At 58.4% G+C, this 57,671-nt stretch carries 40 protein-coding genes and 2 pseudogenes (1 of these 42 running past the window's edge); 21 read left to right on the top strand and 21 right to left on the bottom strand.

Features of this window, described 5'->3' with window-relative positions; translation table 11 throughout:
• A protein-coding gene (locus tag ACIPLA_RS23125) for a hypothetical protein (RefSeq protein WP_185022054.1) crosses the window boundary here: on the top strand, positions 1–512 show its 3' portion. Its footprint begins 247 nt before the window's first position; 512 of the gene's 759 nt are visible here — the last part of the coding sequence; its start codon lies beyond the left edge, outside the window; its stop codon occupies positions 510–512.
• Between the two features lie 249 nt (positions 513–761).
• On the opposite strand, the gene ACIPLA_RS23120 is transcribed toward ACIPLA_RS23125, so the two are convergent.
• The 4 genes and pseudogenes from ACIPLA_RS23120 to ACIPLA_RS23105 all read right to left on the bottom strand — a co-directional run bounded on the left by ACIPLA_RS23120 (position 762) and on the right by ACIPLA_RS23105 (position 5,312).
• Positions 762–1,625, bottom strand: a complete 864-nt coding sequence (locus ACIPLA_RS23120; protein ID WP_375154723.1) for a methyl-accepting chemotaxis protein — start codon at positions 1,623–1,625, stop codon at positions 762–764.
• Positions 1,623–1,847: pseudogene (locus tag ACIPLA_RS23115) on the bottom strand (HAMP domain-containing protein); the annotation flags it as partial. The gene ACIPLA_RS23120 and the pseudogene ACIPLA_RS23115, both read right to left, overlap by 3 nt.
• Before the next feature lie 1,057 nt (positions 1,848–2,904).
• The gene (locus ACIPLA_RS23110) at positions 2,905–4,284 is read right to left on the bottom strand and encodes a PLP-dependent aminotransferase family protein (RefSeq protein ID WP_401176273.1); all 1,380 of its coding nucleotides are present in this window, start codon (positions 4,282–4,284) and stop codon (positions 2,905–2,907) included.
• Positions 4,285–4,550: 266 nt separating this feature from the next.
• Positions 4,551–5,312 (bottom strand): SDR family oxidoreductase, encoded by a 762-nt coding sequence (locus ACIPLA_RS23105; RefSeq protein WP_401176270.1) that lies wholly within the window; start codon positions 5,310–5,312, stop codon positions 4,551–4,553.
• 236 nt (positions 5,313–5,548) lie between these two features.
• Between ACIPLA_RS23105 and ACIPLA_RS23100 the strand changes: the two genes are divergently transcribed.
• Positions 5,549–6,553: an NADP-dependent oxidoreductase gene (locus tag ACIPLA_RS23100; RefSeq protein WP_218397805.1), complete on the top strand. Its 1,005-nt coding sequence runs from the start codon at positions 5,549–5,551 to the stop codon at positions 6,551–6,553.
• Between the two features lie 106 nt (positions 6,554–6,659).
• Here ACIPLA_RS23100 and pyrF read toward each other — a convergent pair whose 3' ends face one another.
• Positions 6,660–7,358: an orotidine-5'-phosphate decarboxylase gene (gene pyrF, locus ACIPLA_RS23095; protein ID WP_192343951.1), complete on the bottom strand. Its 699-nt coding sequence runs from the start codon at positions 7,356–7,358 to the stop codon at positions 6,660–6,662.
• 292 nt (positions 7,359–7,650) lie between these two features.
• Here pyrF and ACIPLA_RS23090 point away from each other — a divergent pair, with 292 nt between their 5' ends.
• The 3 genes from ACIPLA_RS23090 (at position 7,651) to xopAW (ending at position 10,547) form a co-directional block, all read left to right on the top strand.
• The gene (locus ACIPLA_RS23090; protein ID WP_218397808.1) at positions 7,651–8,409 is read left to right on the top strand and encodes a response regulator; all 759 of its coding nucleotides are present in this window, start codon (positions 7,651–7,653) and stop codon (positions 8,407–8,409) included.
• Positions 8,409–9,461 (top strand): sensor histidine kinase, encoded by a 1,053-nt coding sequence (locus tag ACIPLA_RS23085; RefSeq protein WP_401176266.1) that lies wholly within the window; start codon positions 8,409–8,411, stop codon positions 9,459–9,461. Before ACIPLA_RS23090 ends, ACIPLA_RS23085 begins: the two co-directional genes overlap by 1 nt.
• Positions 9,462–9,698: 237 nt before the next feature.
• On the top strand, positions 9,699–10,547 hold the full coding sequence (gene xopAW / locus ACIPLA_RS23080) for a XopAW family type III secretion system calcium-binding effector (protein WP_401176263.1): 849 nt from the start codon (positions 9,699–9,701) through the stop codon (positions 10,545–10,547).
• A 378-nt stretch (positions 10,548–10,925) separates the two neighbouring features.
• Here xopAW and ACIPLA_RS23075 read toward each other — a convergent pair whose 3' ends face one another.
• Positions 10,926–18,044: a retention module-containing protein gene (locus ACIPLA_RS23075; RefSeq protein WP_401176260.1), complete on the bottom strand. Its 7,119-nt coding sequence runs from the start codon at positions 18,042–18,044 to the stop codon at positions 10,926–10,928.
• A gap of 592 nt (positions 18,045–18,636) precedes the next feature.
• Here ACIPLA_RS23075 and ACIPLA_RS23070 point away from each other — a divergent pair.
• From ACIPLA_RS23070 to ACIPLA_RS23060, 3 genes are all read left to right on the top strand, one after another.
• Entirely contained in the window at positions 18,637–19,995 is a 1,359-nt protein-coding gene (locus tag ACIPLA_RS23070) for a TolC family outer membrane protein (RefSeq protein WP_218397815.1), read from the top strand.
• 142 nt (positions 19,996–20,137) lie between these two features.
• Complete coding sequence (locus ACIPLA_RS23065) at positions 20,138–22,297, top strand: type I secretion system permease/ATPase (RefSeq protein ID WP_218397816.1); 2,160 nt, start codon at positions 20,138–20,140, stop codon at positions 22,295–22,297.
• Positions 22,298–22,390: 93 nt separating this feature from the next.
• Positions 22,391–23,755 carry an HlyD family type I secretion periplasmic adaptor subunit gene (locus tag ACIPLA_RS23060; RefSeq protein WP_401176255.1) on the top strand — a complete coding sequence of 455 codons (1,365 nt, stop codon included), beginning with the start codon at positions 22,391–22,393 and terminating at the stop codon, positions 23,753–23,755.
• 139 nt (positions 23,756–23,894) lie between these two features.
• Here the strand turns inward: ACIPLA_RS23060 and ACIPLA_RS23055 are convergent, their stop codons facing one another.
• Positions 23,895–24,491 (bottom strand): tRNA-uridine aminocarboxypropyltransferase, encoded by a 597-nt coding sequence (locus ACIPLA_RS23055; RefSeq protein ID WP_401176253.1) that lies wholly within the window; start codon positions 24,489–24,491, stop codon positions 23,895–23,897.
• 4 nt (positions 24,492–24,495) lie between these two features.
• Positions 24,496–25,389: a LysR family transcriptional regulator gene (locus tag ACIPLA_RS23050; protein WP_008013540.1), complete on the bottom strand. Its 894-nt coding sequence runs from the start codon at positions 25,387–25,389 to the stop codon at positions 24,496–24,498.
• A 367-nt stretch (positions 25,390–25,756) separates the two neighbouring features.
• Here ACIPLA_RS23050 and speB point away from each other — a divergent pair, with 367 nt between their 5' ends.
• The 6 genes from speB (at position 25,757) to ACIPLA_RS23020 (ending at position 31,393) form a co-directional block, all read left to right on the top strand.
• Positions 25,757–26,707, top strand: a complete 951-nt coding sequence (gene speB, locus ACIPLA_RS23045) for an agmatinase (RefSeq protein ID WP_030131905.1) — start codon at positions 25,757–25,759, stop codon at positions 26,705–26,707.
• A 9-nt stretch (positions 26,708–26,716) separates the two neighbouring features.
• Positions 26,717–27,139: a nuclear transport factor 2 family protein gene (locus ACIPLA_RS23040; RefSeq protein WP_218397821.1), complete on the top strand. Its 423-nt coding sequence runs from the start codon at positions 26,717–26,719 to the stop codon at positions 27,137–27,139.
• A gap of 54 nt (positions 27,140–27,193) precedes the next feature.
• Entirely contained in the window at positions 27,194–28,705 is a 1,512-nt protein-coding gene (locus tag ACIPLA_RS23035; RefSeq protein WP_401176249.1) for a purine-cytosine permease family protein, read from the top strand.
• 189 nt (positions 28,706–28,894) lie between these two features.
• Positions 28,895–30,274: a sodium:solute symporter gene (locus tag ACIPLA_RS23030; RefSeq protein ID WP_401176246.1), complete on the top strand. Its 1,380-nt coding sequence runs from the start codon at positions 28,895–28,897 to the stop codon at positions 30,272–30,274.
• A gap of 86 nt (positions 30,275–30,360) precedes the next feature.
• The gene (locus tag ACIPLA_RS23025) at positions 30,361–31,086 is read left to right on the top strand and encodes an MBL fold metallo-hydrolase (RefSeq protein WP_401176243.1); all 726 of its coding nucleotides are present in this window, start codon (positions 30,361–30,363) and stop codon (positions 31,084–31,086) included.
• Positions 31,087–31,141: 55 nt separating this feature from the next.
• A complete protein-coding gene (locus ACIPLA_RS23020) occupies positions 31,142–31,393 on the top strand; it encodes an acyl carrier protein (RefSeq protein WP_401176241.1) in 252 nt (83 codons plus the stop codon).
• Positions 31,394–31,579: 186 nt separating this feature from the next.
• Here the strand turns inward: ACIPLA_RS23020 and ACIPLA_RS23015 are convergent, their stop codons facing one another.
• Both ACIPLA_RS23015 and ACIPLA_RS23010 read right to left on the bottom strand, forming a co-directional pair.
• The gene (locus tag ACIPLA_RS23015) at positions 31,580–31,708 is read right to left on the bottom strand and encodes a PA1414 family protein (protein ID WP_007905120.1); all 129 of its coding nucleotides are present in this window, start codon (positions 31,706–31,708) and stop codon (positions 31,580–31,582) included.
• 139 nt (positions 31,709–31,847) lie between these two features.
• Positions 31,848–32,741: a putrescine utilization regulator PtrR gene (locus ACIPLA_RS23010; RefSeq protein WP_192343938.1), complete on the bottom strand. Its 894-nt coding sequence runs from the start codon at positions 32,739–32,741 to the stop codon at positions 31,848–31,850.
• 104 nt (positions 32,742–32,845) lie between these two features.
• Between ACIPLA_RS23010 and ACIPLA_RS23005 the strand changes: the two genes are divergently transcribed.
• Complete coding sequence (locus ACIPLA_RS23005; RefSeq protein ID WP_401176236.1) at positions 32,846–34,036, top strand: MFS transporter; 1,191 nt, start codon at positions 32,846–32,848, stop codon at positions 34,034–34,036.
• On the opposite strand, the gene ACIPLA_RS23000 is transcribed toward ACIPLA_RS23005, so the two are convergent.
• Both ACIPLA_RS23000 and ACIPLA_RS22995 read right to left on the bottom strand, forming a co-directional pair.
• Entirely contained in the window at positions 33,972–34,904 is a 933-nt protein-coding gene (locus ACIPLA_RS23000) for a DMT family transporter (protein ID WP_063341262.1), read from the bottom strand. The two genes, ACIPLA_RS23005 and ACIPLA_RS23000, sit on opposite strands and share 65 nt — an antisense overlap.
• Before the next feature lie 280 nt (positions 34,905–35,184).
• The gene (locus tag ACIPLA_RS22995; protein ID WP_030131899.1) at positions 35,185–36,021 is read right to left on the bottom strand and encodes a S1 RNA-binding domain-containing protein; all 837 of its coding nucleotides are present in this window, start codon (positions 36,019–36,021) and stop codon (positions 35,185–35,187) included.
• Positions 36,022–36,372: 351 nt separating this feature from the next.
• On the opposite strand from ACIPLA_RS22995, the gene ACIPLA_RS22990 reads away from it, so the two are divergent.
• From ACIPLA_RS22990 to ACIPLA_RS22980, 3 genes are all read left to right on the top strand, one after another.
• Positions 36,373–36,561, top strand: a complete 189-nt coding sequence (locus tag ACIPLA_RS22990; protein ID WP_017337097.1) for a hypothetical protein — start codon at positions 36,373–36,375, stop codon at positions 36,559–36,561.
• A 210-nt stretch (positions 36,562–36,771) separates the two neighbouring features.
• Positions 36,772–37,488 (top strand): TorF family putative porin, encoded by a 717-nt coding sequence (locus ACIPLA_RS22985; RefSeq protein ID WP_401176231.1) that lies wholly within the window; start codon positions 36,772–36,774, stop codon positions 37,486–37,488.
• 76 nt (positions 37,489–37,564) lie between these two features.
• Complete coding sequence (locus ACIPLA_RS22980; RefSeq protein ID WP_401176229.1) at positions 37,565–38,434, top strand: DUF6279 family lipoprotein; 870 nt, start codon at positions 37,565–37,567, stop codon at positions 38,432–38,434.
• Between the two features lie 125 nt (positions 38,435–38,559).
• On the opposite strand, the gene ACIPLA_RS22975 is transcribed toward ACIPLA_RS22980, so the two are convergent.
• A complete protein-coding gene (locus ACIPLA_RS22975) occupies positions 38,560–38,952 on the bottom strand; it encodes a transcriptional regulator (protein WP_218397834.1) in 393 nt (130 codons plus the stop codon).
• 201 nt (positions 38,953–39,153) lie between these two features.
• Between ACIPLA_RS22975 and ACIPLA_RS22970 the strand changes: the two genes are divergently transcribed.
• Together ACIPLA_RS22970 and ACIPLA_RS22965 are read left to right on the top strand one after the other, a co-directional pair.
• Positions 39,154–39,888 carry a DUF899 domain-containing protein gene (locus tag ACIPLA_RS22970; protein WP_401176225.1) on the top strand — a complete coding sequence of 245 codons (735 nt, stop codon included), beginning with the start codon at positions 39,154–39,156 and terminating at the stop codon, positions 39,886–39,888.
• 510 nt (positions 39,889–40,398) lie between these two features.
• On the top strand, positions 40,399–40,671 hold the full coding sequence (locus ACIPLA_RS22965) for a hypothetical protein (protein ID WP_028939944.1): 273 nt from the start codon (positions 40,399–40,401) through the stop codon (positions 40,669–40,671).
• 176 nt (positions 40,672–40,847) lie between these two features.
• On the opposite strand, the gene ACIPLA_RS22960 is transcribed toward ACIPLA_RS22965, so the two are convergent.
• The 6 genes and pseudogenes from ACIPLA_RS22960 to ACIPLA_RS22935 all read right to left on the bottom strand — a co-directional run bounded on the left by ACIPLA_RS22960 (position 40,848) and on the right by ACIPLA_RS22935 (position 47,785).
• Positions 40,848–41,216 (bottom strand): hypothetical protein, encoded by a 369-nt coding sequence (locus ACIPLA_RS22960; protein ID WP_401176222.1) that lies wholly within the window; start codon positions 41,214–41,216, stop codon positions 40,848–40,850.
• Positions 41,217–41,444: 228 nt separating this feature from the next.
• Positions 41,445–42,080: a hypothetical protein gene (locus tag ACIPLA_RS22955; RefSeq protein WP_401176219.1), complete on the bottom strand. Its 636-nt coding sequence runs from the start codon at positions 42,078–42,080 to the stop codon at positions 41,445–41,447.
• On the bottom strand, positions 42,070–42,261 hold the full coding sequence (locus tag ACIPLA_RS22950) for an HNH/endonuclease VII fold putative polymorphic toxin (protein ID WP_401176216.1): 192 nt from the start codon (positions 42,259–42,261) through the stop codon (positions 42,070–42,072). Before ACIPLA_RS22950 ends, ACIPLA_RS22955 begins: the two co-directional genes overlap by 11 nt.
• A gap of 130 nt (positions 42,262–42,391) precedes the next feature.
• Positions 42,392–43,030, bottom strand: coding sequence for a hypothetical protein (locus tag ACIPLA_RS22945; RefSeq protein WP_401176214.1), 639 nt, complete (start codon positions 43,028–43,030; stop codon positions 42,392–42,394).
• A gap of 9 nt (positions 43,031–43,039) precedes the next feature.
• Positions 43,040–47,082 (bottom strand): annotated as a pseudogene (locus tag ACIPLA_RS22940) (DUF637 domain-containing protein); the annotation flags it as partial.
• Between the two features lie 142 nt (positions 47,083–47,224).
• The gene (locus tag ACIPLA_RS22935; RefSeq protein ID WP_401176211.1) at positions 47,225–47,785 is read right to left on the bottom strand and encodes a hypothetical protein; all 561 of its coding nucleotides are present in this window, start codon (positions 47,783–47,785) and stop codon (positions 47,225–47,227) included.
• 160 nt (positions 47,786–47,945) lie between these two features.
• On the opposite strand from ACIPLA_RS22935, the gene ACIPLA_RS22930 reads away from it, so the two are divergent.
• Complete coding sequence (locus ACIPLA_RS22930; protein WP_401176208.1) at positions 47,946–48,575, top strand: DUF4291 domain-containing protein; 630 nt, start codon at positions 47,946–47,948, stop codon at positions 48,573–48,575.
• A 7-nt stretch (positions 48,576–48,582) separates the two neighbouring features.
• On the opposite strand, the gene ACIPLA_RS22925 is transcribed toward ACIPLA_RS22930, so the two are convergent.
• Together ACIPLA_RS22925 and ACIPLA_RS22920 are read right to left on the bottom strand one after the other, a co-directional pair.
• On the bottom strand, positions 48,583–49,074 hold the full coding sequence (locus ACIPLA_RS22925; protein ID WP_192343927.1) for a hypothetical protein: 492 nt from the start codon (positions 49,072–49,074) through the stop codon (positions 48,583–48,585).
• On the bottom strand, positions 49,071–57,671 hold an 8,601-nt coding region (locus ACIPLA_RS22920), incomplete at its 5' end, for a hemagglutinin repeat-containing protein (protein WP_401176205.1). The genes ACIPLA_RS22920 and ACIPLA_RS22925, both read right to left, overlap by 4 nt.

Genomic DNA, 57,671 nt, shown 5'->3' with positions numbered 1-57,671 from the left:
GCACCTTAAAGGCACGGATTGCCGAGCTGAGTGCCCTCGTCGCCCAAGGCGAATCGATCCCGGTCAACAACCCGCCGGCACCGATCCAGACCGAAGCCAAAGCCAAAGACGTGCGCTTTTTGCTCGAAGCCCTGCATGGCCAGATCACCCGCGCGGCACAGGACGGTTTCCTGCCGCCCAACGAAGCCAAGCGCTGGATCCGTGAAGTGCGCCACATCCTGGTCCTGCTGCACATCGAATTCTTCAACAACCTGGGCCAGCACTCGCTGCAGCAGAACCAGCCCGGCCAGGCTCGTCTGGCCTTCGAACGCGGCGTGCAATACCTGCGCAAACAACAGGAACCGCAGATTTACGCTGAACAGCTGGAATACCTGGAGAAACTCCTGGCCCGCGCCAACGCCCAGGTCATGGACAAGATCGCTCCGGTGGAAGGCGAGATGAACCAACTGACTGAAGGCCTCAAAGACGTTGAGGCTGACGCCGACTGGAAGAAAAAAGCGATCTACGACTGATCAGAACAAACAACGAAGCCACCGAAAGGTGGCTTTTTTTTGCGCGCCGTTTGCCGACGATGGGCAATAGGGCCTTGAGCCCTAATGCCGGTCAGTTAAGGTGCAGCACCTGTGGGAGCGGGCTTGCTCGCGAAGGCGGCGGCACTGTCAACATTGAGGTTGACTGACACTCCCTCTTCGCGAGCAAGCCCGCTCCCACATGAATTGCGGCGCTTAACTAACTGGCATTAGCCTTGAGTCCTGCATTGCTCAGAGCCTGAAGTGCCCCACCATCCCCTTCAGTTCAACCCCCAGCTGCGCCAACTCAATACTCGACGCTGCATTGCCCTGCATCGCCAGCGACGACTGATCCGCACTGGCGCGGATACTGGTGACACTGCGATTGATCTCCTCGGCCACTGAACTCTGCTCTTCCGCAGCCGCTGCGATCTGCTGGTTCATCTGCTGAATCAACGACACCGCTGCCGCAATGCTCCCCAACGCGCTCTCGGTTTGCAATGCATCGCTCACCGCCAGTTTCACCAACTCGCCACTGTTCTGAATCTGCTGCACCGACGACTGCGCCGCCGAGCGCAAGGCACTGACCAGCCGTTCGATTTCCTCGGTTGATTGCTGGGTTCGCTTGGCCAATGCCCGAACTTCATCGGCTACCACCGCAAAACCCCTGCCCTGCTCGCCGGCCCGCGCGGCCTCGATGGCCGCATTGAGCGCCAACAGGTTGGTTTGCTCGGCAACGCTTTTGATCACGCTGAGTACCGTGCCAATGTTCTGGATTTCCGCACTGAGGCTTTCGATGCTGGAACTGGCCGAGGTGGCCGAGTCCGCCAATTGTTCGATCCGCGCCATGCTCTGACGCACCACCTGCTGACCGCTCTCAACCTTGCCATCGGCAGTCTGCGCCGCCTGAGCAGCCTCTTCCGCGTTACGTGCGACGTCGTGCACCGTCGCGGTCATCTGATTCATCGCGGTGGCGACCTGCTCGGTTTCTTCCTTCTGGCTGCTGACTTCAAGGTTGGTCTGTTCGGTTACCGCCGACAGCGATTGAGCAGAGCTTGCCAACTGTTCGATACCGGCCTGCAAACCACTGACGATACTGCTCAGCCCAGCGCCCATTTGCTGCATGGCTTGCATCAACTGGCCGATCTCGTCACGACGGGTCACTTCAATCGTTGCACTCAAATCGCCCGCAGCGATCTGCTGAGCGACACGGATCACACTGCGCAGCGGCGCGACGATCAACCGGGTGATCACCCACGCAGCAATCAGCCCCACCAGCAAGGCCAGTGCCGAAGAACCGATGATCAACAGCGAGTTCTTTTTCAGCTCTGCCTGCATCGACAGGTCTTCGGCAACGTAGGCCTGATCCACCCGTTCCACCACTTGAGCGGCGCGCTGGTGGAGTTGCTGGTAGACGGTTTTTTCCTCTGCCAACAGTCCGGTGTACTCGGCAAGTTTTTCACTGAAACCGGCGATGTGACCGGACACTTCATTGAGGACAGTCTGGTAGCCCTCGTCCTTGATCGTGGTTTTCAGTTGCTCGGCCTGAGTCAGCGCCTGATCGGCCTGCTCGATCTTGCCCTGCCCGCCGCTGTCGTCGCCCTTGCGGCTCTGGTCCAGGCGTACGCGTGCTTCGTTCATGGCCTGCAACATCAGCCGTGCAACCTGGCTGACCTGATTGGCTTGTTCGATGAATTGCGCGCCGTCCTTGCCCTCGGATTCCTTCAAGGTATAGGCACCATCATCGGCGAGCCCGGCCTGCAGCACGTCCAGGTTATTGGCCACGCTGGATACCGACCAACTGGCCATTTCCAGTGCCAGGTCCTTGGCCTGACTCAGCGAGACAAACTCGTCAAAAGCCTTGCGATAGGCCCCCAGAGATTGCTCGACGTCATTCATGACCGGCACGTTGGCCGCTGACTGGGCCTTGAGCTGGGTCGCCAGAGCGATCAGAGCGTCCACCCCGGCGTGCAAGGCGTCCACGGTTTTCGGATTACCGTGCAAGGCGTATTCCTGCTCGAGCAGGCGAACCTTGAGCAAACCGCTGTTGAGCGACGACATCTGCTTGAGCCCGTCGAAGCGCTGACTGATGGTTTGCAGGGACCATACGCCGATGGCCGCTACCAGTGCGGTCAACAGCAGCACCAGTACAAACCCGACACCCAGTTTTTTCGCCATACCGAGGTTGGCAAAACGTCCTTGCACGGCCGAAATCATTGCGCTTAGTCCCCTGCCATTGTCTGTTGATGCAGATTCGCAACGGGCTTGTGCCAACACAAGTCTCTGGCTGCGGAATAATGGCAAAAAGCTACGCCCGCGTCGCTTTCAGAACGCTCGAGGTCGATCCTCAGGGTCTGTTGACGTTTGGCAGCGCAACGCGGTTCGTCACCAAACGTCAACAGACCCTGGCGGTGGCCTGAAAAAATGCCCGGGCGCGAGGATCACAGGCATAAGCTATGTTGATCCGCTGCCAGTCATGAGCCTGGCCGGTCGGACTGAACGCCGTCGGGCAAGACAGCAGGACACCGAAGCGCCGAGCCTGAGTGCGCACCTGAGCATAGTCAGCGTTGCGCGATCGCGCCCAGATGAACAGGCCGCCAACCGGTTTGCCGAAAACCTCCCACTCCGCGTCTTCGAGGACCTGCAAGGCTGCTTCCCTGCCAATACTTAAACGCTGGCGCTGACGCTGCACCAATTTGCGGTAGGCACCGCTGGCCAACAGACTTGCCAGCACCGACTCGCTGAACCGTGAAGCGCCCATGCTGCTGATCATCTTGACCTGCGCCAGTCGCGAAATCACATCGGCACTGGCCACTACAAAGCCAACCCGCAACGAACTGCTGAGGGTTTTGGAGTAGCTGCCGACGTAGATCACGTTGTCATCGATGCCCAGTGCCGCAAGGCGTGTGCCGGGACCGCTGTGAAAATCCGCATAGACGTCGTCTTCGATCACCCGCACGCCATGGTTTTTGGCCAGTTGCAGGACCTGCTGAGCCACCCCCGGGGTCAAACTGCTGCCAGTGGGGTTGTGATAAAAGCTGTTGATGAACAAGCCACGGGGTTTGTACTTCAGCAGCACTGCCTCGAGTGCTTCGGTGTCTGGCCCGCGCGGGGTTCGTGGCACCTCGATCATGCTGACCCCGTGCAGCCTGAGCAGATCGAACAGCATCGAATAACCGGGGCTTTCCACCACCACGCAATCGCCCGGTTTGAACAGCGTGCGCACAATCAGATCGAGCCCATGACTGGCCCCTGCCGTGGTCAGTATTCGGCTTTCATCCACCTCGATATTCAGTTGTTTCAACCGCTTGAGGATCTGCTGGCGCAAAGCAGGCAGGCCCAGCGGCGTGCTGTAGTTGAACAACCCGGCCATGTCGGTGCGGCTGACCTGGCGTATTGCGTAGCTCAGGTCGTCAGTCTCGCGCCAGCTTTCGGGCAGGCCGCCGCAACCCAGTTTCAGTTCCTCGACATGGCCGCTTTGCTTCTCCTCAACCCCTTCGAACCAGGGAAGATCGCGTTGCTCCTGAGCGGCCAGCACCGTTGTCGCGACAAAGAAACCCGCCCCGTTACGCGTCTCCAGTACCCCTTGAGCCACCAGCCGTTCACAGGCCTCGACGACACTGGATTGACTGAGCAGATTGATCCGCGCGATTTGTCGCACGGAAGGCAAGCGCCCCCCCGGCGTCACCTCGCCGCGACGGAGCCAGTCGGCCAATGCGTCGACGATTTGCTGCACGACAGGCACCAATGCCTCCCGATCGATTCTCAACTCCATGAGCAAGCAAACTCCTGTCCGTTTTGCGGGGAACAGTTAATCACAGGAGCGCACCAGGGGATGTGCGACAACGCCGTCAAAACCCTCAGATCTAATCATTTGAAACACATTGATCGGCGTCTTCACAGAATCAACGCCGAACAAAAAAATGTGGGAGCGGGCTTGCTCGCGAAGACGGTGGCCCGGTCAACATTGATGTCGCCTGACGCACCGCTTTCGCGAGCAAGCCCGCTCCCACAAGTTCCGCACCATCGCCGCCTAGAGCATTAAAACGCCGTGACCCCACCATCCACCGCCAGCGAATGACCGGTGGTGAATGCCGCGCCATCGCTGCACAGGTACAGCACCGCGCTGGCAATTTCTTCGACCTTGCCGATACGCCCGACCGGGTGCATGGCGTTGGCGAACTCGCCCTTTTTCGGGTCCGCTTCATAGGCTCGACGGAACATGTCGGTGTCGATCACCGCCGGGCACACCGCATTCACGCGAATTTTTTTCTTGGCGTATTCGATGGCCGCCGATTTGGTCAGGCCAATCACCGCGTGCTTGGAGGCTGCGTAGATGCTCATCTTCGGCGCAGCGCCCAGACCGGCGACCGAAGCGGTGTTGACGATTGCGCCGCCGCCCTGGGCCAGCAGCAACGGCAACTGATACTTCATGCACAGCCAGACGCCTTTGACGTTGACGCCCATGATCGCGTCGAACTCATCGATCGTGCCGTCGGCCAGTTTGCCTTTCTCGATTTCGATACCAGCGTTGTTGAAGGCATAGTCGAGACGACCGTAGGTATTCACCACCTCGTCCATCAGATTTTTTACATCGCTTTCCACCGTGACGTTGCAGCGCACGAAGGTCGCTTCACCGCCGGCGGTGCGAATCAGCGCCACAGTGCCTTCACCACCGGCTGCGTCCAGATCGGCGACCACCACTTTCAAACCTTCGGCGGCGAACGCCAAAGCGGTCGCGCGGCCAATACCGTTGGCCGCGCCTGTCACAACGGCAACCAGGCCAGAAAACGTCATGCTCATTGTTATGTCCTCAGAAGGAAGAATGCAGGGGATCGCGTGTGGCCAGTCTAGTCACAGGGGCGTATGGCGCGGCAGCACTATCAGAAGGCCGGTTGGGTGCCCATGAGTTGCAGTGATAGAACGGGCGCCATGACTATCACCGCACTGGATCGATGTGCATTCGCAGCGTCAGCCAACCTTGCAGCATCGCCCATGAAGGTCTATCAACAAGACTTCATTCATCTTGAGTGCCTGTCATGACTACCCAGACCAATCGCCAGTTCCTGCTCGCCAAACGTCCCGTGGGGCCGGCCACCCGTGAAACATTCACCTATCAAGAAGTACCGGTCGGCGAACCGGCGGCGGGTCAGATTCTGGTCAAGAACGAATACCTGTCCCTGGACCCGGCCATGCGTGGCTGGATGAACGAGGGCAAGTCCTACATCCCTCCGGTCGGCATTGGCGAAGTGATGCGTGCATTGGGCGTAGGCAAGGTCATCGCCTCGAACAATCCGGGTTTCGCCGTGGGGGACTACGTCAACGGCGCCCTCGGTGTGCAGGATTACTTCCTCGGCGAGCCACGAGGTTTCTATAAAGTCGATCCGAAACTGGCACCGCTGCCGCGTTATTTATCCGCGCTGGGCATGACCGGGATGACCGCCTACTTCGCCCTGCTCGATGTCGGTGCGCCGAAAGCCGGCGACACCGTAGTGCTGTCGGGCGCGGCTGGCGCGGTGGGCAGCATTGCCGGGCAGATTGCCAAGATCAAAGGCTGCCGGGTGATCGGCATTGCCGGCGGCGCGGACAAGTGCAAATTCCTGATTGACGAGCTGGGTTTTGATGGCGCCATCGACTACAAAAACGAAGACGTACACGCCGGCCTCAAACGCGAGTGCCCGAAAGGCGTCGACGTGTATTTCGATAACGTCGGCGGCGATATTCTCGATGCCGTGCTGAATCGTCTGAACATGAAGGCGCGAGTGGTGATTTGCGGTGCCATCAGCCAGTACAACAACAAAGAAGCGGTCAAAGGCCCGGCCAACTACCTGTCGCTGCTGGTCAACCGCGCCCGGATGGAAGGCTTTGTGGTGATGGATTACGCCGCACAGTTCGCCGCTGCCGGGCAGGAAATGGCCGGCTGGATGGCCAAGGGGCAGCTCAAGAGCAAGGAAGATATCGTTGAAGGACTGGAAACGTTCCCGGAGACGCTGATGAAGTTGTTCAGCGGCGAGAATTTCGGGAAGTTGGTGTTGAAGGTATAAAAGCTTCGCGGGCAAGCCTCGCTCCTACAGGTTATGCGCGATATCAAAATTGGCGCATAACCTGTAGGAGCGAGGCTTGCCCGCGAATGGTTTTAGCGAGCGCCGATTAAGCGAGCTCTGCCACTACATCGGCCAACGCCTTCGCCGGATCCGCCGCCTGGCTGATCGGGCGGCCGATCACCAGGTAGTCGGAACCAGCCTCCAGCGCCTGACGCGGGGTCAGGATGCGGCGCTGATCGTCCTGGGCGCTGCCCGCCGGACGAATCCCCGGGGTCACCAGTTGCAGCGACGGGTGAGCGGTTTTCAAGGCCCGGGCTTCCAGGGCCGAGCAGACCAGACCGTCCATCCCGGCCTTTTCCGCCAGCGCGGCCAGACGCAGCACCTGCTCCTGCGGCTCGATGTCCAGACCGATACCCGCCAGGTCCTCACGCTCCATGCTGGTCAGCACGGTCACGCCGATCAACAGCGGTTTCGGGCCGCTGCGCTGATCGAGCACTTCACGGCAGGCAGCCATCATGCGCAGACCACCGGAGCAGTGCACGTTGACCATCCACACGCCCATTTCCGCAGCGGCCTTGACGGCCATGGCGGTGGTGTTCGGAATGTCATGGAACTTGAGGTCCAGGAACACTTCGAAGCCTTTGTCGCGCAAAGTGCCGACGATTTCCGAGGCGCAACTGGTGAACAGTTCTTTACCGACTTTGACCCGGCACAGCTTCGGGTCCAGCTGATCGGCCAGCTTCAGTGCGGCGTCACGGGTAGGGAAATCCAGGGCGACGATGATAGGCGTCTGGCAGGCGGACATGAGTGGGCTCTCAGGCAAGTCGAAATCGGCGCGCATTGTAGCGGAACCAGCGCCGCTGCGGGACCCGGTGATCGGTAATTCGTCGTCGCGGCTTAGACAAGACTAGCTCCTGCGGCAATTGTGTCGAGTTCGGTACACACACGACACGCCCACAACACCCTTCGGCGCTACCCTCGGCAGCCGCAACAGGTCCTACAGCACTTCCCGCCTCACGGCCGGACGCCTATGCTGAAGCCACAACCTCGCAGCCTATCTTTGTGGTTGGCAGCCTATCTGGCAGATGAACGCACGCATGCACAACTCCCCAGCACCTCTGAACGACGATCAAAAAGCGCCGGCCGACGATAAACGCTGGAGCATTCGCGCCCTGATCGTCGACGATGACGTCCCGATCCGTGAACTGATGATCGACTACCTGGCCCGGTTCAATATCCACGCCAGCGGCGTCACCGATGGCGCTGCCATGCGTCAGGCGCTGCAAGCCGAGCATTTCGACGTGGTGGTGCTCGACCTGATGCTGCCCGGCGAAGACGGTTTGTCGCTGTGCCGCTGGTTGCGCGCCGAATCAGACATCCCGATCCTGATGCTCACCGCCCGCTGCGAACCCACTGACCGGATCATCGGCCTGGAACTGGGTGCCGACGACTACATGGCCAAGCCATTCGAGCCACGGGAGCTGGTCGCACGGATTCAGACCATTCTGCGTCGGGTGCGCGACGACCGCACCGAACAGCGTGCGAATGTTCGCTTCGACACCTGGCGCCTAAACAGTGTGCTGCGCCAGTTGATCGCCGCCGATGGCCTGGTGGTGCCGTTGTCCAATGCTGAATTCCGTTTGCTCTGGGTGTTCATCGAACGTCCGCACCGGGTACTCAGCCGCGAACAACTGCTGGACGCCGCCCGTGGTCGCTCGATCGAAGCGTTTGATCGCAGCATCGACTTGCTCGTCTCGCGCCTGCGCCAGAAACTGGGTGATGACCCGAAAGCCCCACAGCTGATCAAGACCGTTCGCGGCGAGGGTTATCTGTTCGACGCACGAGACATCGGCTGATGCGTGCGCGCTTCGATACGCTGTTCGGCCGCCTGTTTGGCGTGCTGCTGCTGGCGATCGTACTGGCGCACCTGTTGGCGTTCTTCTGGTTCAGGCATTACGGTCCACCGCCTCCCCCGCCTGCGCCGTCGGAATTTTCCGAGCGCTTCGACGGACAACGCCCACCACCTGACCCGCGCTTCGGCAACCGGCCGCCACGGCCGTGGTTCGGCGGGCCGCTGGTGCCGCTGACCTTTCAGTTTGTCTCGCTGATCATCGCCGCCTGGTACGGCGCCAAGCTGCTGACCCGCCCGATTCAACGCCTGAGCGACGCCGCCGAGCGCCTGAGTGAAAACCTCGATAGCCCACCGCTGGATGAGTCGGGCCCACGGGAAGCGCGGCAAGCGGCGCACACCTTCAACCTGATGCAGAAGCGCATTCTTGAACAGGTGCAGCAGCGCTCGCGGATGCTTGGCGCGGTGTCCCATGACCTGCGCACGCCGCTGTCGCGGCTCAAGCTGCGGCTGGAACAGATCGACGACGACAAGCTGCAAGGCCAGATGCGTCAGGACCTGAACGACATGATCAGCATGCTCGATTCCACCCTCACCTACCTGCACGAACAGCGCACCAGCGAGGCGTCACAATGGATGGACGTGCAGGCGCTGGTGGAATCCCTGAGCGAAAACGCCCAGGACCAGGGTTCCAATGTGCAGGCCAGCGGCCATTGCGCCCCGTTGCAGGTTCAGCCGATGGCCCTGCGCTCGTGCATCAATAACCTGCTGGACAACGCCCTGCGTTATGCCGGGGACGCGCTGATCACGCTTGAGGACAGTCGCGAGGAACTGGTGATCCGGGTCATCGACCATGGCCCGGGTATCGCGGCGGATAAACGTGAAGCGGTGTTTGAGCCATTCTTTCGCCTGGAAGGTTCACGTAATCGCAACTCCGGCGGCGTCGGCCTGGGCATGACCATCGCCCGGGAAGCCGCGGAGCGGTTGGGTGGGCAGCTGAGTCTGGAAGAGACTTCCGGTGGCGGCCTGACGGCGGTCATCCGCCTGCCGCGCGTCTAAATCACACACAAATCCAATGTGGGAGCGGGCTTGCTCGCGAAAGCGGTGTGTCAGGTGACATCAATGTTGACTGTGCCGCCGTCTTCGCGAGCAAGCCCGCTCCCACAAGATCGTAGGCGGGCCTGATATCTGTTTGTGTACCCATCGGTACAAACCCCACATACCCACGACAACTCACCCCTTGAGGCTGCATAAGCCGGTGCACTCACCGGTTTCCCATTCCAAGGAGTGAGCACAATGATCGGCAGTGTCAGCAGCAACTACACGAGCTATACCAGCACCAGCAGCACCTCCACCAACAGTGCCCGCAGCCAGCAATTTCAGAAAGAACTGCTCGCCAAACTCGACAGCAACAGCGATGGCGCGGTGGATCAGGACGAGCTCACGAGCGCCCTGTCGCAGAAAACCGATGACGGTTTGCTGGTCAGCCTGAGCAAGAACTTCAGCGACCTGGACAGCGACGAAAGCGGCAGCCTGAGCAGTGAGGAAATGGCCGCGATGACCCCTCCGCCGCCACCGCATGATCAGGCCCCGAGCACCGAACTGGCCGATGCGCTGATCAGCGCTCTGGACACTGACGGCGACGGCGCCATCAGCAGCGATGAACTCAGCAACGGCCTGACCAGCGCCGGCAGCACTGCCGACAGCACGGAAATCTTCTCGGCGCTGGACAAGAACGAAGACGGCACCGTCAGCCAGGACGAACTCGTCGCCAGCCTGACCCCGCCGCCTCCACCACCTCAGCAGGCGTCCAGCGAAGAGCTGTTCAGTCAGCTCGATAGCGACAGCGACGGCAGTGTCACCGCCACCGAACTGAGCAGCGCCCTGGCCAGCGATAGCACCTCGTCGACCAGCACCGACACCAGCGCCGCACTGCTCAAGATCCTGGACAGCGACAGCAGTGGTGGCGTCAGCAGCGATGAACTGAAAAACGCTCTGCAAGCCGGTCGCGAGCAGAATGCTGACAGCTCCACCGATCAGTTCAACGTGACCGAAGCCCTGAACAAAATGATCGCCAACCTGAGCAAGCAGTACTCGCTCGACAACGTGGCGACCGTGGGCAAATACCTGAACGAGGCGACCTGAGTCAAAAGCTTCGCGGGCAAGCCTCGCTCCTACGGATGTGCAGGGCCTCGCTCCTACGGATGTGCAGGGCACTGATGCCACGTACCCCCGTAGGAGCGAGGCTTGCCCGCGAAGAGGCCCTAAGCCCCAACAAAAAACCAGGGCCGGATATTCTGAATCCGGGCCTGGCTTTTTTGCTTCAGGGACACAGGGTTGGTAGATCAAAAGATCGCAGCCTTCGGCAGCTCCTGCGCGCGATTGTGCTCAACCGCGATAGGGGCGGTGAACACCGAATCTGTAGGAGCTGCCGAAGGCTGCGATCTTTTGACTTTGAAAACCCCAAACAACAAAAAGCCCGCCATTTCTTTCCAAAGAAATGGCGGGTTTTGTACTTTCAGATCACACGGTATCCACCTTCAACGAATGGTCATTGAGCATGCCGTTGATGATCGTCGCCGTATCCGCACCGCCGGCAATCACCCCGCCCGCCCCGGGGGTGACGCCGTAGTGGCTGGCCAGGTTCACGCCGGCAAGGTCGATGGTCTGGTTCGGCGTAGCGCCGGCCATGGCGCTGACGTCGATGCTGGTGATGACCGATGCACCGCTGCCGCTGACAGTGAAGTGCAGGTAGTCATCCAGCGATGCCGCGGTGCCGTTTTCTCCTTGCAGCAGTTGCGACAGGTCAAGTTTGTCGGTGCCTGGGGTGAAGTCGGTGATGACGTCGTGGCCGCTGTTGCCTTTGAGCCACTGGAAGGTGTCGGCGCCGCTGCCGCCGGTGAGGGTGTTGTTGCCCAGGCCACCGATCAGGAAGTCGTCGCCGCCCCCGCCGTTGAGCACATCGTCACCCAGACCGCCGTTGATGATGTTGCTGTTGTTGTCACCCATGAGGCTGTCGTTGAAGTTTGAACCAGTGAGGTTTTCGATGCCGGTCAGGGTGTCGGTGCCCGCGCCAAGGGTGTTTTGCGCGGTAATCAGGCTCAGGTCGGCGATGACCCCGGCGGTGGCATGGGCGTAGCTCGCGGTGTCGTTGCCAGTGCCGCCATCGAGCAGGTCATTGCCCGCTCCGCTGAACAGCAAGTCATTACCGGCGCCACCGTGCATTTCGTTGTTGCCTCCACCTGCGGTGAGTACGTCGTTGCCGTCGCCGGCATTGATGACGTTGTTGCCAGCGCCCGCCACCAGTACGTCGTCACCTGAAGTGCCGGTCAGCGTATGGCCGTCCTGATAGCTGATGGTCACATTGGCCGAGTCGCTGCCGCCGTGGTTGTCGTTGGCGGTGTAGGTACCGTGGAAGTCCGGCGTGGTGTCGTGGGCTCCGGCGTAGTTGACGGTCATGGTCAACTGGTAGTTTTCCGACCCCTTGCCGCTGTTGCCCGGGCCACCGTCGTCGATGTTGGTGATGTGGATCTGGTACGTGCCGTCCGCCGAGGCGGTGATGGTCTGGCCGTCAGCGATGGCAATGAAAGCGCCGCCGTTGACCGAGTACTCCATGGTGACGTGTCCGGCCGCAAGGTTGTGGTCCAGGTTGAGGGTTTCACCCTGCTTGAGGTTGACGGTGATCTGATCCTCGTCGTTGGTATTGTTGTTGCTGACCGCCCCCAATGCCCCGCTGACTACCAGTACCGCGGTCATGGCTGCCGTGTTGGCGACGAATGCGCTGCGGGCGATGGTCACTGCCTGGGTATTTCCAGTGAAACTGAAGTTCGGGTTGGTGCCGGTAAAATCCCCGCCCTTGGCTGCCCAACCGGTATTGAAGATGGTCGGCGTTACCGTGAGCGCATCGCCATTGACGTCGCTGTCGTTGGCCAGCAGCAGCTCACCCGGCACCACAATGCTGCCCGACAGAATATTGGTGATGACATGGTCATCGACCGCCACCGGTGGCGTGTTCGGAATCACGTTGATCACCAGCGTGGAGCTGGCCAGATCGCCGTCGTTGTCGCTGGCAGTGAAGCCAATGTGTTCGGTGATCGTCACGGCCGTGGTTTTCTGCGAGAGGTAGGTGTACTCGCCGGTGTCGAGGTTCACCAGCAGCGTGCCGCTGTTGTCGGTGGCGATGCTCAAGGTGTTGTTGGCGGTGTTGAAGGTGCCGTGGTTGACGCCGCCGCTGAAGATCAGCGAACCCTGATTGCTGTTGCCTTTGGGGTCATAGGTATAAGTGGTGCCATCGACGGTGATGGTTTTGATGAAGCCGCCATCGGCGCCGAACGTACCGCCCTCGCCCTCGCCCAGCAGCAAGCCGGTGACCGGCGCGCCTTGCACGGTGCCCGAGAGTACCGAGTTGAGTTGATTGAGGTCGGTCACTGCCACGGCATTGGTGTCGGTGTGCGTGCTGCCGTCATAGGCCACTGGATCGAGGCTGTCATTACTGACGCCGCTGCCCAGGCCGATGGCGTAGTTTTTGATGCCATTGGCGTCGAGGAAGGCTTTGAGCGCGGTCTCGTCCGCGGTGCCGATGTCACCTTCATTGGGTTTGCCATCGGAGAAGAAGTAGCCGACGTTCTGCGCCCCGGTGAGTTTGCCCGAGGTATCGAACGCGGTTTGCATGGTCGCCACGGCCACGTCGTAGTTGGTCCCGCCACCCGCCGTCAACGTCGCGATGATCGACTTGGCCGTCGCCACATCGACCCACACCGAGGTCTGGTCCGTGGCGCTGCTGCTGAAGGTGACGATCTGCACCTTCACGTCGCCCAGATTGTCGTACTTGTCGAGCAGTGCGCTGATCGCCTGCTTGGCCAGCTCCAGTCGCGACAGGCCCGATACACCGGAGGGATCGTCCATGCTCCCGGACACGTCGATCACCAGCAGCAGGTTGGAGTCGATCTGCACCGCGGGCACCGAACGGTCCGAGGCGACGGCGTTAGACGGCACGTCATCGACGATGCTGACCACAAGGGTGCCGGTGGTGCTGTTGCCCACCGAATCGGTGGCGGTGTAGGTGAAGCTTTCGTTCAGGGTGTTCGCGCCGTCGTTGGCGTTCGGCGACGTTTTCGGCGCCGAGGTCAGGGTGTAGGTGTAGCTGCCGTCAGGGTTGAGCAGGATTTGCCCGTAGGTTCCGGTGGCGCTGCCGACCAGGGTGTAGATGATTGCGCCGGTGGCGCCGGTGACCGCACCGACCAGCGTACCGGAGCCGGTTTCACCGGTGTGGCCAGGCTCGCTGCCGGTAACCGTGCCCGCGGCCAGGTCTTGGCCGTCCTTGGTCAAATCCAGGGCTTTTTCGTAGACGGTCACGTCGGTATCGGGGACCGTTACGAGGCAGTTGTTGTGGACGTCGATGGTCAGGATGGTGGTGCTTTCATCGCCATCGGCATCACGCACGGTGTAGGTGAATACATCCGTGGCACCCGCCTCGCCGACCGAGTTCGGATTGCTGTGGTACACGGCGTTGCCGTTGGCATCCAGCGTCAGGTAGCCGTAGGTGCCGTTGATTTGCGTGTTCAAACCGCCGATGGCCGAAGTCGAAGTGTCGCTTCCTGCGCGCACGCCGACCACTGCACCGCCCACTGCCGGGCCGTCAGCACCGAGCACATCGTTGTGCAACACGTTGCCGCTGACCGTACCGCCCTCTACCACCGCGACTGAATCGCAGTAAGCAGTCGGCACGTCATCGACGATGGTGATCACGATGGTACTGGTGACGCTGTTGCCTAGAGAATCGGTGGCCTGATAGGTGAAGCTTTCGCTCAGGGTATTCGGTCCGTCGTTGGCATGGGGCGTAGTCGCGGGTGCGGACGTCAGGGTGTAGGTGTAGCTGCCATCCGGGTTGAGCAGGATTTGCCCGTAGGTGCCAGTGGGGTTACCGACCAACGTGTAAGTGATTGCGCCAGTGGCGCCGGTGATGGAACCGACCAGCGTGCCGGAAGCGGTTTCGCCGGTATTGTCAGGGTCGCTACCGGTAACCGTGCCTGCTGCCAGGTCCTGGCCATCCTTGGTCAAATCCAGCGCTTTCTCCTGAACCGTCACGTCGGTATCGGGGGGCACAACGAGGGAGCAGTTGGCCACGTCGATGGTAATGGTCGTGGTGCTTTCATCGCCGTCGCCATCGCGCACGGTGTAGGTGAACACGTCAGTAGCGCCCGGCGCGCTGACCGAGTTCGGACTGCTGTGGTACACGGCGTTGCCGTTGGCATCCAGCGTCAGGTAGCCGTAGGTGCCGTTGATTTGCGTGTTCAAACCACCGATGGCCGAGGTCGAGGTGTCGCTACCGGCGCGCACGCCGACCACTGCACCACCCGACGCAGGGCCGTCAGCACCGAGCACATCATTGCCCAACACATTACCGCTGACGGTCCCGCCCTCCGCCACCGCGACTGCATCGGCATGAGCGGTGGGTACGTCATCGACGATATTGATCACGATGGTGCTGGTGACGCTGTTGCCCAAGGGATCAGTCGCTTGATAGGTAAAGCTTTCGCTCAAGGTGTTCGGCCCGTCGTTGGCGTGGGGCGTGGTCGTTGGTGGGGAGGTCAGGGTGTAGGTGTAGCTGCCGTCGGGGTTGAGCAGGATTTGCCCATAAGTCCCGGTGGCGCTGCCGACCAAGGTGTAAGTGATCGTGCCAGTGGCACCGGTAACCGAGCCCACCAATGTACCGGAGCCGGTTTCACCGGCATTGCCCGGCTCGCTGCCGATGACGGTGCCTGCTGCAAGGTCCTGGCCATCCTGGGTCAGATCCAGGGCTTTTTCGTTAACCGTTACGTCGCTATCGCTGGCTGCTACGAGGGTGCAGTCCGCCACGTTGATGGTGATGGTTGTGGTGCTTTCATCGCCATCAGCATCGCGCACGGTATAGGTGAACACATCCGTGGCGCCCGGCGTGCTGACCGAGTTCGGGTTGCTGTGGTACACGGCATTGCCGTTGGCATCCAGCGTCAGGTAGCCGTAAGTGCCGTTGATTTGCGTGTTCAAGCCACCAATAGCCGAAGTCGAGGTGTCGCTGCCGGCGCGCACGCCGACCACCGCACCACTGAGCGCCGGGCCGTCGGCGCCACCGACGTCATTGTTCAGCACGTTACCCGAGGCCGTGGCGCCCTCGGCGATCGTGGCGAGATCAGGGTTGGCGGTGGGCAAGTCATCGACGATGTTGACGTTGATCTGACCCAATGCCGTGCTGCCATCGACGTCGGTGGCAACGACGTCGATGTTCTCGGTGATGCTGTTGGTGCCGTCGGCGTTCGGATGGGTTTCGTTATCCGTCAGGGTGTAGCTGTAGCTGACCACGCCGGTGGTGCTGTTGAAACCGGTGATCGTCAGCGTATTGCCGAGCGCGGTGACAATCGATTGCGGGAAGCCTGCGGCCACGCCACCGGTGACTACCGCGATACCTCCCACGGTCAGGGTTTGCAAACCGTCGAGGGCGGTGACGGTGAAGGTGCCGCTTTGGGTCAGGGCCGGGGTGTTGGGGCTGGTGCCGTCGCTGAGGTTTTTCTCATAAACGTTGAGTTCACCACCGTTGACGTTCAGGCCATCGAGGGTCACTGGGTCATCGTTGTTATGGATGTTCAGCACCAGCGTGGCGGTGCTGGTATCGCCATCGGAATCGGTGAGGGTGTAGACGAAATTCTCGGTGCCGTTGCCCCCGCCGTTCAGGGCTTTGAAATCTGCATCGCTGGTGTTCAGGGTGTAGGTGTAGGTGCCGTTGGGGTTGAGCACCAGCGTGCCGTAAGTCCCGTTGAACGTACCGCCGATGATCGGCCCGCTGTCGGGGCCAGCAGGAATGCGGTCGGCGCCCTGGATGTCGTTGGGCAGCACGCTGCCGGTTAACGTCAGCAGGGTTTCCGAGGCGGTGTTGGCATTAATGTCGTCCACGGCTTGTGGCACGTCATCGACGATATTCACATCGAGAATGCCGTGGGCGGTGGTGCCATTATCGTCCACCATGGTTACCGCAAATTGCCCGGTGAGTCTGTCGGCGCCGCTGGCATCCGGGTGCGCGTCGTTAGCGTTGAGGGTGTAGCTATAAGTGATCACGCCGGTCGCACGGTCAAACCCGGTGATGGTCAGCGTATTGCCGAGCGGCGTGACGAACGATTGCGGGAAGTCTGCAGCCAGACCGCCAAGCACCACGTTGATTGCACCTACGCTAAGGGTTTGCACGCCGTCTGGCGCCGTGATGGTGAAAGTGCCGCTCCGGGTCAGCGCCGGCGCATCGGGATCACTACCGTCAGCGAGGTTTTTTTCGTAAACAGTCAACTCGCCGCCTTCGGCATTCAGCCCACCGATGATCACCGGGTCATCGTTGTTGTGAATCTCCAGCACCAGGTTCGCGGTGCTGGCGTCGCCATCGGCATCCGTCAGGGTGTAGGTGAAGGTTTCCGTGGCGCTGCCGCCGCCGTGCAAGGCTTTGAAATCCGCATCGCTGGTGTTCAGGGTGTAGGTGTAAGTGCCGTTGGGGTTGAGCACCAGCGCGCCGTAAGTCCCGTTGAACGTACCGCCTATGATCGGCCCGCTGTCGGGACCGGTGGCAATGCGGTCAGCGCCCTGGAGGTCGTTGGGCAGCACGCTGCCGGTCAGGGTCAGCAGGGTTTCCGAGGCGGTATTGGCGTTGGTGTCATCAATGGCTTTGGGCACATCGTCAGTGATGTTGACGTCCAGCGAACCGGTGGCGGTATCGCCATTGCTGTCACTCGCGACCACGGTGAACTGTTCACTGAGGTTGTTGGCGCCATCGCCCGCCGAGTGGGTTTCGTTGCCGACCAGGGTGTAGCTGTAACTCACCACGCCGGTGGCCGGGTTATAGCCGGTAATCGTCAGGGTGTTGCCCAATTGAGTGGTGATCGACTGCGGAAAACCGGCGGGCACACCGCCACTGATCACGTTGATCCCGCCGATGTTCAGGCTGGTCAGCCCGTCAGCGGCAATGACTGTGAAGGTGCCGTTTTGAGTCAGCGCTCCGGGGTTGCTGGCCGAACCGTCCGCCAGGTGGGCTTCATTGAGGGTCAGTTCGCCCCCCGCCGCCGACAGGCCAATGAGGGTGACCGGGTTATTCGGTGCATCGCCGCTATCGCCATTGTCTGGATCAGTATCCCGGCGCTCCAGGAGGAATTCGGGAATACCGTTGAAGCCCGCGGTGGGGAAACCAATCGTGGGATCGACCCGGCCCGCCACTTCCTCCAGCAACACAAAACTGTGACCGCCGCCCAATCCACCCGGCGCGCCCGAGCCCGGTCCGGCGGCAGTGGCTTCGCCTGTTTGAGTCGGGTCGGCGCCGGCGGCAATGGCTTTTTGCAGCTGCTCGACATCGGTCAGTTGCGCCTGGCTCGGCGTCACCGCCTCAGAGGTCTCCACGTGCGGGACCTGATGCGCCAGTAATTGGGACGTCATCTGCAGGCTGCTGTCACGCCCCAGGGTCAGCTCCTGGCCATTTTTCAGTTGCACCGCCACCGCGCCTTCGGCCCCGGTGACCAGCTGCTCGCCGGCAAACAGCCGATCGCCCTCGACCAGGGTACGTCGGGTGCCATCACCCGCCACTGCATACACCTGACCGATGACTTTACTGACGATACCGATGAGCGTTGCCATGTGCATTTCCTCCGCTGCCAACTGCTGTCGGCATCCTGTTTGCGCGAAGAACGTGCCCATGGTTCAAGCAGGTTGGCCTGATGGATCGTTTGCCGAGAAAGCGTTTACCTGACGTAAACCACTGCCTCCCGACACTTTCGCCAGGCGTGTCGCTCGCAAGGGGAATTTCTGGATCGGGATAAAACCCTCTGCAATCAACGGCATCGGGATCCACTTCCAAAATAACCGCCCTGCTAACGATGCGTAACGGTTTTGAATCACTTGAGTGACAAAAAATTGTCGCCTCTAAACCGTCTCGCTTCCCTCCCCTCCAGCACTTCTTCGCTCTGTGTCGAAAAGTGAATTGAACTTTCCTCAAGCCCTTCGATGCTCCTGAGAGCTCATAAACAAAGGCTTTCGCATTGAACAATGTGCTGGATTTTTCAGAGCGCATAAGTTTTTTTCGGCATAAGCGTTATGAGAAATCCTTCTTAGCTTCGCGTCAGGATGTTCTTAGCTCTGTTGTAACAAGGGTGAGACGGTTTCACTTAAAAATAACGTCAAATATTTGGCGACTCACTAAGTACCATCAGGAAATCAGGGAGAGGCATCCATGCGCGTTTTAACCCCCCTCTGCAGCGCGATTTTGCTGGCCATGGCCTGCACTTCTCAGGCTCAGGCGATGTCATTGACCGAGGCGATCCAGAGCACCATTGCGACCCACCCGGAACTGGCGTCGCGGGTCGATGCCCGGCTCTCGGCCGACGAGCAGGTTAAAGTCGCCAAAGGGGGCTTTTATCCATCGGTGGATTTGAACGCCGGCTACGGGCGCGGGTACAGCGATAACACCACCACTCGGGCGCAAGGCAATCACCACACCGAAATCCTCAACTACACCCAATCGGAACTGCGCCTGCGGCAGATGCTGTTCGACGGTTTCAACACCTCCAACGAGGTCGCGCGCACTAAAGGCGTGGCCAACTCGCGAGCCTATTACGCTCAAGGCACCGCCCAGGATCTGGCCCTGCGCACTGTCGAGGTGTACCTCGAAGTGCTCAAACGCCGCGAACTGGTGACCCTGGCCAAGAACAACCTGCAAGCGCACATGCGGGTCAATGATCAGATAGGCCTGCGTACCCAACGTGGAATCGGCAGCAACGCCGACGCCGACCAGTCCACCGCTCGCCGGGCACTGGCGCAAAACAACCTCGACACCGCCGAAGTCGATCTGGCCGATGCCGAGACAAATTTCTACAGCGTCGTGGGGCGCATGCCCGATGAACTCGAAGCACCGCCATCGACCCGCGGCGAATTGCCCACCACCCTGCCGGAAGCCCAGCAGAGCATGGTGGAAAACAACCCGTACCTGAAATCCGCCCAGGCCGATGTGCAATCGGCCGAGAGCCAGTACGAAGTCGCCAAGTCGCCGTTCTACCCGCGTTTTGACGCTGAAGCAGCGGTGGGCGCGAATAACAATATCCAGGGCGACGAAGGCCACGACAACGAATGGCGAGTGGGTGTGGTGATGAACTACAACCTGTTCCGCGGTGGCAGCGACAAGGCCCGGCTGGCCTCCGATGCGCACCAGATCAACCAGGCGCTGGACATCCGCAACAACGCCCTGCGCCAGCTCAACGAGAACATCCACCTGGCCTGGAACGCCATGCTCAACGCCAAGAAACAAACTCCGACCGCCCGTGAATACGCCGAAACCACCACCCGTGTGCGGGCCGCGTATCAGGATCAGTTCGGCCTGGGTCAACGGACCTTGCTCGACGTGCTCGACAGTGAAAACGAGCTCTACAACGCCAACCGCCGCTACACCGAAGTGCGCTACACCGAGGAGTTTTCGATGTACCGCGTGCTGGCGAACATGGGTCAGTTGTTGAGCAAACAACGGGTGGTGCTGCCTGCCGATGCGATCGCCGCCACCGAAGTGAAAAACGAAGCTCGTTTGCCTGAACTGAAATGAAGTAGCTCAACGTGACCAATTGTGGCGAGGGAGCTTGCTCCCGCTGGGTTGCGCAGCAACCCCGAACACCGATTGAAGATGAAGACAGTGTGAGTGCTGCGCACTCAAGCGGGAGCAAGCTCCCTCGCCACAGGCAATCAATATGACCAGCATGGAAACCGGCAACACGGGTGTCGATCCGCGTCTGAGCTTCGACGACCCGCTTCTGGACGGTCTGTTGATTCTCTGCAAACTTCATGGCGCGACGGTCAGTCGCGCCAGCCTGAGTGCCGGGCTGCCAATGGCACACCAACGTTTGAGCCTGGACCTGCTGCCGCGCGCAGCGGCCCGGGCCAGTTTGCAGGCGCGTGTGCTGCGCCGTGAACTGGGGGAGATTTCCTCGCTCAACCTGCCTGTGATGCTGATCCTCAACCATGGCCGCTGCGCAATCTTGCGTCGCTTCGGCGATGACGGTCAGGCGCTGATTCTGCCGAGCGAAGCCGACGGTGGAGAACAATGGGTCAGCACGGACGAGCTGGCCGCCAACTACAGCGGCCAGGCCTTGTTCGCCCGGCCGCGGCATGAACTCGAAGATTTGCGCGCGCCGCTGGTGCCACGAGTCGAGGCATGGTTTCGCGACACGTTGAAGTTGTCGAAGTGGCTGTACAGCGATGCGATTCTGGCGAGTTTTCTGATCAACCTGCTGGGCCTGATGGTGCCGCTGTTCGTGATGCAGACCTACGACCGAGTGGTGCCGAACCAGGCCACTTCAACATTGTGGGTGCTGTCGATCGGCTTGCTGATCGGCACTGGCTTCGAACTGGTGCTGCGGGTGGTTCGCGCGCACTTGCTGGACACGGCCGGGAAGAAAACCGACGTGATTCTTTCGGCAACCTTGTTCGAACGCATCACCGGCATGGCGATGAAAGCGCGGCCAGCAACCATCGGTGGTTTCGCCCAGAGCATTCATGACTTTCAGGGTCTTCGGGAATTTCTCACCGCCGTCACCCTGACCAGCCTGATCGACCTGCCCTTCGCGGTACTGATGCTGGTGGTGATCGGCCTGCTCGGTGGCTGGCTGGTGGTGATTCCGCTGTTGGCCTTCCCCATCACGATCATCTTTGCCATGGTGATTCAGGCACGTCTGCGCGACACCGTGCAGAAGAGTCTGAGCCTCGGCGCCGAACGCCAGGCCCTGCTGATCGAAACCCTCGGCGGCCTGGAAACCCTCAAGGCCTGCAGCGCCGAAAGCGAACGCCAGCACAAATGGGAAAGCACCCACGGCGCCCTCACCCGCCTCGACAGCCACGCGCGCAACCTCTCGGCGCTGGCCACCAACGGCACGTTGTTCATTCAGCAGTTCTCCGGCATGGCGACCATCGTCGCCGGGGTCTACAGCATCATTGCCGGCAACCTCAGCGTCGGCGCGCTGGTGGCGACCTACATGCTCGGCAGCCGCGTGCTCGCGCCGCTGGGACAGATCGCCGGGCTGATCACCCGTTATCAGCAAGCACAACTGACCATGAAAAGCACCGATGCGCTGATGTCGTTGCCGCAAGAACGTGACGCTAAACAGCGGCCGTTGGAGCGCACGCAACTGCAAGGCGCACTCGACGTCAGCGGCGTGACGTTCCACTACAACGGCCAGAATGCTCCGGCCCTGGCCAACGTCAGCTTCAGCATGAAGCCGGGCGAGCGGATCGGCATCATCGGCCGCAGCGGTTCGGGCAAAAGCACATTGGCGCGGCTGGTGATGGGTTTCTATGCACCGGAAGAAGGCCAGTTGCTGCTCGATGGCCTGGACCTGCGGCAACTGGACGTCGCCGACCTGCGTCAACAGATCGGTTACGTCGCCCACGACCTGCCATTGCTGGCCGGCAGCCTGCGCGACAACCTGACCCTCGGCGCGCGCTACATCAGCGATGCCCGGATGCTCGAAGTCGCCGAACTGACCGGCGTCACCGAACTGGCTCGCCAACATCCCCATGGCTTCGACCGGCCGGTGGGTGAACGCGGTCAGTTGCTGTCGGGCGGGCAACGGCAAGCGGTGTTGCTGGCGCGGGCCTTGTTGCTCGACCCGCCGATCATGCTGCTCGACGAACCCACCAGCGCCATGGACAACAGCAGCGAAGACGTCCTGCGGCAAAAACTCCACGGCTGGATTCAGGGCAAAACCCTGCTGTTGGTAACCCATCGCACCTCGATGCTCAGCCTGGTGGACCGGTTGGTGGTGCTGGACAACGGGCGGATCGTCGCCGACGGCCCGAAAGAAGCAGTCATCGATGCATTGCGCAAGGGCCGTGTCGGCTCTGCGACGGTTTAGGGGCACTTTACGACGGCTTCGCCGCCGAGCGGGAGCAAGCTCCCTCGCCACAGGTTTGTGTTCGGCTATTTCTCTAACTGACGGGTATCGCCCATGTCTGCTCAAACACCGGATTCAGCGGCCCGAAGCTACCTCGGCAGTTTCAGCAAAAGTGCCGAAAGCGAATTCATGCCGGAAACCGCCGGCGCCTCGTTGCAGGATTCGCCGCGCTGGTCGCGGATCACCGTGTGGCTGGCGGCGGCGCTGCTGATCACCTCGCTGGTCTGGGCCAAGTTCGCCGTGTTGCAGGAAGTCACCACGGGTGAAGGCAAGGCGATTCCATCGAGCAAGATTCAGGTGATCCAGAACCTGGAGGGCGGCATCGTCACGGAAATCTTCGTGCGCGAAGGGCAAATGGTGAACAAGGGCGACACCTTGCTGCGCCTGGATGACACGCGATTTCTGTCGAACAAGGGTGAAAGCGAAGCGGATCGTTATGCACTGACTGCGCAGGTCGAACGGTTATCGGCCGAAGCGGAAGGTCGGCCGTTCAGGCTGTCTGCGGAAGTCATCGCCAAGGCGCCACAAGTGGCCGAGGACGAACGCTCGCTGTACGAACAACGCCAGCGCCGACTGGCCAGCGAACAGCGCACGCTGACCGAACAACTTCGGCAGAAAACCCAGGAACTGGCGGAATTCCGTTCCAAACAGGGGCAGTTCAGTTCCAGCCTGGCGCTGCTGCAACAAGAAATGAACATGTCGGCGCCACTGGTGGGCACCGGAGCGGTTTCGCCGGTGGAAATTCTGCGGCTCAAACGCAGCGCGGTGGAAATCCGCGGCTCGCTGAATGCCACGACCCTGGCGATTCCCCGTGCCGAATCGGCGATCAATGAGATCAAAAGCAAGATCGACGAGTCCGAACAATCCTTCCGTTCGGACGCGGCAAAAGAGCTGAACGAGAAACGCACCGACCTGTCGAAAATCACCGCCTCAAGCATTGCCATCGACGACCGGGTGACGCGCACCACCGTGGTGTCGCCGGTGCACGGCATTATCAAAATGCTGAAGGTCAATACCATCGGCGGCGTGGTCCAGCCGGGCAACGACATGGTGGAAATCGTGCCGCTGGAAGACAACCTGCTGATCGAAGCCAAAGTCCGCCCTCAAGACGTGGCGTTCCTGCACCCGGGCCAGAAAGCCATGGTCAAGTTCAGCGCTTACGACTACACGATTTACGGCGGGCTGAGTGCCAAGCTGGAGTTAATTGGCGCGGACACCATCACCGATGACAAGGGCAACAGCTTTTATCTGATTCAGGTGCGCACCGATAAGAATCATTTGGGCGGGGATGCGAAACCGCTGCTGATCATCCCGGGGATGGTGGCGACGGTGGACATTATTACCGGGGAGAAAAGCGTGCTGGATTATCTGCTTAAACCGGTGTTGAAAGCGCGGACTGAGGCGATGCGCGAAAGGTAGTCTTGAGTTGAGATTGTCTGTGATTGTTCTACCGCTTTCGCGAGCAAGCCCGCTCCCACAGTTGATCGCATTTCTCCTGAAGGAACTCGGTCTAATGTGGGAGCGGGCTTGCTCGCGAAGAGGCCCTCAGAAACAACGACTATTTCGGCCCATGATTGCGCTGAAAAACCTCCTCCCCCATCGCCGCAATCTGCCCCTCGATCAACGCCTCGAACGGTTTTAACAACGGCTCGAAAGTGCTCGGCGCTTCAAGCGTCTGCAACGCCTGCACAATCGCCTCCACCGTCGACAACGCCCCAGGCCCCGGAGCCTTGCGCAAGCGATAACGCGACACCCCGCCCTCGGCCAATGTCACCCTGGGCAACGCCGACAACAATGGATTGAGGTGCAGCATTTTGCGCGCCTTGCGCCAGGTGCCGTCCGGGACCACCAGCAATAGCGGTTCATCATGGGTGGTGTAAGCCTGCAACGGTTGTGCATCCTCGGCGGGAAACAGCAGCCGCGCCTGATAGCCCGGCTGATTCAACAGCACCGGCAAATCCTCGAACACCTCGCCAACGATCAACTCGGCATTCTTCAACCCCAACGCGGCCAATCGCGCGGTGTTCAGCGCATGGTTCACTTCGCTTGGATGCTGAAGCAGCAACACCCGGGTGCGGCTGTCGAGGCTCGGGATCAGCGGGCACAGGCAATGGGTTTGCGGGCGTAGACAGCGTGGGCACTGGATTCTGGACATCGTCTTAAGCCTGATTCAGTTGTGCTTTAAGCAGATCACGGAAGGTCTGGATCAGCGGTTCGCGGCTGCGGCCCCGGCGCACGATCATCGAGAACGGCGCCTGATAACCGAAGGTCGCCGGCAGCAGCACGCGTAAATCACCTTTGTCGGCCCAAGCCTGGGCGTAGTGCTCCGGCAAGTAACCGATGTAGGCGCCGGACAGCACCAGAATCAGCTGGGCTTCCATACTTTCCACAGTCGCCGCGCTGTGTTTGAAACCGTGGCGGGCCAGTTCCGCCTGGCTCCAATAGCCGCGACCGACCATGCGCTGTTGGGTGATGACTTGCTCGGGAATGCGCCGCTCGGTGAACAGCGGATGGCGGCTGCTGCAATACAGCCAGTGTTGCTCGCGGTACAGCGGCATGTAGACCAGACCGCTCATGCGCGTGGAAAAGGCACCGATGGCCAGGTCGAGGCGGTTGTCCTGCACGCCGAGTTGCAGCTCGTAGGGGCTCATGACCGACAGATGCAAATGCACCGCCGGGTGCTCCTGACTGTAGGCACCGATGGCTTCGGCGAAGGGCAAGGCCTTATCGCTGACGGTGGAGTCGATCACGCCCAGGTTCAAGGTTCCGCGCAGCTCGCCTTTGAGGGCGGCGGCGTATTGTTCGAAACCTTCGAGTTCGGCCAATAGACGCAGGGTTTCCTGATGGAACAACTCGCCCTTGCTGGTCAGGCTGAAACCACCGCGACCGCGATGGCAAAGCACCAGGCCCAAGGCCGCTTCGAGCTGGCTCATGTAAGTGCTGATGGCCGAGGTCGAGAGGTTGAGCTCTTGCTGGGCGTTGGCGAACCCCTGATGGCGGACCACGCTGACGAAGATGCGCAATAGTTTCAGGTCGGGTAAAGCGTTGGCCATGGGGGGGCTCCGGTTGCAAGGATACGCACGGTGCTTCTGTTGAAACACAACCCATGTGGGAGCGGGCTTGCTCGCGAAAGCAGTATGCCAGGCAACATTGATTTCGACTGACACGACGCCTTCGCGAGCAAGCCCGCTCCCACATGGGTTGTGGTGTTCAGCCTATGAATGACAGGCATCAGCGATTCTGTGCATGGCAGAAGTCTATCGCCGTCGCCGCCATTAGTTTAGAAAAATCTGAACTAAGTATTTGCCCGTAGCGATTCTTCCCGGTCACTACATTTCGCAGAATCGGCCCACAGCGGTGCCCGTCTCTCCCCGAGCGTGCAACCGACATAAATAAAACAACGACGATGAGGCCTTACCCGTGGACAAGATTCTTCACCAACCACTGGGCGGCAACGAAATGCCGCGCTTCGGCGGCATCGCCACCATGCTGCGACTCCCCCATTTGCCATCTGCTGCCGGCCTGGACGCTGCCTTTATCGGCATCCCACTGGACATCGGCACTTCCCTGCGCCCCGGCACCCGTTTCGGGCCGCGTGAAATCCGTGCTGAATCGGTGATGATCCGCCCGTACAACATGGCCACCGGCGCCGCGCCGTTCGACTCGCTGTCGGTTGCCGACATCGGTGACGTGGCGATCAACACGTTCAATCTGCTGGACGCCGTGCGGATCATCGAAGAGGCCTACGACAACATCCTCGAACACGATGTGATCCCCCTGACCCTCGGCGGCGACCACACCATCACCCTGCCGATCCTGCGTGCCATCCATAAAAAGCACGGCAAGGTCGGCCTGGTACACATCGACGCGCACGCCGATGTGAACGATCACATGTTCGGCGAGAAGATCGCCCACGGCACCACCTTCCGTCGCGCTGTGGAAGAAGGTCTTCTGGATTGCGACCGCGTGGTGCAAATTGGCCTGCGCGCTCAGGGTTACACCGCTGATGACTTCAACTGGAGCCGCAATCAAGGCTTCCGTGTGGTTCAGGCTGAAGAATGCTGGCACAAATCCCTGGCACCGCTGATGGCCGAAGTTCGCGAGAAAGTCGGCGGCGGTCCGGTGTACCTGAGTTTCGATATCGACGGCATTGACCCGGCCTGGGCACCAGGCACTGGCACCCCGGAAATCGGCGGTCTGACGACCATTCAAGCGATCGAAATCGTGCGCGGCTGCCAAGGCCTCGATCTGGTCGGCTGCGATCTGGTGGAAGTCTCGCCAGCGTACGACACCACCGGCAACACCTCGCTGTTGGGCGCCAACCTGCTGTACGAAATGCTCTGCGTACTGCCAGGCGTGGTCCATCGCTGAGGATCGGTCATGAGCGAACGTGATCAGGTACTCAACGCCGCCGCTGAGCTGGTGTCGGCCTTTGCTCGTAACGATCGCGAAGCTTACTTCGGCGCATTCAGCGTTGATGCCAGCTTCGTGTTCTACACCCTCGAGCAGCCCCTGCTGTCGCGCGATGCCTATCAGGCGTTGTGGGACACTTGGCGCGCCGAGGACGGCTTCGAGGTGCTGTCGTGCACCTCGAGCAACGCCTTCGTCAGCCTGCAAGGTGACGTGGCGATTTTCATCCATGACGTGGCCACCGAGCTGCGCATGCAAGGGGAGCAACACTTCAGCCAGGAGCGCGAGACGATTGTTTTCAAAAAACAGGCGTCTGGCCAAGAACAACAAGGCCTATGGCTGGCCTGCCACGAACATTTGTCCGCAATGCCGGAAGGGCTGCCACCCCCTTAGCCAAACAGGTGACGCTCACACACGATGAGCGCGCCTTTATGATCGGAGCAGATCATGAATAACAACAACAAAGACCAAAGCCTTACGCAAATCGAAACCCACGGGGTCGAACAGATCCCGGACAACGAACGCACCGCAGGCCCGACGGACTTGTTCCGGATGATCTTCGGCGGTTCCAACACCTTTGCCACCGCCGTGCTCGGCAGTTTCCCGGTGCTGTTCGGCCTGTCTTTCCAGGCGGGCGTCTGGGCGATTGTGCTGGGCGTGTTGCTGGGTTCGCTGATCCTTGCGCCGATGGGTTTGTTCGGTCCGCTTAATGGCACCAACAACGCCGTGTCGTCCGGTGCACACTTTGGCGTGCATGGGCGGATCGTCGGTTCGTTTCTGTCGCTGCTGACCGCCATCGCCTTCTTCTCGCTTTCGGTGTGGAGCTCGGGCGATGCGTTGATCGGTGGCGCAAAACGCCTGATCGGCCTGCCGGAAACCGACTTGACCCTGGGCCTTGCCTACGGTCTGTTCGCGATCTTGGTGCTGACGGTGTGCATCTACGGTTTCCGCTTCCTGCTGTGGGTCAACAAGATCGCGGTGTGGAGCGCCAGCCTGTTGTTCCTGTTGGGCATCTTTGCTTTCGCCGGTCCCTTCGATGTGAATTACGCCGGCAACGTCAGTCTCGGTCAACCGGGTTTCTGGGCGGCCTTCATCGGCGCTGCGCTGGTAGCGATGAGCAACCCGATTTCCTTCGGGGCGTTCCTCGGCGACTGGTCGCGCTACATCCCGCGTGACACCTCCAAGCGCCGGATCATGGCCGCCGTGGTGATCTCGCAGATCGCCACCTTCATCCCGTTCCTGTTCGGCCTCGCCACCGCCACTATCGTAGCGATCAAGGCACCGGACTACATCGCGGCCAACAACTACGTCGGCGGTCTGCTGGCGGTGTCACCAAGCTGGTTCTTCCTGCCGGTGTGCCTGATTGCGGTGATCGGCGGCATGTCCACCGGCACCACGTCGCTGTATGGCACGGGGCTGGACATGTCCAGCGTGTTCCCGAGGGTGCTGTCGCGGGTCAAGGCAACGTTGCTGATCGGCGTGATGTCGATTGCCTTCATCTTCATCGGGCGCTTTGCGGCGAACCTGGTGCAGAGCGTGTCGACCTTCGCCGTGCTGATCATCACCTGCACCACCCCGTGGATGGTGATCATGATCATCGGCCTGCTGGTGCGTCGCGGCTTCTACTGCCCGGATGACCTGCAAGTGTTCACCCGTGGCGAAAAAGGTGGCCGTTACTGGTTCACCCACGGCTGGAACTGGCGTGGCCTGGGTGCCTGGATCCCAAGTGCATTGGTGGGTTTGTGCTTCGTGAACCTGCCGGGGCAGTTTGTCGGGCCGCTGGGCAACCTCGCTGGTGGGATCGACATCAGCTTGCCGGTGACCCTCGGCCTGGCCTCCGTGGTGTACCTGACGCTGCTGAGCCTGTTCCCGGAACCGGCTGCGGTGTTCGGCCCCAACGATGCACGCAGCAAGGGCACGGATTCGCTCGGTAAACCGGCGATACGACAAGCCGCCTGATTCAACGCATTACCTGTGGTCAACGCATTACCTGTAGGAGCGAGGCTTGCCCGCGAAGAACGATGACGCGGTCTGCCTGGTGGACTGCGGCGCTCCCTTCGCGGGCAAGCCTCGCTCCTACAGGGGTCGGTTTTCCACAAAGATTGATTTTCGCCTCACCATAAAAAAGACAATCGGAGACACGCCATCATGGCTTTGGATTTATTCGTCGTACTCATCTACGCCGCCGCGATGCTGATACTCGGCTACTACGGCATGCGCAAGGCCAAGACCAACGAAGACTTTTTGGTCGCCGGTCGTAACCTCGGCCCGAGCCTGTACATGGGCACCATGGCCGCGACCGTTCTGGGCGGCGCATCTACCGTCGGCACCGTGCGCCTGGGCTACGTCCATGGCATCTCCGGTTTCTGGCTCTGCGCGGCCCTCGGTTGCGGGATTGTGGCGCTGAACCTGTTCCTCGCCAAACCGCTGCTGAAACTGAAAATCTACACCGTTACCCAGGTGCTGGAAAAACGCTACAACCCGATGGCCCGCTCCGCGAGCGCGGTGATCATGCTGGCGTATGCGCTGATGATCGGCGTGGTCTCGATCCTGGCCATTGGCACCGTGCTGCAAGTGCTGTTCGACCTGCCGTTCTGGCTATCGGTATTGGTCGGCGGTGGCGTGGTGGTGATTTATTCGGCGATCGGCGGCATGTGGTCCCTGACCCTGACCGACATCGTCCAGTTCGTCATCAAGACCGTGGGCTTGATGTTCATCCTGTTGCCAATCTGCCTGTACCGCGTCGGTGGTTGGGATGAGTTGGTGTTGAAACTGCCGGCAACCGCCTTCAGCTTCACCACGATTGGCTGGGACACCATCATCACCTACTTCATGATCTACTTCTTCGGGATCCTGATTGGCCAAGACATCTGGCAGCGTGTGTTCACCGTCAAGAGCGCCAAAGTGGCTCAGGTCGCCGGTACATTAGCAGGCTTCTACTGCATCCTTTACGGACTGGCCTGCGCCCTGATCGGCATGGCCGCTCATGTGCTGATCCCGGACCTGGACAACGTCAACAACGCCTTCGCCGCCATCGTCAAACTGTCCCTGCCGGACGGTATCCGTGGCCTGGTGATCGCGGCTGCCCTGGCGGCCATGATGTCCACCGCCAGCGCCGGCCTGCTCGCCGCCGCCACCACCCTGACCGAAGACCTGCTGCCGAAACTGCGTGGCGGTAAACAGTCGAGCCTGGGTGTGAACCGCCTGTTCACCCTGCTGACCGGCATCGCCGTGCTGGGTATCGCGCTGGTGGTAAACGACGTGATCAGTGCCTTGACCCTGGCCTACAACCTGTTGGTGGGCGGCATGCTGATCCCGCTGATCGGTGCAATCTTCTGGAAACGCGCAACCACCGCCGGCGCTATCGCCAGCATGGGCATGGGCTTCGCCACCGCGCTGCTGTTCATGGTCAAGGACGGTATGGACGCCAACACCCCGATCTACTACAGCCTCGGCGTAGGCCTGGTGAGTTTCGTGGTGGTCAGCTTGATGTCCCGTCGCCCGGCAGTGGTGGCGAGCGCCGCCTAAGCTTAAACATGACGACTTGATGCTTTCTTCGGCGGGTGTGGCGTCGGTTGCCACACCCGTTTTTTTTCGTCTGGAGAAAACCTTTGATGAAGATTGTTTCTCGCGATCAGTGGTTCGAAGTGAAACAGCTCAGCGACGGCATACGCCTGATTCACGAGCCTCACATTCGGCCCTTTTATCGCTGCAACCTCTGGCACATTCAGGGGCGTGACAAGGACCTGCTGCTGGACAGCGGTTCCGGGCTGGTGAGCCTGCGCGAGCAATTGCCGTGGATCACCGAACGACCGCTGGTGGCGGTGGCCAGCCATTGCCATTTCGACCACATCGCCGGGCATCACGAGTTCCCCGAACGGCTGGTGCACCCGGCTGAAGCGCAGATTCTGGCTTCTCCGGACGGTGAAAACACATTGAGTACGGCGTTCGTCGGCGACGACATGTTCGAGGCTCACCCCGACTGCCCGTTGTGCTACGCCGAATACCGGGTCAAAGCCGCACCGGCCACGGGTTTGATTGAAGAAGGCGACGTGCTCGATCTCGGTGATCGGGTCCTGCAAGTGCTGCACACACCGGGTCATTCACCGGGCGGCATCAGCCTGTATGAGGCGGCGACCGAAACCCTGTTCAGCGGCGACATCATTTACGACGGGCCACTGATCGAAGACGCCTATCACTCCAACCTCGACGACTACGCCCGCAGCCTGCAACGCTTGCGCGCGCTGCCGATCCGCACCGTGCATGGCGGGCATTTCGGGAGTTTTTCCGGGGAATATTTGCGCACGATGATTGACGAGTGGCAGCGCCGACACGCCTGAAGCCTGCTGTACTCAGCACCAGGGACAACAACAATGACGCCCTCGAAGAACAATCATGACAAGAGACGCCGTTCGTACAGCCGTGCACCGCTTCATCAGCCGCCTGCTGGAGGGCCGGGATGACTTCGACGACAACACCCGTCTGGTGCAGTTGGGACTGAATAAAGAAGATATTGAAGATCTGATTTTCCATCTGGAAGATCAGCTGGGATTGACAGCGTCTATCGCCGAAGAAGACCGGATGCTCAAGACTGCTACGACCGTCGACGACTTGAGCCGGTTTTTGATTGAGATTGGGCGGTATTGAGATGGGTTGCCATATACAACCGATATGACGAATGAACCTCTGTGGCGAGGGAGCTTGCTCCCGCTCGATTGCGCAGCAATCGCAAGCTGCATCCGTGCTCGACCTGATCCACCTCAGTGGCGATGAATGGGGCCGCTGCGCGCCCCAGCGGGAGCAAGCTCCCTCGCCACAGGTGATTTGCCAGATTTACCGACGGCGCTGCTGGCGGCGACGTTGTTCGTCGTCAGTGCGAATGGGTATGGGTTGCAGAGGCGGTTCGATCAAACCGAGTGCGACACCCAGGTCATGCAGCCAGTTTTGGATTTTCTCTTTCATGGTGCCCCCTTCAGGGTAGTGCCGAGCGGCTGAAGTTCTGTAGCCCCTTCGCACTGATAATAGTCCGAAGTCCTACGCAATGCTCGCCCAAGATCGCAATGATCTGTTACTAAATTGATCCAAATCCCAGAGCGTTGGTTCAAGCAATTGCCTGGGTCTGAATCGCTGCCGACGGATACACCGCCTGCTGCTGCTCGATCCATGCATTCAGGTTGGCCCCGACCATGCCTTTGCGCCACATCAGCCAGGTGGTCGCGCTGGCGAACGGCTCGGCCAACGGGTGCACCGCCACACTTTCGCGCCCCGGCAGACTAGCGAGCATCGACTCCGACATCAGCGCTACGCCGGAGCCGGCAATCACGCAGGCAAGCATTCCCGGATAAGACTCGATCTCCATCGCCCGGCCCATGGCTGCATGGTCATGGGCAAACCAGGCTTCCAGACGCATCCGATAGGAACAGCCCTGCCGAAACGTGAACACCGAACGTCCTTCGACATCCAGTGCACTGCGTACCGGCGGATGATCGGCCTCGCTGATCAATACCAGCCGTTCGTGGCATAACGGCACGCCGTCGAGCCCGGCCAGTTCCAGCGGACCGTCCACCAGCGCCGCATCGAGGCGCCCGGTGAGCAGACCTTCGAGCAATTCGCCGCTGGGGCCCGATTGCACTTGCAGGTTCACCGCCGGATAGCTGCGGTGATAACGCGCCAACAGCTCTGGCAGGTGAATTGCGGCGGTGCTGTACATGGTGCCCAGTACGAAGTCCCCGGCCGGTTGCCCGCCCTGCACTGCCGCGTGGGCTTCGTCGTGCAAGGCGAACAGCTTGGCGGTGTAGTCCAAGAGGACTTTTCCCGCAGGTGACAACTGCAAACGCTGACGCTCACGTACGAACAGTTCGACACCGAGTTGCTCTTCGAGCTGCTTGAGCCGGGTCGACAGGTTGGACGGCACGCGATGCAATCGTTCAGCAGCGCGGGTAATGGAGCCCTCCTGCGCCACCGCCTGGAAAATCCGCAATTGGCTGAATTCCACGCAATTCTCCAAATCAGAACAAGTTTCTCACTATTATTCATTTTTAAAGAAAGTCAATCAGTCCTAGCCTGACGGTCATTGATCCTCGAAACGGAACTCAGACCATGTCCCCTCTGATTCGCTTAACCGCGAGCTTCATCGCCCTGATGATGGCCATGGGCATCGGGCGTTTCGCCCTGACCCCGCAACTGCCGCACTTGCTCAGCGAAGGCCAGATCGACCTGACTGCCGCCGGTCTGATTGCCGCCGCCAACTACCTCGGCTACTTCGTCGGCGCGGTGGACGCGATGTTCGCTCGTCGCCCCGACCAGGTTCGTCGACGCCTGCTCGGCGGTTTGTGGCTCTGTGTGCTGCTGACTCTGGCCTCGTTCTGGGCCAACGGGTTCTGGTCGCATCTGGCATTGCGTTTCGGCACAGGCGTGGCCAGTGCGTGGGTGTTAGTGATGATTACTGCATTGAGTCAACCGTTGGCAGCGGCGGCCGGTCGTCCGCGGCTTGGCGCCCTGGTCTTTGCCGGGCCGGGTCTGGGGATTTTTCTGACAGGGTTGTTGGCCTTGGGCTCGAACCTGCTGGGGCAGACGTCCGCAGTCTTGTGGCTGGTGTATGCCGGAGTCGGGCTGGTGATGCTGTTGGGGATTCTGCCGTTCCTGCCGCAACCGGCCGCTCTTTCTACGGCGTCCCCGTCTGCCGTCACATCGGGTGCCCAAGGTGTCGGACTTTTACCGGTGATCTATGGGTTATACGGTTTGGGCTACATCATCCCGGCCACTTTCCTCTCGCAAATGGCCAGCGCGCAGTTCCATGGGCAATGGCAAGCCGATCTGTTCTGGCCATGCTTCGGTCTGGCGGCGGCAATCGGGGTGGTGTTGGTGAGCCTGCGTCGGCACAACCCGAATGCCACTCGCCATTGGCTGATGGCAACATTGTGGTTGCAAGCGGCCGGGGTCTTCGCCTGCCTGTTGGGTAGCGGTGCCGGCCTGGCGTTGGGGGTGATCTTGTGTGGCGGGCCGTTCCTGGCCTGCATGCAACTGGTGATGCAGCGCTCCCGGGAACTGGCGCCCCATGCCACCCAGCGCAACGCCGGGCTGCTGACCGCGTGCTTCGCCGTGGGTCAGCTCAGCGGGCCGTTGCTGGCCGCGCTGAGCAGTCATTTCAGCGGTGGATTGCAACCCGCGCTGGTGATCGCCGGCAGCGGTTTGCTCATCGCAGGAGGTTTGTTGCTGCGCCCGGTCAGGGCTGCCCAAGTGCTTTGCGCAAACGACGGCGGACCCACTGCTCTGCGCTCACAAAAGTGATCCCGAGCAGCACCAGCACCGCGCCGATCACAAAGTTCAGGCTCAGTTCTTCGCCCAGCAGCACCACGCCGAATGTGACGCCGAACAGCGGCGTCATGAACGAAAACACCGCCAGGTTCGCCGCCAGATAACGACGCAGCAGCCAGAACCAGGTCAGGTAACTGAAGAACGACACCACCAACCCTTGGAATAACACACTGGCCACGGCAACAGTGGTCAGGCTGACATGAGTGACCTGCCCGCTGAGGATCGCGATCAACAGCAGGCCGACGAAGCCGACGATCAGTTGATAAAACAGCGTCAGCGTCACCGGCGCTTCCGACAGGCGCGAGGCGCGCACCACCACGGTGGTCGCGCCCCACGACGCGCCAGCCAGCACGCCCAACGCATCGCCCATCAGCATGCGGTGGTCGAGGTTGTCCCACGACACGCCACCGGCAAACGCAATGGCAATGCCGATGAAGGCGAGAACAATCCCCAGCCACTGCACCGGTCTTAAACGTTCACTGGGCAGCAGCCAATGCACGCCCAATGCGGTGAAGATCGGCGCGGTATAAAGGAACACCGACATGTGCGCGGCCGTGGTCAATTGCAGGCCTTCGGAAATGAAGAAAAACTCCAGGCCAAACAACGCACCCGCCAGCAAGCCGCCGCGCCAGGTAGTGCCAACCTGATCCCAACCGCCCTTCCAGCAGATCAACAATCCTACGAGCAATGCGGAAATACCCGACCGCCCCGCCGCTTGCATGACCGGCGCGATGTCGGGCGCGGCCCACTTGATCATCACCTGCTGCACGCCCCAGATCAGACACAACCCGACCATCACTTGCAGGGCAAATCCATCGGCGCTACGCCGGGTGGCGCTCACCGGAACACCTCGACAACACAATCCATGGCAGTGACTCGACAGTAAAAGCAAAGCCCCGACCTTCTGGCTGAGCAGAGTGCCGGGGCGAAAAATTATGCCGTCGATTATTAACCAGATGGACAGAAAAAGGTGTCTGCAAAAGACCTTTAAATCGTTGCTTGCGTCATATGGCGGTCGCGGCCTCCCTGTAGGAGCTACCGCAGGCTGCGATCTTTTGATCTTGATCTTTTACAGTCAAAAGATCGCAGCCTGCGGCAGCTCCTACGGGGGCGGCGTTGGGTCAGCTGAGTTCGATACGATCAGCGTGAATGACGATCTGGCCGTTCTTGTACAACGCACCAATGGCCTTTTTGAAGTTGCCCTTGCTGACGCCGAACATACTGCTGATCAGCGTCGGGTCGCTCTTGTCGCTGACTGGCAGAGTGCCGTTGTTGTCGCGCAACTTGGCAAGAATCTTCGAGTTCAGGCTAGTGGCAGCTTCCTCGCCCACCGGTTGCAGGCTCAGGCTGATCTTGCCGTCGGCGCGGACTTCTTTGATAAAGCCCTTCTCTTCTTTACCGGCGCGCATGAACTTGAAGATTTCGTTCTTGTGGATCAGGCCCCAGTGCTTGTTGTTGATGATTGCCTTGAAGCCCATATCGGTCGCTTCGGCCACCAGCAAATCAACTTCCTGACCCGGGGTGTAATTGGCCGGGGTCTTGTCCAGGTAGCGGTCCAGACGCGCCGTCGCGGTGATGCGGCGCGTGTGTTTGTCGAGATAAACGTGCACCACGACATACTCGCCGGCCGTCATCTGGCGCTTTTCTTCGGAATACGGCAGCAGCAGGTCCTTCGGCAAACCCCAATCCAGGAACACACCGATGCTGTTGACTTCAACAACTTTCAAACTGGCGAATTCACCGACTTGAACTTTCGGCTTTTCGGTCGTTGCGATAAGTTTGTCATCGCTGTCCAGATAAATAAAAACGTTGAGCCAGTCTTCATCTTCGCTGGGAATATCTTTGGGGATATAACGGTTAGGCAGAAGGATTTCGCCATCCGCGCCACCGTCCAGATATAAACCGAAGTTAGTGTGTTTAACCACTTGCAAACTGTTGTAGCGCCCGACTAAAGCCATGTCCAATACCCTCATTGCGTGGGCGGCATTCTACCCGGTTTTGCGGGCCGCGTTCGGCGGCCGGTCCGGTGGCACAAGAAAATCCGTCGAAGGCCTTAATTTTCCTGGGTTTTACCCGGTGCGCTTGCCCGCTCGTCAGACCATTTGGGTGCCTCGCTCCCTGGTCTGCCCATCCGAAAAACGCTTTTTCTTCACTTGGGTTCTTAGTTAAAACAGCAGCTTACGGGAACATTGCGAATAATAACTTGCGATAAATTGCGTTGCTCCAAGGTGTATTTCGGGAGGATATTTACCAAGCAATTGTCAAGTATTTCCTGTACGATGCCTGGCCAAGTTAATTTCTACAGGTTAATGGCCGCCATGCGTGTAAAAGCATCCAACAGCAAAGCAAAGCCAGCTCCAGCCGTTGAAACCAGCGAATCGATCAACAACCAGATCGCTGCGTTCCTCAAGTCCGGCGGAGAGATCCAGCAAATTGCCAAAGGCGTCAGCGGCCAGACGTTCGGCCCGTCCAAGCAGATCACGCTGGGCAAGAAGTAATTTCCCCCGCGTTAACTGGTCCCTAAGCGCTTTGAGCTTCGAAGCGCTTGGACTGGAACCCTCCCGCAATACCCCATAAAACAAATCAATATTTCAAAAATCGACGAACGGCCCTCGATGCCGAACATTCGCCGGTATGCTTGCACGTGTCTGGATCAAGCGTTTCAGCAGGTTTTCAGGACCTGCTCCTCGCTGTTCATGGAGTGACGCATGCTCAAGCCCTCTCTTTTTCTGCTCGGCAGCCTGCTGTGGTATTCGGTCGCCCAAGCACAAGTCTTCCAACGCGAACTGGGCGATTTCGATCTCAAACTCGCGACCACCCCCAGCCGCAGCATGGCCCAAGGGCTGGTCAAACCCTCGACGACCGGCTCGTTCCATGGGGGCCTCGACCTGAGCCACGACAGCGGCTTCTATGTAGGTCAATGGTCCCCCAGCATGGGACTCAGCCCGTCGAGCAACCTTGAAGTCGATTCCTACATGGGCTTTAAACAGCCTTTCGATCACTCCCTCGGCTACGAAGTGGGCATGATCCATTACAGCTACCCGAAAGTGGACACCCTCGACAGCCAGGAGCTGTTCGGCGGCCTGACCCTGCTGGGCAGCCGCTTCGGCGCGGCCTTCAGCAACGACCCCGACAAACAGAACAGCACCCTGTTCGCCGACCTCAGCGGCAACCAGCCGTTCGGCATCGGGATCAGCCTGAAATACACCACCCACCAACTCAACACACCGGTGTCCGTCGACGATGGGTATGTAGGCAGTTTTACCGACTGGTCAGTGAAATTGTCCCGGCCATTCATGGGCATCGATCTGGACTTGATCTACAGTGATTCAAGCCTGAGCGGCAGCGATTGTTCCGCTTATTCTGGCCACAATAGCCAGTGCGACGGCCTGGTGACGCTCAAGGCTGCGCACAGCTTCTATTAATTGGCTGAACTGCCGGGCTTATCCCGCGATCACACAAGAGAACCCTTAAGAAACCAGGTCTTCGCAAGGACTCGCCATGTCGCACTGGTGGAAACAGCTCGGCGTCATCATCACCCTCAGCCTCACTGTCGCCGCGTGCAGCCGCGTGGGCCTGGCTTACCGCAATCTCGACGTGATCATTCCCTGGACGCTCAGCGACTACCTGGAGATGAATCACGAGCAAAAAGACTGGTTCAACGAGCGCCTCAAAGAACACCTGAGCTGGCACTGCACCACGCAACTGCCCGGTTACCTCGACTGGCTGGATCGTTTGCAGGCCATGGTCGAGGCCAACCAGATCACCGACGCCGCATTGCAAACCCGCACCCAGGAAGCCAAACAGGCCATCGCCGATACCGCCCGGGAAATCACCCCGTCGGCCATCGAGCTGTTGCAGGGCCTTGATGACAAGCAAGTCGCGGAAATGAACGACGCCTTCACCAAGGACCAACGCAAACGCCAGGAGGCCTACCTCAAGCCGTCTCTGGAGCAACAGATCAAAGAGCGGAGCAAGCGCATGGAGAAACGCCTGAATGACTGGCTCGGCCCGCTCAACCCAAGCCAACAGCAACGGGTCGTGGCCTGGTCGAATGCCTTGGGTGATCAGAACAAGCAATGGATTGCCAACCGCGCCCATTGGCAACAGCAATTCAGCGCGGCAGTCGCGCAGCGGCAGAGCCCAGAATTCCCACAGCGAATCGAGACACTTCTGGTGAATCGCGAGAGTTTGTGGACGCCGGCTTACCGCCAGGCCTACGCCAACACCGAAGCCCAGGCAAGGGCGTTGCTGGTGGACGTGATGGCCGAGAGCACACCGGTTCAACGTGAACGGTTGCTGCAAAAGATTGAAGGCGTGCGCAAGGATTTCGCTGATTTGAAATGCCTGAAAGCGGCGCGGCAGGATTAAACGGACCACCACAATCCAATGTGGGAGCGGGCTTGCTCGCGAATGCGGTTCAACATTCAAATCTATGTCGACTGTCACACCGCATTCGCGAGCAAGCCCGCTCCCACAGGGGGTAAACGCGATCTTCAGGCAATCTGCGCCTTCGACGCCACCTCATCAAACGTCAATTCCTCCAGCGCATCTTCCTGTTCATCCAGCACCTGCCGCGGATGCTCATTACCCGGAATGCTGCTGTCGATCAGGCTCAACAAACTCGAACCTCTGGGCGTCAAAATGTAATTCTCGCCATTACCACCCTGGTCCTCGGGCCGAGGCTCGATATAACCCCGCAGCAGCAGTAACTTTTCGTACTCGCCAGCCACGGTTTTCAGGTGATCCAGGTTCTCAAACGGCTCACCTTCCGACGCTTTCTCCGCCGCATACTGCTCGGCATAAGGCCGTGGGGTGAAACTGTGGCCAGCGCCGTTCTGCACTTCATGCAGCAAGCGTTCAATCAAATCCCAGTTATAAGTCGTCATCCTGATCAACCTCCAGAGCCCGTGAGTGAAATGGCCTTCATAGGTTGTGACCGACAGGCAGGGCGGCCGTTCAGCCTGGTTATTTCGCCCTACCGACCAGCGGTATGTCGAATAGGGCACAGGCCAAACGACTAGGCTGTGTAAGACGGTTTACCCCTCTGCGCGGATCGACTTTCGCCAAAGCATGCAGGAGAAATCACCATGAACATTCAGAACCATCCGGTCGTGTCCCGGGAAGAATGGCTGGCTGCCCGCAAACAACACCTGGCCCACGAAAAAGCCTTCACCAGGGAACGAGACAAACTCAGCGCCGAACGCCGCGCTTTGCCCTGGGTGAAAATCGACAAACCCTACCGCTTTCAGGGCCCCAACGGCGAACTGAGCCTGACCGACCTGTTCGGCGGTCGCAGCCAATTGATCATCTACCACTTCATGTTCGCCGCAGGCTGGGACGAAGGCTGCCCAGGCTGCTCGTTCCTGTCCGACCACATCGACGGCGCCAACCAACACCTGGCCCATCACGACGTGGCTGTGGTCGCGGTTTCCCACGCACCGTTCGCCGAATTCCAGCTTTTCAAACGGCGCATGGGGTGGAAATTCGACTGGGTCTCGTCCGAAGGCTGCGACTTCAACTATGACTTTGGCGTCTCAGCCCGAGCCGAAGACGTCGCCGCTGGAAAAGCTACCTACAACTACGAGAAATCCGATGGGGCTGAAGAAGAACTCCCCGGGCTCAGCGTGTTTTATCGCAATGAAGTGGGGGAGATTTTTCACACCTATTCAACGTATGCCCGAGGTTTGGATTTGCTGGTGGGGGCCTATAACTATCTGGACCTCACGCCCAAGGGGCGTAATGAAGAGGAGATCATGGATTGGGTGCGGCATCATGATCGGTATGAGGACAAGGCAGCGGCCAGTTGCTGCCATGGGGGATAGACCGCAGCCATCGCGGGCATTGGCTCGGGTTGAACACAACATCCGTGAACACCACAAATCCCCTGTGGGAGCGAGCCTGCTCGCGATGACTGACTGACATTCAACATTGATGTCGACTGATACACCGCTTTCGCGAGCAGGCTCGCTCCCACAAAGTTGCGTGGTGTTCTGTTGGTTGCATCCGTTTGCCTGACTGCAACTGGGGCAAATGCCCTACAACAACCTCGGAATATGGCACCTTGCACCGCTGGAACGATGAAGCTTATAGTCCGCCCGTCGCCCAAATGGCGATTCAGGTTTGGCGACCTGATTATAGAGAATGCGAAGGCTATCAGCTTAATTGCAGGCGCCAACGCACCCGCAAAGCCGCTATTTTATGGCGGCTGTGCGCGGGAGATCTTCGGATCTGCCGGTTTCTCTGTACCGGTTCGCCAACCTGCGTACAGCTGCCACCCTCTCGTTTGGCGACGACTGAGTGACGGCATTAGCCAATCAAACAGAGATCTTCAAATGAATCGATACATGCCCCTCACCGGAATCGACCTGATCCCGGCGTCTCTACTTATTGATACCCAAGCGCCACTCGACGTCCTGCACGCGATGGCGGATTACCGCATTCGCACGGTTACCCAGGTGCTGGAGAACATCGCCTTTCGTGCCGAGATTGGTTGCGACACGGTGGTGCTTTCTGACTTTTCCAAACTGCTGGCCATTCCGTTGCGGGATGGTTGTGATTTGATGGATGTGATTGGTAGACGGTTGCGGGCGCAGGCTGCGGAGTGAATGAAAACGGGCGACTGTAGGTCGCCCGTTTTCAAGTTGTCCCACTTACTTCGAAATAATGATTGGCTTGCAGCTTGAAGCTGTCGTCAAATGCCCTGAAAAATCCTCGACAGTTGCATTCTCTGTATCCGGGAAAATTAGACCACTACAAAATCCCCGTTTAATCTCCCACTCGATCACTTTAAAAATTTTTCTCTCACAAAATCCATTTCCAACTTCAGACGCTCTAAATCCTCTCCGCTCACCCCAGCTTCTATTAATTCTTGCACAGCACACCTCCCATAGATATCAGCTAAAAGCTCCAACATCTCCTGTGCGTACAGGCTATCCTTTGACAACACTAACCCACGACGATTTCCTTCAATATATATAGCAGTTTGAAGAACCGCATTTATGCCTGGAGCATCATCCCGATGCAAACTTTCCGTTTCATCTTGGACATATGCAAACGCCTGTTCAGGCCGAAACTTTCTCCCGTCAATAGCATCACTATAAAGCTTCTTGACCAAAGAAACCGCATCATGAAAATCAAGATCAGCCTTCATATTTAGTTCTCGGTGAAAAAGGGGATTTATTTTCTGGCCACCACTCTTAGAAAATAAATCCGTCCCCTTTACGCTAGTCCCCTTTACGCTAACCGGCTGCCCATTAATGCTTTTAGGGTGAACCCGTATGATATTTCCTGAATTAAAAAAAAGTTGACGGTTTTATATTTTGGCCATTGCACAGTTGCAAACAAATAAATCCGTCCCCTTCGAGCAGTGATCATCCACTCATGAGAATCTATTTACAACATTCCGACGACCAAAGATCGAAAACCCTTTTTCAAAATCGTCGAACTCACCCACCAAATCCAAAAGCACCCCCTTAACCACGCTAACGGAATAGATCAATTTAATATCTTGACTAACATCACCAGACCACTCTGCATTAATAATATTTTCAGCTACAACGTCTTCTGATGAAAAAATAATGTAGGAGCATCGCTCATTCAGCAGAATTTTAACAACAGACTCAATAGAAGCATCCGAGATTCGCACTGCACCTGAAAACTTAATCCCTGACACACTCTCAATTGAGCTCTCTTGAAAGTCGCATCCACCCACGACTTCAAAGCCACGAAACTTCAAAGCAGCCCACAATTTTCGATGCCGTACAACTTTGGTATTCGGTTGCCAAGCGGAGTTTCTAACAACCAGCCACCCCCTCCAGCCAGAAAACTCTGCGCCAACCGACATGTAAATATCTCTAAACAGCTGCAACATCGATTCAACCGTGGGGCTCTCAAGCAACCAACTTTTTGCTGAAATATCAATATCACAATCCAGCGCCGCCGCCCCATGAACATTAATTACTTCATTATCCGCAAAAACATCAGGTACACGTACAATTCGAACGCTAGTAATCATAATGATTTCCTGGCTGATCGTTAAAATGTGGACCTCGATTTTGTGAGTTTCCGTCACCGAAATCGTGTCCTCCAGCATCGTCACGGATTCTAACTGTTTTCATTCCTCCGCCTGGTGTCGGAACCTCAAATTCGTAGATGCTCCCTGGCTGAGGGTTACCGCGCTTATCGACGTTTGGCAATACACGACTTGGTTGCTGGCTTGTTGGGATTGTCTTAGAAAATAAATCCGTCCCCTTTACGGTCCCAGAATAAACGTGGCCTGAGAGTCATCTAGGAGTCGACCTGATCCCTGCCTCCCGCTTACTGGCGTCAATCCTGTACTGTTGGTCTGAAATCATCAATCGTCTTGTTTTTTTCTTTCAACAGAGACATGACAAACTCAGGATCAAAATCCATTAACAATTCGATAGCATCATAAATCTTCCAACGATGTATTTCTGGATGATCAATTATCGAAACAAGATGCTGTTCAATAGGAGGTATATACTCCAGATATCTTTCACGCTTCACGAAGGCAAAAACATCGGCTATTTCAAAAGGTTTGCTGCCCGCCAACGCTATGATTTTCGACAAGGGCGAGTAGACTTGGGTTCTCGCCACCTCTCTTCCCCCCCTGTCAGCCATATTGGCAAAATACATGGTCACTGCCATAAGTATCTGACGATAAGTGTCATCGTATCCATGCAGCCTATGAGAATAGATGCCTTCGATAATTCCAGGTCTTTCCATGCTCTTCTCCAAGGCAATCAGGCCTTCATGGACCCCCCAACTGGTCAATAACTTCGCAGCTAGGAAGCGCACCACATCATTATCTGCGTGAAGAAGCAACCCCTTCACAGCATCCATTCTTTCCTGCGGAATATCCTCGGGGTCCAGGTCTCCTGCATCAGCAGCATAATCTGCATGTTCCGGAATACTATTAAGCAGGTCGTTTGTTTTCCGATCCATGACAAATACCTATTTATCGATAAATTTAATATAGTCGGCCGGGACACAGCCCTTGATCAAGCACTCTCCATCACGTGTGGCGTTCCTCAAGTCTGCCTCTGCTCTCGTCAATGAAGTCTCATTTTTCGTGGACGGGTTGTTCGTGTATTTCTCCCGTGCCGCATCTACCCTTGATTGCAACTCGGCCGCGATTTCACGGCTGCTCAAGAACCTGGTATTTGGCAATACACCGGAATCAATATCCTGCTGCAATCGCGTCACGTCGATTTCGATTTTATGCGTGCCGTAGTCCTTAGGATTCGAGGCAGCGTTCGGGTCGGTTACGGAGATGTAGGGAGAGTTTTCAGAACCACCTCCACGCACATGTGTTTGAACGCTGCCGGTCCCTTCTGGGTTAGGAGGAACCAAATCGCCATTCTCATTGATATATGCCTTTGGTTTTCCATTTCCCCCGACCGGTGATGAAAAATCATTATCGCTGCGCACAACAGTATCACCTGGGGCTTTTGCATCAACCCATTTCCCACCAACCCACGCAACAGCTTTCCCACCAATATAAGCTGTGGCAAACCCAGTAGTCGTGTCAAAAACCATACCACCTAACTGCTGGGCAGAGGCGGTCGCCACTTTATCAAACTCCCGTTCTAGCGCATGCGACGGGATCGGACTGGTAATCCAGTCCTTAATCCCGAGCGCTATCCCGCCAATCGTATCGAAAGGGGATGAAATGGCATTCCAAGCCGATTTTGCTGTGTCAACCACCCCTCCTGGCCACGCAACAGCTCGGTCCTTGAACCCCGTCAACCCTTCTCTGGCCAGAAACCCAGGCTCCATCGACGGGGGGTAGACAGTTGTAAGTTCTTTTGTGTCAATGCCTGAAAAATATCTAGCCTTGGCCGCATTTATTTCATCGAGCGTCCACCCTTCTTGTAGTCCACGCAGCTGAATCTGACGCCCAAACTCCTCCATATCACGTTGTCTTTCGGCATCCAATGCTGCTATTGCCCGGGTGATGTTGTCCTGGCACACTTGAGCACCAGGCCCCGAACCACAAGCTGCTCGAGCTTTATCCGCCTCAGCAACTTCTTTGTGTAGCAGCCAGTTGTACTGCGTGGCGTTCTTCGCAATATCTGCTCCCTGCTGAAGATCCCCATCCACCGCCGCTGCGGCCACAAGCCCCGTCAACTGCGACATCATTACGTGCAACTGGTCGTTGCCATCCGCAATACTGACCAGTTGATTCATCAACGCTTCATTCAGCCCTGCCGCTGCAGCGCCAGTCGCGAAATCACCACCAGTCGCCTTCGACAGCAAGCCTCCCATCAACGCATGAGCGACAACTTTCTCGAGGCTCCCGTCCGGAAACTTGATGGTGTCGCCGATCCAGTTAAACCCGGTAGCCATGGCCACATTGCCAGCCTCACCCAGCAGCGCCGCACTGAAGTTGTCGCCAAAACTGCCACCCCCGATGGCGGTTGAGATGCCGCTGGAGATCACCGCACGGCCACCCACCCGTATCGCAATGTCGGTGAAGTTAGTGCTAGTAAGAATGCTCGCGGACTTTGCACCTTCCGCCGCACCGACGAACCAGTTGGCGTCCGCGTAATCGAGCATGCCCGCAGTGAAGTCGGCAATGGCGGCGCCCTTGAGGCTGTCAGCGCTGAAGGTTTCTTTGAACGCCGCGCCAAGATTGCCTTTGTTGCTGATGGTGCTGGTAACGGCAGTAGTCGCCAGGCTTGTGGCAAACGCGCCCGCGCCACCGCCGCCCACCAGGCCTAGCCCCGCCGGGCCCATGATGAAAGACATCAGGATGGCGATGGCGATTTTCGCCCCCGCCCCTAGCCCTGAATTGTCGTACTTGAAGCTCTCGTGAATCTCCTTCACCTGACGCCAGTCGATGTCACCACGCGCTTCTGCTTGTTTCATCCAGGCCAGTTGCGGATCGGCCTGCACCATGGCATCGATGGTCTGGCTGACGCTTTGCTGGTCGACCTGTTTGACATCGATGCTGATCTGGCCAGCCGCTTTGATCACCAGTCGTCCTTGGGCGACTAGCTGGCTCTGACGGAGAGTTTCGTCTGTGGTGCCCGAACCTTTGGCTTCGAACCACCCCAGATCACCATCACTCTTGGTATGGCTCTCATCATGAAGGTCCTTCACCCCTTCAAAAACGATCGCCCCACCACTGTCGAGGATGATGTCCTTACCACTCTCCAGCTTCGCCACCTGATACCGCTGATCCCCACCGCTGACCAAGCTCAGGTTGCCCCCGGTGGTGATTGCACTGCCGATGTTTTTTACATCGGTGACTTCATCACGCTGGGTTTTCTCGGCGCCGAAACCGCCCTTTTTCTTCATGTCATACAGCGTGTAGTCGCGGTCTTGCGCCGCCAGCAGTTCGAGCTTGTCACCGGCCACCAGATAGGCCTCATCCCCGGCGGTGACCTTGCTCGAGATCAGCGTCAAATCCTTGCCCGCCTTCAGGGCAACGCTGCCCCCCGCGGTGATCTCCGAGGACACCTGACTGACATGGTCTTCCTGCTTGGTGACACTCTCGGTTTTTTCATACGAGTGCTGTTCATCCGCCGCCGAGGCCAGGGTCAGATTGTTTGCGGCAGCCATGGCGATGTCGCCTTGGGCATCGATCTGACTGGCGATCGCGGTCAGGTCACGGCCGGCGTCAATGGTGAGGTCGCGACCCGCGGAGACCTGTGCGCCAAGCTGCGTCACCGACGCATCGTTATGATCCCGGCCATCGGTGATGCTGTTGCTCTTTTGCGCCGACACGATGTTCACGTCCCGGCCCGCTTTAATCGTCAGCTCACCCCGGCTGTTGACCACGCTGCCAATGGTGTTGAAGTCGCGCCCGGCACCGATGGTCAGGCTGTTGGCCGCTTCGATCCGCGCCGCGCTGTCGGCAAAGCCCTGGGACCAGGACCATTGGCCGTTCTGGTCGTCGTAACTGCTGACGGTGCGTTCGTTGATCACGTCGCCCCGGGTGGCGGTGAGCGTGACGTCACGGCCGGCGATGATGCCGCCCGCCTTGTTGACGAGGTTGTTGCTGGCTTTCAGGTCGAGGCGGTTGCCGGCTTCCGCCAGGCCGCTGTTGACCAGGTCGTTGGCGGCGGTGGCCGATAGATTGTTGGAGGCGCGCAAGGTGCCGGCGTTGTTCAGGTCCTTGCCGGCGATCAGGGTGATGTCGTTGCCGGCAATCAACGCGCCGTTGGGTGCTAAACGGTTGTTGGCCTGGGCCAGGTAGAGCACCGGCACCAGCACTTGCTCGCCGTTCACCTCGGCAGTTTCCATCCAGACAATGTCATGGGTCAGGGCTGCGACCTGTTCGGAGGTCAGGCTGACGCCGAGCGACAGGTTGAGTGCCTGTTTACTGGCGACGGCGTTGTTCATCAGGTATTTGAACAAGCCCTCGTCGGAGGTCTGGCCACCGATGAAGCGTTGGCCGGTGCGGGCCACTACCGCTTGCTGGATCAGGCGTTGTTCGTAGAAGCCATCGCCCAGGCGTTTGGCGCTGGTGTCCGGGTCGTAACCGAGGTTCGACAGCAGGTAGTCCGAGCTCATGAATTGCTTGAGGTCGGTGAGTACCGGGTTGGTTTCGATCAGGTATTTCTGCGGTTTGGACGGCGCGCTGCTGTCCGGCAAACCCTGGACACGATTGATCGTGACGGCGCTGGTGGCAGGTACCGTTTGCTGCCGCTGGGTCGGGGTGATGCTGGCACCGCCCATGGTCCAGCTTTGCGGGCCGGTGCCGGTCGGGTGGGTGCTGCCTTCCTGCTCAGACGGAACAGGCAGTTCTGGTTGCTGGGCAGGCTGAAGCCGGGAAGGCCAGCGGGTTGACTTGTTGCTGGGCCAGATCGGGGGCGAGTTGCTGGTTGATCTGAATCCGCGTCGAGTAGCCACTGCCCGCGCCGGTGTCGGTTTGGGTACGACCCGCCGCCACATAAGCATAGAACGGGCGGACCAAACTGTTGTTGATGTTCTGGGGAGGCGTCGAGGGTGACGTTTCCACCCGCCTGGATGATTGCATCCAGAGACTCGCCGCTGACGACGTGGGTGCTGGCCGGCAGTGTTTCGCCCATCCAGGCCAGAAAGAAATCGAAGGAGTACTACCCCACCCTCAGAAAAAACGTGATCTGTACTTGTTTACCTCAGCCAAAAACAAATAATTAAATCTGCCCCTTACGCTGAAGGTGTGCTCGTCACGGGAATGCGCTGCTCAGGCTGGGTAACATCGTAGACATGTTGCTCACAGCGGCTACCAACAAACTGGAACTCCACCAAATAGACCTTGCTTCTTTCCGGCGTGAAAGTGGTTTTGAGCGGACCGCAGCTGTAAGTATTCCCGACTCCCCCACCCTTTGAATAACCCGACACCTGGAATGGCTGATCGGCATCGGCCTGTACTTCCAGCTGTGGGAAGCGTTTAACAGTCGCGCTGTTGGCCACTTCGTTAAGTTTGGCGATCCAGCCGAACACCTTCCCCTGGCCTGAATCCACCACGGTTCCAAGCACCTCCATACGCTGGTCAGGATCCGCTGCGCGCCTGATTGCGAACTCTACCGGAGAAGTGTTACCTGAGGCTTTCATGATGACCTTGGCGTGCTGCGCATCGACTGTCACCTTGTTCTGGTGCAGCTGGACACCGTCTTTCAGTAGGCTAGGGGAAGAGTCTCTGACGTTGGAATGGCAGCCTGGTAATGCCAGAATCAGGGTTAGTAGCAATAGTGAGATTTTGTTCACGTATGAATGTCCTTTTACGGGATTTTTGGCTGATGGGAAAACTTGTCTCAAGACGCAATGCGCCAAGAAAGTCGAGATACAAAAAAAAATCCGTCCCTTGAGTCAAAAATACCCCAAGACATAGTCAATCCTTTATTTTCATTAGATGTTGAGTACGAGCATGCAAAATCAGTTGGGGTTCGCCTCTCAAATTACACCTCTCCGCCAGATTCGCGGCTTGTACGACGATAAGACAATTCGCGTCTACCAGGCTTATTCGGATGCTATCGCCGATGCAGCGCTGACCCTTGGTACCTTCGCGTCACCGCCGTTCAAGATGGAGCGGATGACATGGATAAAGCCATCATTTCTATGGATGATGTACCGAGCCGGCTGGGGTCTGAAGGAGGCGGGGCAGTCCCGAATATTGGCAATCGATATTTCACGAGAAGGCTTCGAGTGGGCATTAGCCCATAGCTGCCCCAGCCATCCCGACGAATTAATGAGCAAAGAGGAATGGCTCAATGTGAAGGAAAATACACCAGTCCGCATACAGTGGGATCCAGAACGAGACTTGTACCTACAACCGCAAACACACCGCGCGATTCAGATAGGCCTAAGCAGGCAAGCCGTAGAGCTTTACGTCAATGAATGGATACAGAACATAACTGATATAACATCATTGGCGCACAATATTCACGACTTGGTCCTTGACAACAAAATCGAAAAAGCACGAAAAATGCTTCCGCTCGAAAAAACATACCACCCAACAACAAACAACATAATATATTCCAAACCAAACTTGAACTAAAAATCCATTACATAGATGCTAGTAGTCGGCCTGCAAGCTCGGACAGAACAGGATTTTCTGCCTGTGCCAAAATTCGCAGTTTTTCCTTAGCGCTATCTGTACCCACATCATGTAGCGCGTGTATGCATTTAACACCTAAAGAATATTCAGAACCTATATACGGGTAATCAGCCAGGGCAGCCTCAAACAAATAATCAACAGCACCAGGATATTTAAGCGACTGAAGTGCACTGGCAATATCTTCATGGCAAACATGCCAATCTTCAACTAACAGCCGGCTCAAAACATCTGGACACTCCCTCGAAAAGCCAAATATAAAACCAACAATCAGCAAACATTCCACGCTATCAGCATCTTTAATTGCAAGCGCAGCCTTTAGCTCCTGGCATACGTAATCTTCCGGGATGTCCCTTCCCACGAAAAACAATTCAATAAACTTTTCCTTTGAAATTCTTTTAAACATAAGATCAAACACCAATTTTTGCTGCTCATGGTTCATCGCTTAATCTCCGAAAATGACTTTATATAATAATTAAAAACATCCAACCCCGGCCCTTTACCTAGACCGATGTTAATTTGGTCCCTTTCCTTTTTGAAATATACATTGGTAAAAGACCAACCTTCAGGCAGTGAAGACATTGGCGGCATGTCTGGATATGCATTTTTAACCGCTTTAGAGGCATCACGGACTCCTAGTCCGGAAAGCGCATCAAGAGCACCTGGCCACAAATTAAATTGCACTAGAACACCTGTATATGTTGAAGAAAAACCCTGTGTAGGTGAAATAAATGTTTCCCCTGTTGCCGACACCTTCCCTGTCTCTAACAACGTATCATAATGTTCCTGACTCATAGCACGAAAGAAAATCTCCTCATCTACAAGCTTCCCACCCAACACAGAAGTTTTAGTTATTTTCCCGAATCCTGCAGCCTCTCCCGCCCCCGGTATTATAAGCGTAGCAAGATCAGCAACATTCTGTCCCGTCTGCAAGGCCTTCTGATAGCTGTTGTTTTGTAGCCCGAAGACAAAATTTTGGCCGCTGTAGGTGGCCAACCAATTGGAAACCATTGACGCATCTGGATCGACAAACGGATCTAGAAGACTATTTGCAGCATTTAACGCATGGCCGGACAGAAGCTCATTGCCCATAGATGCCATTGATCGCAAGCCAGTCCAGACACTTAAAGCGCCACCCGCCACCGTTCCCGTAACAGGATCAAAGACCCCGGCTTTTTTTCCACTAAAATCCAGATTCAGGTTGTAGAAGTCAACAAGGCTATTTGTATCGAACCCGTCGGGATCGCCGAGATAGCCGATGTTGATATCATAGTTTTTAAAGTCAGCTGAATGAACCACATTGTAGTTTTTTATCAAACTCAGCGTTTCATCGACGGTATAAGCCTTATTCCCATTCTCGAGTACTGACACAACGGTGTCATAACGACCCGCCAGCGGCGAGAGAGCAATGCCGAGGTGCTCTAGCGTGGCCGCATCGAACTGGCTGTCGGCGCCGCCAATCGTTTTTTGCCACTGAGCATCCGTATAAAAGGCGAATGCACGAGCCATGCGTTGCTCAGCTTCAGCCACAGAGATGCCAAGTTGGGTCGCAAGTTTTGGCGCTTCCTGTTCGATAAGCCTTGCTTCTGTTGGGTGGAATTGACGATTGTATTTTTCGATGTTGCCAGCAGTGGTAGCCCCACCCATCTGCGCAATCGAACTACCGCCACCCGCAGCAGCCCCTAGTCCTGCTGCAATCAAAGTGTCGAACGCATCTCGACTTTCCAGGCCAATTCCGAAGTTTTTCAGCACTTCATCCAATGCCGGCATAATCGCCGCCGACGCGCCTGCACTAATGGCACCATTTACCGCCGTGCCACTGGACAAGCCTTGTAAGGCTCCTGCCAAACTGTGCAACAAGATGCGAGCAGAGCCTCCTTCAGCCCATGCCGCTTGCAGGGTTTTGTCTTTGCTTCGCGTTGCATCTGCTAGCTGTTGATCGGCGTAATCACCGATTTTTTTGTAGGTATCTGCCGCTGTGGTATTGGCAACCAGACCTACCGCTGTGGCACCTCCTACACTACCCAAGCCTGCGGCAATCACGCCTGCGGCGATATCTGCCATGAAGCGTTTATCACCACCCACACCCCAGCTGTTGTAGTCATCAATCGCTGCTTGGCGCTCTTTGTCACTGCTCGCTGACTTGGCTCTGTCGCTGGCGGCTTGCTGCTGGGCATTGGCTACTTTGCCGATGATGTCTTTCGACAGCGAAACCGTGCTTTGAATAAGATCGATCCGTTCCTGGATCGCTTTTTCATCAGGCTTATCCAGCGTCTGATTGGCGTTTGCGGTATCGCGATTCAGACCAACCAGATCATTCGCACCCTCGGCGTTGCGCACGATGATGGTGCCTTCGCTGACAGCACTGCGGGTGCTGCTGTGATCCGAATCGCTCAACGAGAGTGGAACGCTACCACCCACACTTGAGCCGGCACTGCCGCCATAAGAGGCCGAGACCCCCGCCGATTGGGCACTGATTTCGCTGATATTTTTGATGTCACTAACGATCAGGCGATCAGTGCTGAGCAGGTTCTTGTCGGCTGATGCCTCACTGGCAATGACCGCGCCTTGCAAGGTCGTGTTTTTACCGACGGTGATATCGTAACCATTCTTGCCAGCAAACAAACCACTCTGGTCTGTCACTGCCTTATAGTCGCTGTTCATGTTGCCAGCGGCCAAGCTTGCGGATGCGGTCACCGGTGCGCCGTAGCAGAACGGCGGAATACAGATGCTGCCACCGAAACCGGCACTGCCCTGTTTGTTCTTCTGGGTCTCGGTGTCCTGGCGCGAGGTGATGTTGAGGTTACCCTCGATCAACGCCTTGATGCTGTCGGCCCGAACTTGCGCACCTGCCAGGGTCGTGTCATTCCCACTGTGCAAGGAGAGAGAGCCGGTATCCAGAGTAGTGTTTACCTGAGTAACCGAGCTACCGGTTCCCATGCTCTTGGCAATGGACGCTCCAAGGTCAAGGGTAAATCCGTTCTGCGCACCCAAGTTGAAGCTGGCGCCGATGGCAGTTTTGTTATTGCTGCTGTTGTTAGCCCAGTCGGCAGTGTTCTGCGCGCTTTCCAGTGTGATGTTGTTTTTTGCCAGCAACACGGTGTCGGTGGCTTTCAAACTGCTGCCGATGACATGAATATCACCGACTGTTCCCGGGGCACTGCCATCCGCAAGAATCAATAAGCCTTTGCCAGCGTTGATCGTACTTTGCTTGGCACTCTGACTGGTGTATTCACTAGTGCTTTTGCTGTGGGTGTTCGCCAGTTCGGTGCCAATCTTGATCAGAGATCCATTGCTGGCAGTACCCTGCTTTTTCCCATAGTCCGCGCCTGCGCCTTCGGCGTCACCGCCCATTCCTCCCAGATCGTTGAATGCCATGGCTGCTTGAGCCAACTTGACCGCTTTAAGTCGTGGGTCATCTGCGTTTTTGGCCGCTTCAACTGAACTGCGAATCGTATTGACCGTATCAACGATCATGCCGCCAATGACCCGACCGACCGCCAAGCTGCTGGATTTATCAGTGCTGCTCTGGCTCGCGCTTTCCATGCCGGCAGCGATAGTCACCTTGGAACCGATCAGGCTCATATTCTTGGTACTGATCAAATCGCTGGCAGTCACACTCAGTTCACGACCGCTGGTGAGACTGACATTGCCCTCGCTGGAGCCGATGGTGCTACCGGTCAACGTAGTCTGAGACGATTGGCCGGTGTGATTCTGACTGCTGATCGACAGGTGCTGGTTACCGATGATGTCATCGACGCCCAGGTTGTTGGCTGTCAGTACGCCGGTCAGGTCGCGGTTCTTTTCCTTATGAAGTTCATTGCGGGTAAAGGTGTTTTCCGCTGCGTTGATGGTGACGTCACGACCCGCCTGCACAGTCAGATCCTGTGTGCTTACCAACGATGAGCCGGTGATTGTGACGTCGCGATTGGCCACCACATCCACGGTATTACCCGAGATCACACTACCGACAGCAGTGGTTTGCGTCTCGGAAACCTGATCCTTGACCTTGCTCGACTTCAAGCCACCCCAGCTGCTTTTACTGGAGCTGCTTTCATGGCGGGCGCTGTTCGAGTCTGTGGCAGCAACGATCTGGATGTCGTTGCCAGCTACCAGTTGCACTCCGCCTTTATCGGCTGCGATCTCGCTGCCTTTGATCAGCATGTCGTTACCGGCCAGCAGGGTGGTGTTACCGCCGGAGGTCACTGCGCTGGCGATATTGGTGGTACTGGCCACCTCGTCGAGTCGACTCTTCTTGCCCGAGGAGCTTTTCTTGGTTTTGCTGTAGAAGCTGTAATCGCTGTCTTCTGCGCTCTGCAGCGTCAGGTTATTGGCCGCAAACAAATAGGCCTCATCCCCCGCACTCACTCGGCTGGCAATCAGATCCAGATCCTTGCCCGCATTGAGGGCAACGCTGCCTCCCGCATTAACGGTCGTAGATACCTGCCTGACATGGTCTTCCTGCCTGGCGGCCTTCCTGGTTTTTTCGTACGAGTGCTGTTCATCCGCCGCCGAGGCCAGGGTCAGATTGTTTGCGGCAGCCATGGCGATGTCGCTTTGGGCATCGATCTGACTGGCAATGGCGCTCAGGTCACGGCCGGCGTCAATGGTGAGGTCGCGACCCGCGGAGACCTGTGCGCCAAGCTGCGTCACCGACGCATCGTTATGATCCCGGCCATCGGTGATGCTGTTGCTCTTTTGCGCCGACACGATGTTCACGTCCCGGCCTGCTTTAATCGTCAGCTCACCCCGGCTGTTGACCACGCTGCCAATGGTGTTGAAATCGCGCCCGGCATTGATGGTCAGGCTGTTGGCCGCTTCGATCCGCGCCGCGCTGTCGGCAAAGCCCTGGGACCAGGACCATTGACCGTTCTGGTCGTCGTAACTGCTGACGGTGCGTTCATTGATCACGTCGCCCCGGGTGGCGGTGAGTGAGACGTCACGGCCGGCGATGATGCCGCCCGCCTTGTTGACGAGGTTGTTGCTGGCTTTCAGGTCGAGGCGGTTGCCGGCTTCCGCCAGGCCGCTGTTGACCAGGTCGTTGGCGGCGGTGGCCGACAGTTTGTTGGAGGCGCGCAAGGTGCCGGCGTTGTTCAGGTCCTTGCCGGCGATCAGGGTGATGTCGTTGCCGGCAATCAACGCGCCGTTGGGTGCTAAACGGTTGTTGGCCTGGGCCAGGTAGAGCACCGGCACCAGCACCTTCTCGCCGTTCACCTCGGCAGTTTCCATCCAGACAATGTCATGGGTCAGGGCTGCGACCTGTTCGGAGGTCAGGCTGACGCCGAGCGACAGGTTGAGTGCCTGTTTACTGGCGACGGCGTTGTTCATCAGGTATTTGAACAAGCCCTCGTCGGAGGTCTGGCCACCGATGAAGCGTTGGCCGGTGCGGGCCACTACCGCTTGCTGGATCAGGCGTTGTTCGTAGAAGCCATCGCCCAGGCGTTTGGCGCTGGTGTCCGGGTCGTAACCGAGGTTCGACAGCAGGTAGTCCGAGCTCATGAATTGCTTGAGGTCGGTGAGTACCGGGTTGGTTTCGATCAGGTATTTCTGCGGTTTGGATTGAACGCCGTTGGCCGGTAAGCCCTGGACACGGTTGATCGTGACGGCGCTGGTGGCAGGGACCGTTTGCTGCCGCTGGGTCGGGGTGATGCTGGCACCGCCCAGGGTCCAGCTTTGCGGACCGTTGTTGGCGGCGCCGGAGGTGGTGCCCTGCGTGCTGAGGCGGAACAGGCCGTTTGTACCTTGCGGCAACACGAAGCCCGGCAGCGAGAGGGGATCGACCCGTTGTTGGGCCAGGTCCGGCGGGAGTTGGCTGTTGAGGTGGACGATGAACGGGGTGGTCGCACGTTGGGTGCCGGTGGCGTCCACCTTGCTGTCGCTCGTGACAATGGGCGCGTTGACCGTTTGCACGCTGTTGTTGAAAGAAGTCGAAGCCGTGATGGTCGTACTGCCACCGGACTGAATAACAGCATTAATGCTTTTACCGGTGCTGGCGGTTTGCGTGGCCGAGAAAACCCCATATTTGGTGACCGCTTCAGGCACTGGCAAGTTCTTCGACGGATCGTAATCAGGGTTGAGCTCGGTGCTTAATCCGCTCTCCTGTTGGTAGAAGTAACCGCCATCGGCTCGCCGGTATAACGGCACGTATTTGGCGCTGTACTTGTTGTACTCATTGACCGCACCACCCGGGTCGATCAACCCCAGGTAGATGCTTCCCGGCTCCGTGTCGGCAGGGTTTTTATAGTGGCTGCGATAAGTAATGGTCGATAGATCCACACCTTCATTCTTGAATGTGTCGACCGTGATGTTGATGTTTTTGGCAGCCGACACCGAACTGTATTGATTGAGGAAGTTCGACCCAGTGATATCGAGGTTACCCCCGGATGTCAGGAAGGCAGACGGCGAGTCTTTATCGACCGTGCGCTCATACACTTCAGTGACGTAGTACCAGACGTTCCACTCGTCCGAGCAATGGCTGCAGCTGTGGGTGATAGTGCCATTCACGCGTTGCTCGGCGAAGGTCAGCACGTCCTTGCGGTTGCTGATCGAAGTCGCCAGCAAGCGCATGTCACCGGCGCTTTCCAGGCTTCCGGAGATGTTTTCGATAGCGTCTGCCCGTTCGCCTGCCGCGTTCCGGGAAACGGTCAAGTCACCCAGGCTGTAGATGTCGCCATAGCTATTCGTCAGCGTATTGCTGCGCAGCTGCATGTCCGCGCCGCTGAAAATCAAGCCCTGCTGATTGAGCAATTGCGAGGCGTTAACCGTAAGGTCTTGTGCACTTCCCACGGTGCCGTAGTTGCTGAGGGATGCCGTATTGAGCAGCAGATCGTCATTTGACGTGATCCGCCCATAGTTGATGATCGGGCCCGAGGCACTGATATCTGTCCGCCCGCCGCCGGCAATTCGTCCCGCTTCGGCCAGATTCAGACTGGCCGCGCTGAGCGAAAGACTCCCCAGGCTGGTGACTCGACCTGCACCGGTATAGGCACCACTGAGGTTGAGCTGCAGGCTGCCGTCACTGGCAATCAATCCCTCGTTGAACCAGTTGACACCGGTACCGACGAGGCTCTCCGAGGCCAGCAACTGACCGCTCGCCGTCTGGGTGAAACTGTTGACGTTGACCTTCAGACGCCCGGCCTGGATGACGTTGCTGTTGGTCCAGCTGTCGGCGTTGAGGGTCAGGCCGCCACGGGTGACGATGCTGCCGCCGGCGCCGGTGACGTTGGCGGTGGAAATGTCGAAGGTGCCGTTGCCCACGTGCAACAAACTGCCGCCGCCGTTGAGGAAACTGCCCACCGCCATTGTCAGGTCGGTGTTGGCGCTTTCCAGGGTTCCGTTACGGTTGTCGAACAGGCCACCGATCTGGAAGCTGGTTTTGCCATTGGTGCCGAGGGCGCGCAGTTGGCCGGTCTGGTTGTCGAGGCTGGCGGCCTTGATCGCCAGGGTAGTGTCGCTCTCGATGATGCCCAGTCGATTGTTCAGGGCGCCGCTGAGATTGAGGTCGATCTGTTGACCGGCAATCTGGCCATCGTTGTCGCCGCTGTTGTCAAAATTGTTGCCAGTGACGTTGACCTTGCCTTTGGCGTAGAGACCGCCATTGCGGTTGTCGAAGTTGCCAGTGGTGATGATCGCGTCGCCGCTTTGCGCAGCGATACGCCCGCCGTAGTTGTCGATGCCGCCCAGAGCGGTCAGGTTCAGACGCTGGGCCTGGGTGACGCCGCTGCGGCGGTTGTTGTTCAGGTCATAGCCATTTTTCAGCGCACCGCTCAGGTTGGCCGTGAACGCGGCTTGCAGGCTGGCGAGCACACCGCCGCGGTTGTCGAGGTTGGTGGCCTTGATGGTCAGGTCACCGTCCGTGGCGACGATGCGGCCGCTCTGGTTGTCGATATCGCCACTGACCGTGAGGTTCAAAGCCCCTTGGCTTTGCAGGGTGCCCTTGGCGTTGGCGAGGCTGGCGGCCTGGATTTGCAGGTCGCCCTTCTGGCTGTAGATCTGGCCGGCGGCGCTGTTTTGCAGCGTACCGTCCGAGGTGATGGTCAGTAGATCCTTGGCCGCGATGGTGCCGAGATTGCGGTTGTCCAGGCCACTGGTGAGCAGGGTCATCAAGCCTTCGCTGGTGAGCTGGCCACCCTGGTTATTGATTTGCGTGGCACGCTGCACCAGTAGCGGGCCGGCGCTGGCCAGTTTGCCTTTGGTGTTGGTCAGGATGCCGAGCAGGTCCAGGGTCACGGCAGCGTTGCCGATCAGATTGCCACCGGTGTTATCCAGTGTGGTGCCGGTGAAACTGAGGTCCTGTTTTGCGTTGACCGTGCCGCCGGCATTGCCCAGCGTCATGGCCTGCATGGTCAGGGTTGCGCCGCTGTCGATCAAACCGCCTTGGGCGTTGTTCAGCAGACCACTGAGGGTCAAGGTCTGGGCGCCGGCACTGGAGAGAATGCCGCCGTTGCTGTTGTCCAGGCTGGCCGCGTTGACGCTCAGGGTTTTCTTGCTGACCAGCGCACCTTCGCCGCTGTTGAGAATCGCACCGCTGACGCTGACGGCCACATCGGCGTCGTGACTCGACAGCGTGCCTTTGTTGCGGTTGTCCAGGCTGTTGCTGGTGAGGCTCAGGCCTTGCCAGCCGGAGATCAGGCCGCCCTGGTTGAGTACCGTGTCGGCGTTGACCGTCAGCAGGTTGCTGCTGATCAGTTTGCCGCCGCTGTTATCCAGGGCGCGGGCCGTGAGGTCGAGGCTTTGGCTGCTGGAGATTTCGCCGTTCTGGTTGTTCAGGTCGCGCAGGTGCTGGAGGCTCAGCAAGCCTGCGGTGGTGATCAGACCGCCGCTGTTGTTCAGGTCCCCGGTGGCCGCCCCGAAGTCGATGGCAATGGCGCTGCCCAGCAAAGAACCGTTCTGGTTATTCAGGCCGGTACTGTTGATTGTCAGACCGGTGGTGGCGTTGATCAGGCCCAGGTTTTGGTTAGTCAACAGACCGTCGAGGTTCAGGTCGAGGTTGGCACGGCTGGTCAGGGTGCCGCCGCTGTTGTCCAGGCTGGCGGCTTT

The organism is Pseudomonas sp. NPDC086112 (genome assembly GCF_044746425.1).
GTDB lineage: Bacteria > Pseudomonadota > Gammaproteobacteria > Pseudomonadales > Pseudomonadaceae > Aquipseudomonas.
The sequence above is the reverse complement of the archived record's forward strand: the minus strand, read 5'-3'. Positions and strand labels throughout refer to the sequence as shown.

What these genes read in the sequence shown, in the direction of transcription:
- ACIPLA_RS23070 (WP_218397815.1), top strand. Translation starts at nt 18,637, where the DNA reads ATGCGCGTTTTAACCCCCCTCTGCAGCGCGATTTTGCTGGCCATGGCC.
- ACIPLA_RS22965 (WP_028939944.1), top strand. Translation starts at nt 40,399, where the DNA reads ATGAATCGATACATGCCCCTCACCGGAATCGACCTGATCCCGGCGTCT.
- ACIPLA_RS22980 (WP_401176229.1), top strand. Translation starts at nt 37,565, where the DNA reads ATGTCGCACTGGTGGAAACAGCTCGGCGTCATCATCACCCTCAGCCTC.
- ACIPLA_RS23120 (WP_375154723.1), bottom strand. Translation starts at nt 1,625, where the DNA reads ATGGGCGCTGGGCTGAGCAGTATCGTCAGTGGTTTGCAGGCCGGTATC.
- ACIPLA_RS23110 (WP_401176273.1), bottom strand. Translation starts at nt 4,284, where the DNA reads ATGGAGTTGAGAATCGATCGGGAGGCATTGGTGCCTGTCGTGCAGCAA.
- ACIPLA_RS23085 (WP_401176266.1), top strand. Translation starts at nt 8,409, where the DNA reads ATGCGTGCGCGCTTCGATACGCTGTTCGGCCGCCTGTTTGGCGTGCTG.
- ACIPLA_RS23030 (WP_401176246.1), top strand. Translation starts at nt 28,895, where the DNA reads ATGGCTTTGGATTTATTCGTCGTACTCATCTACGCCGCCGCGATGCTG.
- ACIPLA_RS22975 (WP_218397834.1), bottom strand. Translation starts at nt 38,952, where the DNA reads ATGACGACTTATAACTGGGATTTGATTGAACGCTTGCTGCATGAAGTG.
- ACIPLA_RS23015 (WP_007905120.1), bottom strand. Translation starts at nt 31,708, where the DNA reads ATGAAAGAGAAAATCCAAAACTGGCTGCATGACCTGGGTGTCGCACTC.
- ACIPLA_RS22970 (WP_401176225.1), top strand. Translation starts at nt 39,154, where the DNA reads ATGAACATTCAGAACCATCCGGTCGTGTCCCGGGAAGAATGGCTGGCT.
- ACIPLA_RS23100 (WP_218397805.1), top strand. Translation starts at nt 5,549, where the DNA reads ATGACTACCCAGACCAATCGCCAGTTCCTGCTCGCCAAACGTCCCGTG.
- pyrF (WP_192343951.1), bottom strand. Translation starts at nt 7,358, where the DNA reads ATGTCCGCCTGCCAGACGCCTATCATCGTCGCCCTGGATTTCCCTACC.
- ACIPLA_RS23020 (WP_401176241.1), top strand. Translation starts at nt 31,142, where the DNA reads ATGACAAGAGACGCCGTTCGTACAGCCGTGCACCGCTTCATCAGCCGC.
- xopAW (WP_401176263.1), top strand. Translation starts at nt 9,699, where the DNA reads ATGATCGGCAGTGTCAGCAGCAACTACACGAGCTATACCAGCACCAGC.
- ACIPLA_RS23050 (WP_008013540.1), bottom strand. Translation starts at nt 25,389, where the DNA reads ATGGCCAACGCTTTACCCGACCTGAAACTATTGCGCATCTTCGTCAGC.
- ACIPLA_RS22990 (WP_017337097.1), top strand. Translation starts at nt 36,373, where the DNA reads ATGGCCGCCATGCGTGTAAAAGCATCCAACAGCAAAGCAAAGCCAGCT.
- ACIPLA_RS23075 (WP_401176260.1), bottom strand. Translation starts at nt 18,044, where the DNA reads ATGGCAACGCTCATCGGTATCGTCAGTAAAGTCATCGGTCAGGTGTAT.
- ACIPLA_RS22960 (WP_401176222.1), bottom strand. Translation starts at nt 41,216, where the DNA reads ATGAAGGCTGATCTTGATTTTCATGATGCGGTTTCTTTGGTCAAGAAG.
- ACIPLA_RS23040 (WP_218397821.1), top strand. Translation starts at nt 26,717, where the DNA reads ATGAGCGAACGTGATCAGGTACTCAACGCCGCCGCTGAGCTGGTGTCG.
- ACIPLA_RS23035 (WP_401176249.1), top strand. Translation starts at nt 27,194, where the DNA reads ATGAATAACAACAACAAAGACCAAAGCCTTACGCAAATCGAAACCCAC.
- ACIPLA_RS22925 (WP_192343927.1), bottom strand. Translation starts at nt 49,074, where the DNA reads ATGAACCATGAGCAGCAAAAATTGGTGTTTGATCTTATGTTTAAAAGA.
- ACIPLA_RS23105 (WP_401176270.1), bottom strand. Translation starts at nt 5,312, where the DNA reads ATGAGCATGACGTTTTCTGGCCTGGTTGCCGTTGTGACAGGCGCGGCC.
- ACIPLA_RS22985 (WP_401176231.1), top strand. Translation starts at nt 36,772, where the DNA reads ATGCTCAAGCCCTCTCTTTTTCTGCTCGGCAGCCTGCTGTGGTATTCG.
- ACIPLA_RS22995 (WP_030131899.1), bottom strand. Translation starts at nt 36,021, where the DNA reads ATGGCTTTAGTCGGGCGCTACAACAGTTTGCAAGTGGTTAAACACACT.
- ACIPLA_RS23065 (WP_218397816.1), top strand. Translation starts at nt 20,138, where the DNA reads ATGACCAGCATGGAAACCGGCAACACGGGTGTCGATCCGCGTCTGAGC.
- ACIPLA_RS22945 (WP_401176214.1), bottom strand. Translation starts at nt 43,030, where the DNA reads ATGGATCGGAAAACAAACGACCTGCTTAATAGTATTCCGGAACATGCA.
- ACIPLA_RS23055 (WP_401176253.1), bottom strand. Translation starts at nt 24,491, where the DNA reads ATGTCCAGAATCCAGTGCCCACGCTGTCTACGCCCGCAAACCCATTGC.
- ACIPLA_RS23060 (WP_401176255.1), top strand. Translation starts at nt 22,391, where the DNA reads ATGTCTGCTCAAACACCGGATTCAGCGGCCCGAAGCTACCTCGGCAGT.
- ACIPLA_RS23025 (WP_401176243.1), top strand. Translation starts at nt 30,361, where the DNA reads ATGAAGATTGTTTCTCGCGATCAGTGGTTCGAAGTGAAACAGCTCAGC.
- ACIPLA_RS22930 (WP_401176208.1), top strand. Translation starts at nt 47,946, where the DNA reads ATGCAAAATCAGTTGGGGTTCGCCTCTCAAATTACACCTCTCCGCCAG.
- ACIPLA_RS22955 (WP_401176219.1), bottom strand. Translation starts at nt 42,080, where the DNA reads ATGATTACTAGCGTTCGAATTGTACGTGTACCTGATGTTTTTGCGGAT.
- ACIPLA_RS23090 (WP_218397808.1), top strand. Translation starts at nt 7,651, where the DNA reads ATGCACAACTCCCCAGCACCTCTGAACGACGATCAAAAAGCGCCGGCC.
- ACIPLA_RS23005 (WP_401176236.1), top strand. Translation starts at nt 32,846, where the DNA reads ATGTCCCCTCTGATTCGCTTAACCGCGAGCTTCATCGCCCTGATGATG.